Origin of the sequence: Sporocytophaga sp. (assembly GCF_017745095.1) — a bacterium.
Taxonomy (GTDB): Bacteria; Bacteroidota; Bacteroidia; order Cytophagales; family Cytophagaceae; genus Sporocytophaga.
On record NZ_JAGHZZ010000028.1, the window covers coordinates 1 to 57,671 of the forward strand.

Here is a 57,671-nt window from a genome sequence, read left to right on the forward strand (position 1 = left end):
GTCTACAGCAGACATTAATATCTCTTTTACTTTATCGTCTTCTCTTTTAAAGACAATTGCTTTAGTATAAAACCAGATATTTTTTCCATTAGGAAGAATAACTTTATACTCCAATGGTGGTAAACTATCTTCAGTTGCATAAGGATATGCTAAAAGCCGATTTTGCAATTTTTCTTTATCTTCAGGGGCAACAATATTTTCGATTACGTTGGTAAATTTTGAATTATAAATATCCTCAGATGCAAACTGAAAAAGCTCTCTTGCGTTCTGATTAGCATATACCAGTCTACCTTCTTCCACATCAAATATGCCTATGTATATTGGCAAATTTTCAAATATCCTTTTGAGCAGTCTTTCTTCTTTTTTTATTTTCCCTTCTATGTTTCTTACCTGAGTAACATCCTGAACTAATCTCCTTATGCCGATTACTTTTCCTTCTTTATCTTCCAAGGGGAAGTCTTTAGAATAAATAGTATGAATCTCCTGATCATTTCTTTTTATTTTAAACTCATGCAAGTTTGGCTTTCCATCTTTAAATTTCTGGGTAAGTGTTTCAGAGAAGGGATCAAAACCATTTTCATAAATGGTCATATTTTTCAGATGATCAAAAGAAAGTTTTGTATGATGTGTTATTCCGAAAATTTCATAAAATTCATTTGAACATTTAATTGTGCCAGTGTTATAGTTGAATTCGCAGTGAGCAAGGTGAGCCAATGATTCTGTGTTATCAAATAATAGTTGACATTCATTCAGGGCCTTTTTATGGAATTCTTCCATGCTCGCAATAGCGTACATTTCCTGATTATGGAAAAATTTCTCAATATCTTTCACAATTCTTATGATTTCTTCAGCATCTTTGGTGTAGCTATTCAGGAAATTCAGCAATATGAATTTCCTGTTATGAAAAATGGACTGTATATCTTCAATGCCTGATTGAAAAGTAAGTTTACCAGATTTCAGTTCGGAAAAAAGGGTTTCAATTTCATCGATTACCTGATTTTTCATCAATACAATCAGGAATTTTTCAACCTCATTTTTTAGTAATTCTTTAGATTCGGTTTTATCAGGAAAAATGGAGAAGCTTATAAAATTATTTCCTTCGTATAATCTCTTTAAACATAATTCAACAACATCATTCAAATGATTATGGTATAAATATGATAAATAATTATTCATTACATTTTACCCTTTAAAGGTTTAAATACCTGATAGATAGGTTTAAGTCTATAAGTCTTTATAAGGCATTTACTAAAGAATTGTTTGTGAAAATTGGATGAATAAATATGGTGAGGGATGTAGTTCTCCTTATTTTTAAACTAGCCTTCATAGGCATTGGTAAAATTTCTACAAATGGAGTAACAATTAACTTTAACAATAACGAATGCCACGGAAGGGGGGAATAAGAAAATTTCAAATGTGGTGCTTTATTCGCCGCACTTTTTATTTATTTTCATAAGGAATATGAGGGAGGCTTGATCAATTGGGAAGCACTCTAAAATCTGCCACTCATCAACCAATAGTTAATTTTAATTTGATATGAAACCATTCAACAATGAAATAAATTTTGAGATCAAGGAAGAATTGCCTTCTATAATTAAAACAATACAAAATACTGACAAAACACTCTTAGTTGAAATTCATAATAATAGTTTTGAAGCGGTTGAGAAATCAGGTTATTTTAAGATATCCCAAATTAAAGATTATAAATTCATAGGAAATCTTTCAACTGTTTCATCTACATCAACAGCTTTACGGATGAATATTAAATTGAGTAAAATTGGCAAAATAAATTTATTCATTGTAGGATTCTTTATTTTGTATGCGCTATTTGTGTCATTTTTTTTCATTATTCACAGGAGATTTGAAAGTCTTTCTGATTATGTTTCTTTTATCATTTGTAGGTGGATGGTATTTGTACTTTCGAATAAACAAAGGGGCAATAAGTGCTTCAATCTTACTTTTGCAAAGACTGAATTTGTCAATTGAAAAAATCGAAGTTAAAGACCAAATCTGACTTAAGTTTATCTAACTTAAGCCCGCAACTAATGCAGAAAAATACAGAACATGGAGCATACAAATGAAGAAAACAATGATCGGAATTTAACCCTAAGAATCTGGACTAAAATTTCTGATGAAACAGGTATAAGAGTTGAAATGGTTGGTCATATTCATCATTCTATTACCCGAAAAAGAAAAAATGAAATCCATATTGATTCAAGGAATGCGACTCATTTTATCATTCAGGATTTAATTGATAACGACAATGGATCAATACAAGAGATCCTAGAATATAATGGGATAAAATCCAGTGAGGATTTTGGCACTGTTGTAAAAAGACTATGTGAGGAAGGAGTGATTATAAAGGAAGAAAATGACAATTATGAGGATTTCAAAGGACATTTCACAACCATATCAATTGATGATTTTATCAAACATAATAACCTTAAAAAAGAACGTAATTGGTTCACAACAATAAGCTATTCTTTGTATGTAATTGGATTTGTAATTGTCCTTTCATCATATGTAGATATTATTCCCAATGAAATTGGCTGGCTGGGTTGGGGGTTAGGAATGCTTGGCTGGTTATTGCTTAGTTACAAAAGTCAGATAACTGTTAGGCTGAGCAAAGTGTTAAATATGAATAAGATCTGATATATTTTTTCAAAATGAATTATTATGAAGACATGAGAAAGTTATGAGGATATCAAAAATTTTTAATCTAACCATTTTAATATACATATTTATTGTCTTAATTTTTTCTTGGACAGGATTTATTGCATACGGACATGGACTCGGAGATATCATTTATGCAGGAGAACTAATTGGGATAGTAATAATCCATGCAATAGTTACTTGGTTAACAACCAAATCAAAATCAATATTGGTAAAACAAATCTTATTTTGGATAACGGGAATTATCTTTCTGATAATAGCAATTTATTATACATATGAGTTTACCATTGGACGGGGAGGGGAATATTCTTGGAACGGAAATCCATTTTACGGAAGATTCGTTTTGAATTGACTAACAAAAAAAAAAAATTATTGATCAAAAGAATCAGCTAGAGAGGATCAAGAGGAGAGTCGAAGTTATAATTACATCAGTGCCAATCAAGACTAAAGCTCTTTAGCCTTCAGACCTTTAAACAGCAGCCTGACTTTAGCTAATTTATTCAAATTGAATTTATAGGGAGCGAAAAGATAGATTGAAATAACAAGAATCAAGTAATCCACGTATATCTTCCCTGATTATTTGATTCTTTTATTGTTTTTAATCAATCTAAATGACCTATGAAAAAATCATTTACACTACTTAGTACATTCCTTATTTATCTAATAACTATCTCCTCATCTAACAAAGTATTAGGCCAAGATGGAACAATAGATGAATCTTTTGTTGCAAGTAGATTCAATTCACATGTAAGAGTTATCAAAGTATTATCTGATAAGAAGATAATTGTTGCAGGGGAGTTTACAAGCTATAATGGAACAACTGTAAACAGAATAGCAAGACTAAACGAGGACGGCTCCTTGGATGAAACCTTTAACCCAGGTGGCACAGGAGCAAATAGCACCATTCACGCGGTTGAAATACAAAAAGATGGCAAAATTTTAATAGGCGGTTCCTTCTTTACTTATAATGGCGAAGGAGTAAACAGGCTTGCAAGATTAAATGCTGACGGAACATATGACAACTCATTCAATATTGGAGGTGGATTCAATAATACCATTTATGCTATTGCCATTCAGGAGGATACAAAGATTGTTGTAGGAGGAGCTTTTACTGTCTTTAACAACGGCAGTATTAATAGAATAGCAAGGCTTACAGCAACAGGATCCAAAGATGATACCTTTGTTGTGACAACTGCATTGAATGGTGAACCTAGATCTATAATTATCCAACCAGATCAAAAGATATTAGCCTCCGGACTTTTTTCTACTTATAACGGTGCAGCTGCTCAAGGTGTTGTCAGAATCAATGTTGATGGATCGAAAGACAATTCATTAAACAGCAGCACAGGTGCTAGTTCTGAAGTTTGGACTATGGCACTTCAATCTGATGGGAAAATTATCTTAGGAGGTTCATTTACAAAATATAAGGGGATAACTAAGAACTATTTAGTAAGAATAAATAGCGATGGAGCCATTGATAATACTTTTGCGATGGGATCTGGAGCTGATGTAGATATTCACGCTGTGACTGTACAGAATGATGGGAAAATAATTATCGGAGGAGAATTTAATACCTTCAATGGGAATTTAGAAAAATACTTAAGCAGATTAAATGCAGATGGCACCGATGATCCTACCTTTAACATTGAAGTCGGTCCCAATTTACCTGTATTTGCTGTTACATTGGATGCTGATAATAAAATTTTAATTGGAGGGTATTTTTTACTTTACAGTGATATGGAACATCCTCATTTGGCTCGTTTAAATGGCTCTTCGTCACCTGTCGCCAGTGTCTCATATACAGACTTTAATAAAGAATTTAAATTATTTCCTAACCCTGCTTTGTCTAATATAACTATAGAATTACCTGAGTTTGATGATTTGACAGAGTTAAAATTATTCTCAATATCAGGAACATTAAGAAAGAGCATTGTTTTAACAAATAGGATGTCCCGGGTTGATATTATCGATCTTCAAGAAGGTATTTATTTTTATGAAGTTTGGCAACATGAAACAAAGAGGATCGAGGGTAAGCTTATTATTAATTAAAAAAAATAAAGTCTATTTATTATATCTTGCATGCAATAGCCGTAAACAAACAACAAAGCCTGTACAATTTGTACAGGCTTTGTTTTAACTAAACTATATGGAATTGATTGAAATCTTTAGGATGAATCCTTAGTGTTTATTTTACATCAAAACGATCCAGGTTCATTACTTTAGTCCATGCAGCTACAAAGTCTTTTACAAACTTCTCTTTAGCATCTGCGCTACCATACACTTCAGCCAATGCTCTTAATTCAGAGTTTGAACCAAATATAAGGTCTGCACGGGTAGCTGTCCATTTTACTTTTCCGGTTGCTCTGTCACGTACTTCAAATTCTTCCTTGGTATCGGAAGTGGCTTTCCACTCATTATTCATATCTAACAGATTCACAAAAAAATCGTTCGTTAATACTCCTGGCTGAGCTGTGAATATACCGTGTTTAGAGTGATTATAGTTGGCATTCAACGCACGCATACCACCAACCAATACAGTCATTTCCGGAGCTGTGAGAGTTAGCAATTGTGCTTTATCAACCAATAATTCTTCTGTAGATAAAGTATATTTCGTTTTGTAATAATTTCGGAAGCCGTCGGCCATTGGTTCAAGTACTGCTATAGAGTTAGGATCCGTCTGTTCTTGAGTAGCATCCATACGACCAGGCATAAACGAAACCTTGGTAGGATAACCAGCTTTTTTAGCGGCATCTTCTATTGCTACAGACCCACCTAATACAATCAGGTCAGCCATAGAGATTTGTCTGTTTGCTGATTTCGCATTGAAGTTCTTCTGAATCTCTTCAAACTTTGTCAATACCTTATTAAGTTGTTGAGGATTATTAGCTTCCCAGCTTCTTTGAGGTGCAAGACGTATACGAGCTCCATTAGCTCCACCTTTTCTATCAGAATTACGGTAAGTAGAAGCAGAAGCCCATGCTGTAGAAACCAGTTCCTCTGTAGTTAGACCAGATTTAAGAATGGCAGCTTTTAATTCTGCAATATCTTTTTCATTCACCACCTTGTGATCAGACACGGGAATAGGATCTTGCCATAAGAATTCGTCTTTAGGAATTTCAGGTCCTAGGTAAGTTGACTTAGGCCCCATATCCCTGTGTGTTAATTTGAACCAAGCACGAGCAAATGCAGCATCAAATTGTTCCGGATGATCTAAGAAGTTCTTAGAGATTTTTCCATAAATAGAATCGAATCGTAATGAGAGGTCAGTAGTAAGCATCGTTGGCTTATGAGTCTTATTTTTATCAAAAGCATCCGGCACCATTACTTTTGGATTCTTAGCAACCCATTGGTGTGCTCCTCCTGGGCTTTTAGTTAACTCCCATTCATTTTCAAATAAGCTTTTGAAAAATCCATGACTCCATTTGGTAGGTGTGGTAGTCCATGTTACTTCCAGTCCGGATGTAATAGCGTCTTTTCCTTTTCCTGTTCCATGTTTACTTTTCCATCCAAGACCTTGTTCTTCGATACTTGCTGCTTCCGGTTCAGGGCCCAGATTAGAGCCGTTAGCTGCGCCGTGTGTTTTACCAAGTGTATGTCCTCCTGCTATAAGCGCTACAGTTTCTTCGTCGTTCATACCCATACGGCCAAAGGTTTCACGTATATCTTTTGCTGCAGCTACAGGATCAGGATTTCCGTTAGGACCTTCAGGGTTTACATATATAAGTCCCATCTGAACTGCAGCAAGTGGTTTTTCTAGTTTACGGCCTTCACTATAACGTTTGTCTTCTAACATTTTTCCTTCCGAACCCCAGTATACATTGCTAGCAGGCTCCCATACATCTTCTCTTCCTCCACCAAAGCCGATAGTCTTAAAGCCCATCGATTCTAGGGAAACATTCCCAGTTAGGATCATTAAATCTGCCCAGGAGATTTTATTTCCATACTTCTGTTTGATAGGCCATAATAATCTTCTTGCTTTATCAAGGTTGGCATTGTCAGGCCAGCTATTAAGCGGAGCAAATCTCTGTTGACCTTCACGTGTTCCACCACGACCATCACCAGTACGATAAGTACCTGCACTATGCCATGCCATACGAATGAATAAAGGTCCATAATTTCCATAATCTGCTGGCCACCAGTCTTGTGATTTTGTCAGCACTTCACGAATGTCTTTTTTTAACGCTGCATAATCCAAGCTGTTGAATGCTTCTTTATAGTTGAAATCTTCACCCATTGGGTTAGACTTTGTGGAATGTTGTCTAAGTACAGTTAAATCCAATTGGTTGGGCCACCAATCTCTGTTAGTTTTACCATTGCTGCCAACATTGAGGCCACCAGACTTGCCTTTACTACCGAAATGGAATGGACATCCGCCTTTTTCGGAACTACCCTCATTGTTTACTTCTGTCTCTTTCTGCTGACACCCTGCAAAGAGCACGACCAGACTGGCGACTAAAAACGTTTTTTTCATGATTATAAAATTTTACTCCGTAAATAATACTTTACAAACTTATCAGAAAGTATTTATAGAGTAAAATTATATTTATTTATGATTATATAGATAAAATCTATAATTAGAAAAGGGTTAAAATGTATAATATAGGTGTGAAGAGATAGAACTTTGTTCAATATTGTTTTTTTTTTAGTTATTACTAGCGGTGATAAATTCACGCAGAGGCGTTTTACCATTCCACTTTTTTATATAATTTTATAAGTAGTGCTAGAACTGCAGCAATGAATAGAAAATGCTATAAATCAAACCGAAGTAATCAACCTTTGGACAAGATAATAATTTATGAAAATTGGATAGATCTGTTTTTTCTAGTGATAAATTGGGGTTTTGTTATTGGTAGTATTTTGGTTGGTTATATCTGGGGATTAATTTTTTTCGGGCTTTGTGCTGTTATGACCACGTATCCACTTATTGATCCAAGAAAGAAGGTAATTTTTGTCGGGACAAAAGAGTATAAGGCACAAATTGCCAAAGAATTTAATGACAGACTAATTGACAATGGAATTTTTCAATACACTGAAAACGGCTTTATCATTTCATTTCCAGAAACAATAGAAGTGAATTGGAATCAGATTCAATCTATATTTGGCTACAAGGTGGATTTAATGATGACAGACCTAATTTGCATTGATGTATTTTGCGACAATAATATTTCATTTAGTTTGACAGAAGAAACCGCTGGTTGGTTCGTGTTCATTGACTTTTTAAAGGAACAGTTTCCTACTATAGAAGGACATTGGAACATAAATATTTCTCAAACGGCATTTGCTACTAATCTGACATTAGTGTATGATCGAGAGAATCGGTCACATGAGCAAGCTGTTCTATTTTTTTATAATGACAGAAAGAAAATAATTAAGATGTGGCAGACATTAACAAACCATACAACTCATGTATATTTTTATGATGATTCAATAACTGCTAACTATGACCTAATATGTACTAACTTAAAACTTCTACACAATCCTATTTATAATTTAAAGTCTCCTTCAAGAGTTGTAATCGCTTGTCCATAAATTATAACTTTACCTTCTTTCAAAAGTATTTCCATTTCACCTGTTCTTTCAGAAGCCTGAAAAGCATTCATCTTTTGTTTTCCGATTTTGTTCGCCCAATACGGAGTAAGGAAAGTCTGTACTGCTCCTGTAACGGGATCTTCATTACTTCCTGCCCAGGGCCAGAAATAACGATACTGGAAATCATAATTTACAACTTGAGATTTAGGAGTAACACATATGCCGTTTATGTTTTCATACGACTTTACTAAAGTTGGGTAATCAGGTGTTAAATGACTTAATTCTTCGCTGCTACTTATTTCAACTAACACCATTTTTGTTTCTTCACAAAATTTTGATTCTTCCCATTTTTTGATCCCAAGTGCATCGGCTACTTCATGAGGCAAGTTAAATTCAATGAGGTTGTATTGAGGAAATTCCATTACAATCTTATTGTGTTCTTTATTGATGATGAGTTCTGTTCCATTGATATTAATAAATACAATTTTTGATAATTCACTATCATCAAAGATGATTTTAGAAGAAGCCAATGTTGCATGACCACAAAGAGGAATTTCCCGTTTAGGAGTAAAAAAACGAATTTTGAATATACCTTGTATTTGCTTTTCAACAAACGCAGTTTCAGAATATCCAATTTCAGCTGCAATGTTTTGCATTGTCTGGTTATCTAATGTGTTTTCTACTATGCAAACAGCTGCAGGATTTCCTCTATATTTTTGGTCAGTGAAGGAATCAACAAAGTATGTTTTCATTTTATATGTTAATTGAAAGTTTGTAATTCTTTTAAAGAATATTAGAGAAAGCAGCAACAAAATACTAAACTCATTCTATATTATCAAGTGATTCGCAATAGTTAAGGGATGAGCAGTGATAAGCTCATAGCACATTATTAACTTCTTGTAGAAACAGTTTAAAACGCTACCAGCTTGGCTTTGGCAAATTACCTGCAGGTGTTTATCTTATAAAGTCTTTGAATAAAATAATTGGCACACTAAAAAAATGTTAAGACGTATTAAAATCCCTTAGACTAACTTTAAATATGATTTTCCTTTTTAAGGTGAGTATTTGAAAAAGCCTCTTTTCCTTGAATTAGTTTAGCCACTTCGTTTGAAGTGTTTTTTTTATATATGTCATGATGACAAATTAAACGTGTACCTAAATGTGAAGAGTGGATAATTGTATCAAATAGGAATCCAGATTTGAACAATGGAAATCATTATGTGTTATGCTCGTTCAAATTTAGATCCAATGTTAAAAAAAACAAAGTATATTTCCCTTATTATTCTTATAGTTATATCAGCCTGTGGCGGTAAAAATACTGAACCATATGTAAAAGAACCAGGAGTTGAAGATTCAATTAAAAAGGATGTACTTAAAACAGGTACGAAAGTAATGCAAAATAAGGCTCCGATTAATGCAATAAATGTTTATATGGATGGATTTCATTTCTACAACGGTAACATGAAGGGACAAATGGAAGCTCATCATTATTGTACTGTACTTAATGAAGATATTACTCAATGCATTATTTATGACGGGAATGTAAAAGATGCTCATATCATGGGAGTGGAATATATTGTCTCTGAGAAAATATTTAAAAGTTTACCTGATGATGAAAAGAAGCTTTGGCACAGCCATAATCATGAAGTTAAGTCGGGTACGCTTATAGCTCCGGGAATACCTCAGCTGGCGGAACATGAGTTTATGGAGAAACTTGTATCAACTTATGGAAAAACCTGGCATACGTGGCACACAGATCAGGATAAGGAACTACCTTTTGGATCACCACAATTGATGATGGGCTTTACTAAAGATGGACAACTTGAAGATTCACTTATTGCAAGGAGGGATAAAAATTTTGAGATCTCTACTGAAGAAATAAGAAAGAGCAGAGAAGACATTCCCGATCATAAGGTTCATTCAGGAGCTGATTCATGGCAAAACGGGCATGTATTACAACTTCCTTCCTTAACAAAGCATGAGCACAAGCACTGATTTAACAAAAAAAGGACTAATAAATATTTATATTTAAAAACTATTCCGAGGGCCTTAATTTTTCTCAAATTAGAATCCCCTTTTCTCTATCTATGGTTAAGCTTTCTGTAATCACAAATATATTATCCGGCCCTGGTATTATTGTAAGTATTATGGAAGCTCCTAAAATGAAATTATTAATTCGATATTCATTTATTTATTTATTATAACTATACAACCATTTTACTGTGAATTAATTACCAAAGAGGGGGTGATTATCAAAATAGGGGCATTAATAAAACAAAGTCAGAATATTATTTCCCAGGCATATTATCTACTTAATTCTCATTGAGATAATGATCTTTCATTTTATTTTTTAATTCTGTGTGACTTTTTACAAAGTCGTTTGTACACTATATGTATAGATAATGAAAATATCATTTATATAAAATAAATATACATCGCATAGTTTTCTCATTTTAGTATTGCGGTTCTTTTTATATTAAATGATAAACTAAAAATCTATTAAACACATTACTCTGACAGTTTAAAGAGATTACTTGCAAGGCTTCTCTTCAAGGGCAATATTATAATAATTGTAAACATTACAAGGATAATAGAAAGATTAATGTGATTATGGTTCAAATGAATTATAAGAATATTAAATTTTTTTATTTTATTTTTTTAATTCCGGTGTGACTTTTTACATAGTCTGTTGTACATAGGAAAAAGATGGATGGATTGATTATTTACACCACTAAGTAATTTGCTGTATGATATTTAATAATATGTGCTAATCTATTAGCATAGTCTTATTCTTTATCTATTGAAGATTCTGAACATACTCATTCTTCCCATGACAACTACTATACTTTAGATTAACAAAGCAATCTATTTAACCTAAATTGAATAAACTTATGAGAAAACTATTAAGGACTTTTTTTTTGATTATATCGCCATGCTTGGCCATGGCACAGGGTTTTACAACGGATAACGTTAATGGAAATTTGATAGATGCTTGCGGAAATAATTTTGTTATGAAAGGTATGAACGTTCCTCTTGCATGGTATGTCAATGATGTGAATGGAAGCATTACGGCACTAAAGAATAATACCAAATCCAATTGTCTACGCATTGTGGTACAAACCAATACTTCTGATAATGCATGGCAAACGACAGTCGTGAACTGCATAAAGAATAAAATTATTCCTATGGTTGAGCTTCATGACGTCACGGGAAGCACCGATCCTGGCGCTCTAAAGACAATGGGAGATTTCTGGGCCAGCAAAGCTTCATTCTTTAACAATACTAATTTTAACGGTGTGAATATCAAGAAGCATATACTGATTAACCTTGCAAATGAATGGGGGACCTGGCAAACGGCAAGCAATAAGAATACGGTTTGGAGAGATGCGGTAATTAACGCAATTAAACCTATGAGAAATGCCGGGATTACCAGTACAATTGTAATAGACGCCGTTGGGTATGGACAAGACATTGACGATGCCTATAACGTCAGAACTTATGCAAAGGACATTCAACGAGCGGATAATGGATATCTAGGAGGTCCTAGCAACAGCACTCAAAAAGCAAACCTATTATTTTCAATACATATGTATTGTGAATGGAAAAAAGGAGGGGATAACATTGGGGTTATTAACACAATAAAAAGTTCTGGTGTACCAATCATAGTGGGAGAGTTTGGTTATCAACATGCTACAGATGGCTCCTGCGACATTGATGAACAAGCCATTATCAATACTTGTCAGTCTGGTGGAATAGGCTGGCTTGCTTGGTCACAAAAGGGGAATGGTGGTGGAGTAGAGTTCCTGGATTTGTGCAATGATTGGGCTTGTACAAATTTATCTGCTTGGGGTAACACAGTTATCAACGGAACGAATGGTACTAAGACTGCTGTTGAGTGTTCTGTTTTTACAAATCCAAACTGTACAAGTGCATGTACTACTCCGGCACCGGTTGTAACTGCTACCAGAACATACTGTCAGAATGCTACAGCAACAGCTCTTAGTGCAACAGGAACAGATTTAAAATGGTATACTGTTGCTGCTACTGGATCTGCCAGTACTACTGCTCCAGTTCCCAATACTGCTATAGTTGGCTCATCAACTTATTATGTTTCACAAACTCTGAACGGATGTGAAGGACCAAGAGCTGGTATCTCTGTCAATGTTAATGCTCTTCCAGTTATAGAATCTTATATGTCTTTAAATGGTGGATCTTGGGGAGCACAAGGTTCAGCTACTTTATGTGAAGGTGGAAGTCTGGCAATCGGGCCTCATCCTTATGATGTTTCTACAGGATGGTCATGGTCGGGGCCTGGAAATTTTACATCTTCTTTTCGTGAAATTTCATTTGCAGATATAAAGCCCGCTCAATCCGGGACGTATAAGGTGAGCTATACGGATGCCAATAGTTGTAGTAATAGTCTTACGATACCTGTAACTGTCCAGGCAAAACCTGCCATAACATTTACTTCTCCTTCTGATAATTCCGTGATTACATCCAATCCTGCTTCCATTGTAATAGAAGTTTCGGTAATTGGAAATAATATCAGTAATGTACAGTTTATGAATGGAGCAGAATTACTAGGGCAGGATGTCACAGTTCCTTATAGTTTCAGCTGGAATAATATAGATAATGGTTCTTATTCCATTGTTGCAAAAGCGAATGATGCAAGCAATTGCAGCAATTCTGAATCTATCAATGTGACAGTAAACAACGTAATAACTTCATTGGATGGAACTAAAGACAGTGATAAAACAAATTGTTATCCCAATCCATTCCATCATCAGTTGATCATTAGTTCTGAAACTGAACTTGAATTTACTATTATGGATCTTGCAGGAAACATACATGAAAAAGGTATGACTAGAAAGGAAATTCAAGTAGGTGAGTCATTACCTGCAGGGATGTATATACTTAAATTAAAAGATCATTCAAATGAAAGGATTTTAAAGATAATCAAAGAATAAAATTCCTTCTTAAAATCCAATGGACTTATAAAAATATACAGGCATTACAATCATATCATCTTATTATTTTAAAGTCCTTCTTCTGGTGAAGAAGGATTTTTTTTGAAATCAGGATTATAACATGAATACAGTTAAATAACTTCGATCTTTTTTAAATTTATTTGCCTTCAGGTATTAAAGAAATTAAGCATATACTTCAGATTGTTTTCAGAATGCAATGCTTCATTCATCTCTAAGGCATCTTCGGTTGATGCTGATGTTCGGTATAACATTTTCTTCTCATATGAAGCAATGACTTCCTGCGGTATTTTACATTAAAAGTGTTTGATAAATAACATTGGATACCGTAATTAGATAAACCTATATAATTCTCCAAAATCCGTTATAGTAGTAAGATCATTTCTATTATGGTTCAGGTTTATTTTATTATACAGGACTGTATCTATGCCTAATTCAATGGCGGCTTGTATTTCAGAATGAAGATCATCCCCGACAACTAATACCTCCTCAGAATGATAATTATTGCGTATAAGAATATCTTTAAAAATATCTTTTTTGGTTTGCGTTGAGATTTTTGGGTCAACAATATGGATTTCTTCAAAATCCTCTTCGATATCTAGTTGCTTCACTTTGCTTTGCTGAAGCTTTGTAAAGCCGGTTGTTACCAGGTATTTTTTAACAGCCATATTCTTTACTTTAATATAGTCTTCAAATGGCTTTATTTCTTTATCATATGTAAGATCTTCCAGCAAGGCCATACCCTTATTCGTAAGCGTTTCACTGAAATTAAAGTCACTGGCAACTTTTTGAAATGGCTTTCTCATAATTGCATTCTTGATCATTGTGATATCTTCATGCTCGCCACTTTCCTCGATTAGCAGGAATAAATTTTTGAATACTTCTTCGCCAATAGAGCTCGCCGGATATATAGTATTATCTAAGTCTAATATGATTGCTTTTTTTGTCGCCATTACTTTTGCAGATTCAATAATTTAATAGTAACAACTCAAAGGTAAATAAAGGTTTAAATTCTCGAATAATATTACTCCTTTGAATGGTGCAAATAATTAGCCACAAGCTTGAGTAACAGTAACTCTTAAAGGAAAGCTCTTGCAATAAAAATAGTGGATAATAGACTCTAAATTATTCTTTTCCTGCAAAAGTACTTATAATGTTATCAGCTATGTCAGAATTTGATGATTCAACTAGATACATAATTGAGCCATTGTATCCCCATCGGGTTGTATTTTTTATAGAGTTAGCCCTTGCTATAAGATCAGCATCTTCATAAAATTCTGTAAAAATTATAGTGATAGTTAATGTTTTATTAGTATTAGTCATTTTTACAGCATCAATAATTCTTGTTGATTGTTTCATTGATTTCCAATCAAATGGAACCATTTCTAATTCTTCTTTTAGAGCATTTAAAAATGCTTCAGCTCTGACTTTGTCAGGATGGTTGATGTTCAATTTAATTTTCTTCATTCTATCGTCTGTTATTGGAAGGTTGAGTTAGTTGATTAAAAGTATCAACGTTTTACAGGGACAATAGGTTAAGAATTGGGTGATTTTTAGAGTTTATGTAAGTTTTTTATTTGGAATTTAATCAATAGAGCTATTTGAAATGTCTCTTAATCTTTCCATTTTACCTTCAATGAGTTGTTTTTCTGTTGATTTCTTTGTTAGCGCTAGTGCCTTCTGATAATTATCCTTTGCTTTACTATAGTCTATTCCTGTATATAATTCTCCCAATAATGAGTAATAGTAATGGTTATCAGTTAGCTGCAAATTTTCAGCTTCAATAATAGCCTCTTTTTTGCTGTTGGCTTTGGATAAGGCATATGTTCTGTTTAATGCGGCAATAGGAGAGTACTCTATCTGTAATAAGGCATTATACAGCTGCAATATATTTTCCCACTTTTCTTTTGTGTCTGCTTTGTGGGTATGCCAATAAGCGATGGCTGCTTCCACATGATACTTGGATAAAGTAGGTCCTTTGGCCGCATTTGTTAAAAAGTATTCTCCTTTGCGAATAAGCTCTGTATCCCATAATGTGACATCTTGCTCCTGATATAAAACAGGTTCGCCCTTTTCATTGATACGCGCTTCAAAACGTGATGCATGAAAACACATGAGCGAAAGTAAGGCATTGACGGATGGTTGATTAGTATCATTGTTTTCGATTAACATATAACACAAACGCATGGCTTCAAGGCACATGTCTTTTCGTAAAATAGAGTTCTGACTTTCGGAATAATAACCTTCATTAAATAAAAGATAAATAGTAGTTAACACAGTTTCTAACCGTTCATTAATATCACTAGCAACGGGAACTTCTATCTTAACTTTTTCTTCACGAAGTTTTTCTTTCGCTCGGAATAATCGCTTGTTGATGGTCTCTTTATTCGATAAAAATGCATCGGCTATTTCATCTATCCCAAATCCACAAAGTATTCGAAGAGATAATCCAATTTGTGCTTCCGTTGAAATAGAAGGATGACAGATTGCAAACATCATTTGCAATTGACTGTCAGTAATGTTCTCGGGTGATAGATCCAGTTCAGATTTTGTATCGGAAGATTTTAATATTTCTTTTGATATTTTATTCTCAAACAATGTATCTCTTTGCATGTAACTCTTCGCCTTATTTTTTGCCACAGAATACAGCCATGCTATTGGATTAGGAGGTATCTGACTTTGCCCCCATGATTCTGCAGCAGTCAAAAATGTATCACTTGCAATGTCTTCAGCAATCTCTATCTTATCAGCCCCAAAATGTTTGCAAAGTACCGAGACAATTTTACGGTATTCGGTTCTGAATAAGTGCGGAATAAGTTCTCTATTATTCATTGTATGTTGTTAATCAAAAGACACAGGTCATTGCTGTTAAAACTTTTTTTATAAATGCAACAACCTGTTAACTTTTGAAATCAGGTTTAATAATTAGCCAATAAGTGGCCTTACTTCTACATTGCCTCCCACTTGTAAAATAGGACAACCCTTTGCTATTTCCAAAGCTTCATCCATGTCTACAGCCTTGATAAACAACATGCCATTCAAGACTTCTTTTACTTCCACGTAAGGTCCGTTTGTTATTGTTTTATTAGGTCTTACCACTTTACCTTCAAAGTCCATGCGTTTACCTGTGCTTACTAGTTTATTTTGTGCGGCAATACCACCAATCCAATCTTGCCATTGTTTTGTCATAGCCTGCATTTGCTCAGGTGATGGTTGTATGGAATTTGCAGCTGCTTCTCTTCTGAATAATAATAGGAATTCTGTCATTTGATTATTGATTGAGTTGAATAATGATACAAAATAATTTTAATAGTTAAAATAAATGTTACCAGGCATGTGCCGGATCATAGTGGCCAGAAGGAACCGAAAAAGCGATGTTCACCCTATTGTATCCATTGATGGCAATTACTGCAGCTGTTAATTCAATGAGTTCATCTTCATTGAATTGAGTTAAAGCTTCTTCATAAACTTTATCTGGTACTTGTCCACCGTTAATTTTGGTTACTTCTTCCGCCCATGCCAAGGCTGCACGCTCGCGGGCAGAATAGATTGAAGTTTCTTTCCATGCATCAAGCATATACAAGCGCTGTTCTGTTTCACCTTTAAGTCGTAGATCTTTTGAATGCATATCCAGGCAAAATGCACATCCGTTAATTTGAGATACTCTGAAATAAATTAAGTTTAACAGCTTCTGTTCAACAGTCGCCTTTGAAAAGTACATTCCAAAGCTATTAAATGCTTTTAAGGCTGCGTGTCCTTTCTCGTGAGGATTAATTCTCTTTTTCATATGTTGCAGGGTTTTGTTTGTTGTTTAATCATTTACACTTCCATATCGAATGAGATGGACGGAATTGGACATTTCAAAAAAAAATATTTTTAAAAATAATTATTTACATGATTTTAAAAATTATCTGATTAGGGTTTAATGTGTTATCTATTTGATTTCTAGTTTGAATAGTTCAGCAGAATTAGAGATGTAGGAGATATAAATTTAGAATTGTAAATAAGATCGAAAGGAAACACTAATACTTCCTTCTATATAAAGGGAGAGTGGCTTCGAATTAGCGAAAGAAAATATTAACAACAGTCTGAACATTAGTTGTTTTGTAGTTTCGGAAATGATTTGTTTTAAGTTTAAAGTAGTACGAATTGAATTAATAACTAATCCTTCATAATCAGCCACTAAGATTGTCGTATTCACATTGCTAGACTAGGAACTATGTTATTGATATTTGTATCGTAACAAAACCAATTTTGAAGAAGTTATTCAAAGGCAAATTTTAAAATAGGTAAATAATATGAGGAAAATTATTGTCTCATCTATGATTTCATTAGATGGTGTGATGCAAGCACCTGGAGGACCGGAAGAAGATACATCAGGCGGTTTTAAATATGGAGGTTGGACGGCTCCTTTTGATGATGAAGTTTCTAATGAGGTTATAAAGAAGCAGATGGAACCTGCAGATCTTCTGCTGGGCAGAAAAACATTTGAAATTTGGGAAGCTTATTGGCCAGAACATGCAGAATATTGGCCAAGTATCAATGATGTCACAAAATATATTTTGAGTAATACCATAAAAAAGTCAGATTGGAAAAATTCTGTCTTTCTTACAAGCCTGGCTGATATTAAAAGGCTTAAAAATTCAAATGGTACCGCTATTCAGGTTTGGGGTAGTGCAGAACTTATTCAGCTTCTACTTAAAAATGATCTGGTGGATGAACTCTGGCTCAAAATTTATCCAGTGATTCTTGGAAGTGGGAAAAAGTTGTTTGATAATGGACCGATTCCTGCAGCGTTTGTATTAACTGAGTGTATTGCTACTCCAAGTGGTGTTATTATTGCCAATTATAAAAGGGCGGGCGAGGTTAAGACAGGGACCGTTGGGGCTTAAAAATGTTTAAGTTAATAAGTATTAAGTTATAAGAATTATTCAGCCTTCTGATTTTTTCAGAAGGCTCTTTTATGATTGTTTGTTTCTTTAGTTATTTTGGGATCAGGATTTTTTTTACGTCTATTGCATAGATATCATTGGTGTCGAATTTATCTATAGCTAATTTTAAAGAGGAAAGATCTTGCAATAGAATATTGGGCCCACGGTAAGTAAACTGCTCCCATTAATTTATTAACGCCAGGGGTTTGTATTAACTTCCTGTTTTACTGCATGTTTTAATACCCAGGTGATTTTTGAAAATTTTATATTTCAATCAGTCACTTTATCGCAAGATCTGCACATTCAATTAATCAAACCTATTTTATCTTTGTGTAAGAAATATATAATAGTATGATAAAGGAATTGCTAACATACATCAGCTTTCATCTGGAAGAAAAAATAACGCTTGAAGAACTTGCGAAGATAAGTGGCTATTCTCCTTTTCATCTTCATAAAATTTTAAAACAGGAACTACAAGATAGCATTGGAAATTATATTAAAAAGCAGCGCATGAGAAAAGCTGCTTATCTCATTGGTCTTACAACAACTCCAATAAGTGAAGTAAAGCATCTGGTAGGTTACGATAATGACTCTTCGTTTGCAAGAGCTTTTAAAGATGTCTATAATATAACGCCTACTGCATTCAGAGAAAATAACCAATTAAAAAAGAAGATAATTAATCTGAATGATGACTATGTATCTTTGAAATATAGTACCATTAAGTTTAAAGAGAGAGAAGCATTTATTTTCCCAAGCTATGGAAATTATTTTTCTAAAGATATATACCTTATCTGGAAAGATGTTGCACATTATTTACAAATCAATAACCTGAACCATGAAGAATTTGAGTACTATGCAATTTTGCATAACTGTCAACACTTTGATATGGAGACTCCATTGAGATATGATGCAGCACTTGTTCCAAAGAACAAAACCTTACTTAATACCAATCCTTTTTTAAAGATTATATTGCCATCTGAAAGATTTGCCGTATATCGCTTTTGTTCCAAAGTATCCGATTATCAACAGAACTCATTAGTAATAACCCGTCATTTGATCGAATCTTCAGGATTTGAGCATAGGGAAGGAGCAGCATATTTTCGTTTCCATCAATTTCCCGATTGGAAAGACCCGGATAACCTGTTATTGGATTGGTATCTGCCTATTAAATAATAAACCCAAATAAATATATGAAAAAAAGAGTAATCACAGGACTCACCATATTAGGTGGGGCAGGACTTCTATTTGCTTTTGGAGACCTATTAATTCCTCAGGAAAATGTAATTTTTGAAGCAGTGAGTCGACCAAAAGAATTTGCCAAACTGGTAACCTCTACGCCTTATCAATGGTGGGCCGCAAGAGGATTTGTTGGTATATTAATGGAAATGATCGGTACAATTACATTGTATCAATTACTATCAAAGACTAAAGTGGAAAGGTGGGCATTTGCTGGCTTGTTACTTTCTCTTACACATCAAATTCTAGGCTGTGGAGTATTTGCAGTTGTACAGTTTCTTTTTCCCGCAATTGGACAAGAGATATTGAATGGAAATTCTGCAATTGTTAAACATGCCTCCATTGATGGAAGCCTGGCAATTCTATTTGGTATTTCATTGATAAGTACCTTGGCAGGACTTGGTTTTATGGCTATTGCAATATTTAAAAGCAAGATATTGCCTAAATGGTCTGGATGGTTAGCTTTTCTGGGCTTTGCTTTAATACCTTTTCCTGGAGTAGCATTACAATTTATTGCGAATGTAATTTGGGGTGGAGCTTATTTCTGGATGGCATTCTATATCTATAAAGAATATAAAAATAATAGTATAAAGCTTGCTTTACAGTAGGATCTATGTTCAGCCAAAGCCGGAAAAGATCCCTTGGAATATTCCGAGGGACTTTTAAATTATTACGCAGAACTAGGTCAATATTTTTCCTATTAGTTAGGTAACGATACAATCCTATATTTTTGAAAAGTTAGTTGCCTACGAAGAATTTTTTTACACTGGTTCTATTCCTTTGGAAAACTTTTTTACACTTTTAGTTTTATAAAATAGTAGGAACAATACTATGTGATATGAAAAACAATCGGAATGAATATGCTGGCAATATTATTATTCGATTTTTAGTAGGTGCAATTTTTCTTTCTGAAGGAATTCAAAAATTTCTATATCCTGATACTTTGGGAGTCGGAAGGTTTATTAAGATTGGAATACCAGCTCCCGAGTTTTTGGCCCCTTTTGTAGGAATTACAGAAATAGTTTGTGGTTCATTAGTTTTATTAGGTCTACTTACTCGGTGGGCATCTATACCTCTCATTATCGATATCACAGTGGCTATAATAACTACAAAAGTTCCTATGTTGCGTGAAGAAGGTTTTTGGAAAATGGCTCATGAAGCTCGAACGGATTATGCAGTATTATTAGGGAGCATTTACCTATTGGTATATGGAGGAGGGAGATGGTCTTTGGATAAAGTGCTCAACAAGCAAGCTAAAGAAAGGTTTTAATTTGATATACATGAAAAAATAATAATTCGATAGTTATGAAAATACAAATGGATATTTTTAAAAATAATAATATTGCTCCAGATAGAAGGACTTTTTTAAGCACAGGAATATTATTCATGACTGCAACTGGAATTGGAGGGGGAAGTTTTCTTACTGGATGTGAAAATAAAGAAGAGAAAGAAGAGAAAGAAGAGAAAGAAGTTTCACCTCCTGAGGATCTTATGCAAGAGCATGGTATATTAAAGCGGATACTGCTTATTTACGATGCTTGCCAAATGCACTTGATGAATAAAAAAACTTTTCCCATGGAAGCTATATCAAGCTCTGCTGATATAATAAGAACTTTTATTGAAGATTATCATGAAAAACAAGAAGAAGATTATATTTTTCCTCGATTCAGGAAAGCAAACAAGTTGACCGATCTCGTGCAAGTTCTTTTGGAACAGCATAATGCTGGAAGAAAAGTAACTGATGAAATCCTACAAATCAGCAAAGCTACTAACAGGAGAGAAAAAGAGAATCAACGTTTGATAGAATTGTTGTCTATGTTTAATACCATGTATAATCCTCATGAAGCAAGAGAAGATACTGTTCTGTTTCCTGCTTTCAGGAAAATTGTTTCACAGCATGAATACGATTCATTGGGTGAGGAATTTGAGAAGAATGAGCATAAAAAGTTTGGAGAAGATGGATTTACCTCTATGGTAGACAAAGTCGCTAGTATTGAAAAGCAATTGGGGATTTATGAGTTGTCACAGTTCACACCAAAAATATAAATGTAGGAAGCTTAAAAGTATCAAGGAAACTTACTTTAATGGGCTAACAAATAACTCAGTACTTCTGACTAGTGCTTTTCTCTTTGGAATTATTTCTATGTAATATGCTTTACCCTATTAATGATCTTAATGCCATAGTTAATAGTCTGTAAATAATTTTATTATGTAGGGCGAAAGCCCAATCTATAATATCAGATTTATTTATCATACGAACCTTATTAATTCGTTCCTTATTCTTAAAACACTTTAATAATTAACAGGTTTTAAGCGTGAAAACATAAGATCAATGATTACGGACAATGTTAGAATTTTTTCTCTTAACACCGGAAAACAATATGCAGAAGAAGTTGCCAGAATTCTTGGAATGCATCTTGCATCACACGAAGAGAGGGAGTTTGAAGATGGTGAACATAAAATAAGGTCCTTAGAAAGTGTACGAGGAAAAGAAATATTCATTATCCAGTCTTTGTTTTCAGAAGACTCAATGAGTGTCAATGATAAATTGTGCAGGCTACTATTTCTGATAGGATCATTGAAAGATGCATGTGCTTTAAAAATAACTTTGGTAGTCCCATACCTCTGTTATGCAAGGAAAGACAGAAAGACCAAAGATTGGGATCCTGTTTCGACCAAATATCTTGCACAAATTATTGAAGCCGTAGGAACTGATCATGTGGTAACATTGGATGTACACAACCTTCAGTCATTCCAGAACTCTTTCCGTTGCTACACTGATCACCTTGAAGCCAGAACCTTATTCGCGGACTATTTTGCAACTCTGGCTGAAAATGAAGATATAGTTGTTATGTCTCCTGATGCAGGAGGAATGAAAAGAGCAGAAGAGTTCAGCGAAAGTCTGGGTAAAAGATTGCAAAAAGAATTTCCTGTCATCTTTATGGAAAAGAAAAGAAGTGAAGGTATAGTGAGTGGAAGCAGCCTAGTTGGTGATGTAAAGAACAAGACTGTAATTATCATCGATGACCTGATCAGCAGTGGTACTACTCTTTCACGAGCCGCTTCAGCATGTAAAGAATCTGGAGCTTTGAAAGTATATGCAGCAGCTACACATGGAGTATTTAGTGAAGAGGCAAACGTAAACTTTAAGTCAGATGCACTTGACAGAATTATAATTACCAATTCCATCCCGGATATAAGGATAAATGCAGAAGTCAAGGAAAAAAAGATGGTGATTCTCGATACAGTGTCTTTGGTCGCAGAATGTATTCGAAGGCTCCATACAAATGAATCTATAACAGAACTAATCAAGTAATTATAAGCTACTCAGAAACGTACATCTGAGCTCTCATAAGGTAATCCGTACCTTTAAGTTTCCATCTAAGAATGTCTTTTCTATGGTCATCCAAGATATGACGGAAAGAAGATAAAGCACGAAGTGTAGCACGTATACTTTTATAAAAAGGTTCTAATCCTTTATAATAATGATCCTTTGATTCATTCTCATAAATTTCCAATAATTTTTTCCCTAACCACTCATTTCCTAATAATTCACATTCAAGGGAAAAATAAGAAAGTTCTTCAACAGGGTCCTGTATTCTGAAATCAGAATTAAATTCAAGCGCATCAATTATTACTGGTTCATTCAGGAAACATATATGTTCTGGCTTGAGATCTCCATGAACCTCTATTATTCTGGATGCCCTTAATCTTAAATGTTGTTCATTCTTTTCAATAAAATTCAATTGAAGTGTTTTTATTTCGTTTAACACTTCATTTGATACTTCAAAAGATGGATGCTTCAGGCTTTCAAGGTTATCAGATAAGAAATCCGTCAATCGCTGTAAGTATTCATTCTCATACAACTCTTTCTTCTTCGTTTGCTTGTAAAAATCGGATAACTTTCTGCCTAGGGAGATTATTTCTTCATTGGTTATTTCTCCTTTCTGTAGTTTATAATCCAACATTGCTTCGTCAGGCAAACGTTTCATTTTAACGAACCATTCTATTACTATTCCCTTTCCATCAAGCTGCAATCCTATATCAGTCATTGACAATGGGACGACGCCAAGATATATATCAGGAGCGAGGGCTTTATTGACTGTGATTTCTTTATGACAATTATGCTGCCTTCTCTCAAGTGTAGATAAGTTGAGAAAAGGGTACAATACTGGCTTTTTCATTTTATATACAAAGTTGTCAGTGATGAAGACATAAGACATATGCGTTTCTTTCAACGTGACAATATTTGTATGTTCAGGAAAATTATTACAATCTGATAAAAACTCCACAATTTCATTTGTGGTTATGTCATGGCCTGTATTATTCATTTACCCATAGTTTTTCAGATAAATAAAAATTTCTGTTACTTGTTCTGAGTTTTTCCGACGAAATGCAAGCAAGAGTTTTTCCTGATTCATGAAGTAGATTCATGGCTTACTTCCATCCAGCTTTGATCTTCATGCTCCTGATAGTTTATTTGGAAGAAGGTGATTTTTGAAGGAATGAAATGACTTCATCATCGGTATTTTGATGAAAATCATCATAGACCTGACCTACTGCAGAGTAGGTGCGAGGCACCTCTAACACAATTACTTCATCTGCCAGCTCATCAATAAGTTCAGCGTAATTGCGACCAGATACAGGGGCGGCGACAATTAGTTCGGATACATCTTGTTTTCTGCACAATTGGAGAATCGGTGCGATTGTAGATCCTGTAGCTATGCCGTCATCCACAATAATGACTGTACGGTTTTTCATGTTTGGTAGAGGTTTTCCATTCCTGTATTCCAAAATCCTTCTTTTAATCTCTTGAAGCCGATCTTCGATTAAGGTTTTAATGGTTGATTCACCCAAACGTTTTCCCAGAGCAGAAACATATACGGACCCATCTTCCGCAACAGCTCCACAACCCAATTCTGGTTGACCTGGATAGGGAAGCTTTTTGGAAATTGCAACAGACAGTTCCCCGTTGATAATTTTAGCAACGTGGTAAGCTACTTCAACGCCCCCTCTGGGTATTGCCAATACTAATGCATTTTTGTTCTTAAATTTACCTGACAACCGCTGACCCAGCTGAATGCCTGCATCTTGCCTGTTAGCAAAATTACGTCCTGTATCGTTTCCGTACATATAATTTTATTTTTTGATTAATATCCAATGTTAGATTTCTTATTATCTATGCTGAATGGACCTGCCCCCCAATAACTAATAATTAAGGCTCCTCCAAGCATCGAAAAGTTTTTCATGAAATGCATCATTTTCATTTGTTGCATCAATGGGTCGGTAACTGCCCAAAACCTGTGCGTCATAAAAGTTGCAGGTAGAAGATACAGAACTATGAGCCATGCACCAATTTTTGTTTTATATCCAATAATGATACTTATTGCACCAAGAGATGCTATAATTCCGCTTAATGGTACAGCTATAGATGCCAAAGGAACACCTGCTGCAGACGCATTCTTTATCGTCTCAGGCGATAGGTTTCTGATTATGGCCATTAAATAAATTAAAGAGAAAAGAATCCTGCCAACTAATGGAATGTACTTCATAATTGTCCGATTTTGATCGTCAGATGCCTGTTATAAGTTTGCGAACTTAATTACCTGTAAAACCATGAACCTTTTGTTTAGTTACAATATTCTCAACTGCAGTGACAGGCCATAAATTTGTGATGGAAAATCGATGTTTACTGATCAATTGCAGATGCAAACTTTTTACATTCAATCAGTAGAAGAATTTAATTATTTTACTTTTTATTTCACATATTCCTTAAACCAGTTCCCTGCTAGTTCTGCAACTTCTTCCAGTTTTCCTGGTTCTTCAAAAAGATGTGTAGCTCCTTGAACAATTGCCATATTTTTTTTCTTTGCACCCAGATAAGCAAAGGCTTCATCGTTCAATTCAATAACAGCCTGATCATTTCCTCCAACAATAAACAACGTAGATGCTTTAACTTCTTCTAGATAAGAGAAAGCAAGATCAGGACGACCACCACGGGAGACAACAGATTTTATTTTATCACCCATCATTGCAGCCACACTCAAAGCGGATGCTGCACCCGTACTGGAACCAAACAATCCTATTGGAAAATCTTTTGTTCTTTCATTTTCTTTAATCCAGTTACAAATTTGAAAGAGCCTTTGTGTAAGGAGAGAAATATTGAATCTCGTGTTGTAATTTTGATCTTCTTCGTAGGTAAGCAGATCAAACAAAAATGTAGCTAACCCCTTTTCCTGTAAAACCTTAGCTACAAAATTATTCCTTGGGCTGAGTCTACTGCTACCACTGCCATGAGAAAATAATACAAGACCTGTAGCTTTCTCTGGAATAATAAGATTTCCTTTTAATTCAATCGAGTCTACTGGTACACTTACTTCTTTATCAAATGCAAGTTCGATCATATTATCAATTAGTATTTTAGATACTTGATTCCATATATCGCAAACTGTCAAGTTTTCCGGATGTTTTTGAAATAGAAGGAAGAGAAAAGCATATTGCTGAAAGTAAATTCAATAAATTTAGCTTTACTCCATACTGTCTTGTAAAAACAAAAATGTAGTGGAATGACCCTCTGCAAACTGGTTGTTACTTGCGTGAGAGCAACAATCTTAATAAGCTTTGTTTTAACTGCAGGGATCTCCTTTAAGAATGGATTATTAATTTTTTATTTATGGTTCAATCATTCTTTAGTAAGATAAGGGGTAAAGAAGAAAGAAATGATGGAGATATTAAGGGAAGATTAAGGTTATATTAAGGATTGTGTATCACAAAATTAAAGATGTAAAATTTGTTGATATTAAAAATAATTCTCCTAAAATTGTCTTGTCAATCAATATAGCTATCGTCTCTCGATGGTAAGTCTCAGTAAAGAAGTGGTAAGCAAATTTCTGGAAGAACTTATAAGTAATTTCATTTAAAATGTTTAAGGTAACACAAGACATAAAGAAGGGATTAAACCTTTATCGGATCACAGATTCGGATACGGGAGAATATGTTTCAATTCTTCCTGATTACGGATGTGCTTTGAACAATTATGTAATCCTTCATAATGGCAAGTTTCTTGACCTGATTGAGGGGTATGCAGATGAAGCAGACCTTCTGGAAAATTTGAACAAAATAATTAAAGGTCATATTCTCTTTCCTTTTCCTAACCGAATATTTGATGGAACATATGAATTCCAGGGCTCGCAATATCAGTTGGTGAAAAATTATGTGCAGGAGGGAAATGCTTGCCATGGTTTATTGCTGGATAGAAAATTTGTGTACGAAATGCACACAACATCTGATCAGGAAGCAGGCGTTGCTTTTGTAACGGAATTGTTGGGGGATGAAGAGGGTTATCCATTTAAATGTAAGGTAAGAGTGCGTTTTGTATATACGCGCCAAACTTTTTCAATTGAATCGGAAATAATTAATACAGATGATAAGGTAATTCCTACAGGCCTGGGATGGCATCCTTATTTCAAAATAGGAGAACACATCGATGATCTGTATTTGACAATTCCAGGTGCTGAGCTTTGGGAACAGTCAACTAAAGACTTTCTGCCTACTAACTATACCGGCAATGAACCTTTAGGGAATAATTTCCTGGATTCCTGCTTCAGATATAAAACAGGTGAAGTATCTATCGAAGATAAAAAACTAGGAATCAAACTGACTTTTGATTCTAATAAAGACTTTCCCTATGTTCATGTATATACACCTGCTCACAGGAAATTTATTGCCATTGAACCAATGACTTGTGTTCCGGATAGCTTCAATAATAAAGTCGGATTGAAGATTCTTAACAAAAATGAGCATTGGATGACAAAATGTGCAATAAAGGTTACTAAATCATAAATAATAAAAGACCCAACTAGCCTTCTCAACGATTAATGGAATCAATAGCTGTGATACTTGCCGCCGGCAGAGGGACCCGAATGAAATCTGATCTGCCAAAACCTATCGTTCCTTTTAAAGGAATGCCATTGGTAGCTCATATTATTAAGTCATTTGAAGGAGCAGGTGTAAAAAACATATACCTGGTGGTAGGATACGGAGCCTCAGAGGTGATGCGGGTGGTACCTGTGCATGTCGGATTTATTATGCAAAGCGAACAGAAAGGAACAGGCCATGCTGTAATGGAAGGAAAAGGAATTCTCCCATATAAAAATAAAAGCTTGTTCGTATTTGTAGGAGATGCTCCACTCATCTCTTCCAAAACAATAAAAAGATTAAAAGAACATCATGAGCAGACAGGCGCAGCTTGCACTTTCCTTACGGCTGAATTTCCAACTGGTATTCCATATGCAAGAATTGTAAGAGACAAAAATGGAAAGCTCATAAAATGTGTGGAAGAGAAAAATGCAACGGAACAAGAAAAAAAAATTAATGAACTGCTTTCTTCCCATTTTATTTTCAATGCTGAGCTACTTTTTGACAATATCAATAGAATAGAACCAGATAAACAGAATGGTGAATATTATCTGACCGACATGATCGATATATTTTTGAAAGATGGTAAGAAAGTGGAAGTGTTGAAAATAGATTCATTCCAGGAGCTTCTCGGTCTCAACACCCCAGAGGATTTGGCCTGGGCTGAAAACTTTTAAGATTTATCTATAATGAACGAATTGAACGATTTTCTGGAAGAATCTAAAGTGAGGTTTCATTCATCTTTTGGATACAAACCAGCATTCATTGCTGCGGCTCCAGGAAGAATCAATATTATTGGTGAACATACCGATTATAATGAAGGTTTATCTATGCCCGCGGCTATTAACCGATGGATAGTTGTTTCTGGGTCAAAAAGAAATGATAGGAGATTTGTCTTCAGAAGCAGGGATTATGATGGAGAGTTTTCTTTTAAATTTGGAGAAGTACTTCAACCAATAACTTCCTGGCATAAGTATCTGTATGGGGCTATCAATATATTTTTTGAAAAATCTTCAGCAGAATTCGGCGCGGATATTTTCCTCATGGGAAATATCCCTGTAGGTTCAGGGGTTTCTTCCTCTGCAGGATTGCTAACAGCTATATTTAATTTTTTCCGTGTTATTTATCGCATGGAGGATGATAACACTCTTGTAAAATATTGTCAGCAGACAGAACATCGATATCTTGGTGTGAAAAGTGGAATACTTGATCAATCAGCCTCACAGTTTTCCAAAAGTGGTAAGCTGATGGTGTTGGATTTCAAAGTTCCTATGCATTATTACATCGACGCAAATCTCAAAGACTGGGTTTGGGTACTTGCAGATTCGAAAGTGAAAAGAGAGCTTGCAGGAAGCAAATATTCTGAACGTGTCGATGAAACGAAAAAGGCACTGCTGATTCTAATAGAGAAGATTCCCAGGATAAAGCATTTCAGAGATATTCGCATAGAAGATGTGCCGGAGATTTCAGACGAAATTCTTAGAAAAAGGATATTACACTATGTGGAAGAAAATCAACGCGTAGAAGAGACAGTGGAAGTCCTGAAGAAAGGTGATTTCGTTGCTTTAGGAGATTTGCTGAAAAAATCACATGCTTCGTTGCAGAATCTGTACGAAGTGAGCTGCAAAGAGCTGGATTATCTTGTTGACTTGGCGACTAACTTTGAAGGTTGTGTCGGAGGTAGGATGATGGGTGGAGGATTTGGTGGTTGCACAATTAACCTTGTCAAGAAAACGAAGCTTAACGAGTTTAAAAGATATATTTCTGAAAGATATAAACTACAAACTGGTATTGATACTGAACTGAATGTATATGAAATAGTGGAGGGGGCTTTTGGGGCTGAGATTTATTATATGTAGTTGAATTAAAATTTTTACTATGAAGTGCGGACAATTAAGGCCGCACTTTTTTGATTTATGTTTTCACCTCATCATATAATTAAGTTAAGTAAGTTTGACAAGTGGATTTCTTTCTGGTCTTTCCTAAAGCCATCGGTAGTCAACAATAACCAAGCATAAAAGGTACTTGAAATATTGAAAAGAATCGTGCTTAAAGTAGAGGTAATAGAAACGTTACTATTCAGAATCATCTTTTTGCTCATCGTCAGGTGATTCCTCGAGCAACTTCCTCAACTCGGCCATTTCCTCGTCGCTCAGCTGATCTTCTTCACCACTAGGTTTGCGGTTTAGAGCACCTTCCAGTCCTCTTCCTAGACCTCCGGTAAGATTGCTTAGAATTTCCGGATTTCTGTCCAAGAGACCTACCACATCTCCAACAATCTCTCGCACCTTTTCCAGCTTGACTTTAAGCATTGCCTGCACACGCACATTGTCGATCTGCAGATTTACCTCTTCGATTCCCACATCGGCACCTATTTGCAATTCCAGCAGGTCAAGCACTTTGGCATGCAAATCTACGTGAGCATGCACGTTCCTCACAATCAATCCAATGTGGTCTACCCCTACATTTGGGACTGAAAGCATTACATCAGGGTCGCGATTGGAGCCCAACCAGTCCTCAGGTTCGGCATTTGCCACGGGCTGCAGAGTGGCCGTGGTATCAGGCGCTTCCTTTTTGCCCGACGGACGGACTTTTTGGAGGGGCCTTTGCTGACTATCTGTATTTTGTGGTGTATCATTTTTTGCAGCATTGTTATTCTCGGATGACTTCTCTTTCTTCTCAATCTCATTTTGATCCTTCACCTGATGCTGGTCATCATTTTTTTCTTTACTCTTAGTTATTCCAAACATACACTCGATCTCCTTATATTTATCTCCACGGAATAAATTACTTACCTTATCTTTTTAAAATAAGCAGTACTTACTATTCACAACAATTTGTATTTGGCAATGTTCCTTTTGTCGCGATTGAGTTAAAAGTATAAAGGAAAAAGTATAAAGTTTAAGGTGTAAAGTATAATAAAACTTTTTACTTTAAACTTCTTTAATGGCGAACAGTAACATCATTCTCTTATTCAATCAGAGATAGACAGGGTGTTGATCAATAGATAGGAGAATATAAAATATAAAAAAGTAGAAAGTGTAAAGTAGAAAGTATAAAAAAAACTTTTAGCTTTTATCTTTCTACTTTGCACTTATTAATTAGGTTCATTCATTTTGTATCTTTAAATCCGAACTTTAATAACACCCTGTTATTCTCCTGCTTTTTTTTAGTAGGAAAGACAGGATCTTCAAGAGATTGAGGGACTTTTGGTAAAACCGCTTTGAACGGTATTTAATCGCTGTATTGATATAGACAAAGTTTAATATCATGATGTTAATCTGCATCATCATGCTGCTCGTCCGATTCTTGTTTCTTATTAGATTCTGTTTTTTGGTTCGATTCTTGGTTCTTTTTCGATTCTTTGCTCTTTTCGGATTTTTGGAGCAACTTCCGTAACTTATCCTTTTCCCCACTGCTCAATTGATTTGATGAACTAGGCTTACGTGCCAGAGCTCCTTCCAGTCCTCTACCAAGTCCTCCTGTTAAGTCACTAAGGATTTCTGGATGGTTGTCTAGCAAGCCGACAACATCTCCTACAATATCACGCACCTTCTCCAACTTAACTTTAAGCATTGCTTGTACCCGCACGTTGTCGATTTGCAGATCCACCTCTTCGATGCCTATATCGGCACCGACATGCAATTGCACTAGGTCAAGGACTTTGGCATTCAAGTCTACGTGAGCATGAAGGTTCTTTACATTCAATCCAATGTGGTCAATTCCCACATTCGGCACTGACAGCATTACGTCAGGATCTCGATTGGAACCCAACCAGTCCTCAGGTTCCGCATTTGCCACCGGTTGCAGAGTGGCAGTTGTATCTGGCGCCTCCGATTTGTCAGACGGACGGACTTGCTGAAGCGGCCTTTGCTGGCTATCTGTATTTTTTGGTTTTTCTGTTTTGGTGTTGTTACCTTTCTCTTTTGACTCCTTATTCTGTTCAACCTCATTTTGATCTTTTACCTGATGCTCTTGTCCATTTTTTCCTTTATTTTTATCAATTCCAAACATACGCTCGATCTCCTTATTTTTATCTCCACGAATAATTCACCTTATTTTTTAAAATAAGTAGTATCTATATTCACAACAATTTGTATTAAGCAATGTTCCTTTTATTGCAATTTGATCTTATAGCAATTTGTATTAATAAGTATTACATTTTTAAGTAAAGGATTTAATGACGAAGTAATGATTCTGCTTTGAAGTATAAAAGCTAAAAGCGACTTAAGTTTCATAAATATTATTATTAAAATGTCTGCGTTGCCTTTTAAGGTTAACATACTTTGTAAAAGTCTGCTACTGTTTACGGCATTTTCTGATGAGGAATTTATTGATGAACGTATATGATGTAGGTATTGTTGATGGCGATGGTTTGATTTAAGCAAGTGAATATGGATGGTGTAAAATATTGTTTTACTAAATTGTCCCTCGTTTTCTGACAAACATAATTATTGTCATTCGGTTTTACGAGGAAAATATTATAGATAGCGATGCTATCATCAATAAATAATTATTTTCACTAAAATCATCAGCTTATGAACAGTTTCGTCGCTTTATGGAAACCAGGCAACAATGATCTCTATTGGTATACAGGCCTTGATGGAGATGAGTTTGTCGAAAAATCAAATGCTCTTCATAAAAAGAGTTATAGAATAGTATCTCTTGATGTAGATGAAGAGTTGTTCACCGCAATCTGGAAACCAGGTACGTTTGCTCAACATTGGGAAAGATTTGATTCTGATGAAATTGAAGATAGAAGGAAGTTTTGGGATAAAAAGGGTTTTCGTTTAGCATATATGGTGCGTGATGATGGTGATGTCACTGCTGTTTGGGAACCAGGAAATACCAAAGAGTTTTATTGTTACGGTTTAGATTTCGATGAGTTTAAAGCACTCGATAAAAAGCATTTTGATAATGGATTAAGACTTAATTGGATAGCAGTAGAAGACGGACCTGAGTTTACCGCAGTATGGCGCCCAGGAAATGGAGCTCAATTTTGGTATTTCACATCTGAATGGGAAGATTTTGTTCAAAGGAACAAAAACCATAAGAAAAACGGATTAAGGTTGACATGTGTTGATAAAGTTCATGAACATGGACATTACATGGGTGTTGTAAGACCGGGTAATGGAGATGAGTTTGTAGATTTTATGAGTTTCGATGCAATTGTAGAAAAAAACAAAGAAATGAAAAAAAAGGGAATGGAGCTTAAAGTATTGAGAAGGTTATTCTATGACGATAGCGGCCCATTTCCGGATTTAGAGGGACTTTCACATTAATCTTATTTAAATTTCAATAAAACATAAAGCTTATCCCTTATCTGTCCTTCAATTTAAAAGCAAACCTCTCTACTATGAAAAGTAAGAATATAAAAGATAGCTTTGATAATAGACTTCCTATGTTGCCAGACAACTTCTTGTTGTTGGAAAATGCAAAAGCAAGTAAAGGGATCCCTAAAGATTTTCAAAGTCACTTTGAAAACAGAATTTTTGTTCATGCAAGGGAAGAACTTCTTAAGTCGTTTTCCAAATCGGAGCAGTATCCCGACACTTTTGAAATGGTTCTTCCTCACGGGGCCAACATTGGATTACCTGTAGTTAATTCAGAGAGAAGTTCGCCTGAAAAAATCAGAACAGCAATTACATCACAGAGAAACCTCGAAGGTTTTCGCCCTGAATGGATAGATTATGCTCCTCATCCAAAGCTTGCTCCTTTGGTTAGCAAGATTGCAAGGACCAGAAAAGGTGAGCTGATAGAGACGCACGATAATGGTGTTTTTGGCGCTGATGATAGACAGGTTTATCATCCTACAGGGTATCCCTGGACTTGTGTAGGTAAGTTATATATATGGGATGATTTTTCAAAACCGGATCCTCAGGGTTCTGGTTCTGCAGTATTAGTGGGTGATCGTGTAATACTGACTGCAGGTCACGCGATTCCCTGGCACTCTAAAAACTGGGCATTAAAATTCGTTCCTGCGTATTACGATGGTGCATCTACATTAGGTAATGGTGTTTACTCGTGGGTTTCCGATTGTCATGGTTATGATGACCCCGGTGGTGCTTTTGACATGGCTGTTTGCAGGCTTTATAAGCCATTGGGAAAGAGTATGGGATATTTTGGTGCCAAAACATATGATAGCGATTGGGAAGGTGGTCATTATTGGACTTTGGCAGGATACCCTGGAGCAATAGCCAATGCCAACCGACCTTCCCGTCAGATGTGGTGGCCAATACTTGATGATGAAAGTCATGGTGACGCAGATGAGTTGAAATATAAAGCTGATGCAACTTCCGGGGATTCAGGTGGACCAGTATTTGGCTTTTGGGATAAAGAAGATTGGCCGTCTGTGGTAGGAACACATATCGGTACTGTTAACAATTGGGGCAACATCGGAGATGGAGGTTCTGCTATGGTAGATCTTATTATCTGGGGAAAGAAACATTGGACTTAAGGTTAGCAGTGTTTTTTTCATATCATTGTAGGTAATCATGCCAGAATTGTAAGGTCCAAAGTTCTGTGATAACATAACTTGGACCTATTACTTTTTATTCAGAAGAAGTTCCTAGAAGAACAAAAGTCTTTGGAATTGCAGCAGTTGTCTTGATGGTATAGTACTTTATCTCAAGATGAAACCCAGTAACTTTAACTATTAGATACTTATTAGGATTGAAGGTATGATAGAGAAAAATTATTAATATAAATCTTCTGTTTTCTAAAAGAAGAGACTGAACTTCACAGCTCAGTCTCTCAATAAAAAAATGTTCAAAAAATATCCCAGGTTAACAAATCGTCTTATAGTTTCATAATCTCATTCAAATGAGATGTATGAATAGTAAATACAATACACTCTTCTTTTAATGGGTTAGCGCCTGTTTGTATTGATTTAACAGAATATTATGTAGTTGACTGTATCAAAATTAATGGAATACGAGCTTTGTAGAAATAGCTATTATTTTGACAAAGGAAATCATTCTGTATTGCTTACTTTAAAATTTACAGAAAATAATAATTATGGAGAATCAGGGGCCTATTTAATTAGCAAAACTGTAAATGAAATTTGGAGTATTAATTTAAAAGAAAGAATTTTTATTGCAATGAATAAATATCATTATTATGGTCATTTTAATTCATACTATCCACCTGGTACAATAGAGTCTATTCCTGATACATCACAATCTATATGGGATTGGGGAGCACACAATTCAGAAACAGATTATTCATATCAATATGATTTTAGAATAACAAATGAAGCTGATATAATAATAAGCCGTCTTACTTCTAACTTTAAAATTTCAGAAAGTAGCTATTTAAAAGAACCACTTAATGGCAATACCCAATATCCCCACTATTGTGAATGTATCCAACCTGATAATAAGATGGGGACTTATAAGTATGATACTGGAAAATTTATTAAAACAAATGACAGATAACATTGTGTACAATATCTCCTGGATACCGCCAAAGCATTCAATAGTCTCACGTGAAATCATATTCCACACAGTACTTTAATCGTTTATCCAGATAAATATTCTCCCGGAATTTCTATTTAATCCAAACCTCCCTGGTTATTTTTTGGTCTTAAGAATATAAAAAAAATATCTCAATTCATGTTTACCTTTCGAACTCTCGTTTTTATATAGAATACTAGTGTTTTATATACCTTTTAAGGTAACCACTTATCTAAGAACCTTTAATAGAAAATTTATCCCAATGAGCAGAGGTCTACTAACCTACATCTTCTTCACACTGTTTTTACAATGTATCTTTTCAGGCAATACAGCCCTTGCCCAGATGAACTCAATAGTTCCTGGCGGTGACTGGCGGGATACTGAGGGGAATCTCATTGCAGCCACTGAAGGCGGAATCATATATGTAGACGGCATTTATTACCTGTGGGGAATGGACCGTTCGAAATCCAATTATACTTTTGAAGGCATAAATCTCTATTCCTCTCCAGACCTTAAGAATTGGACTTTTGTCAACCAGATACTTAAAAAAAACTCACATGCCGACCTCAACAATGGGGCAGTTGTTGAGCGTGCAAAATTGTTACATAACAAAAAGACCGGTCAATTTATCATCTGGATGCATTATGAAGGATACAATGCCTATAGTGTTGCTGAAGTTGCATATGCCACCAGTAACACCATTGGTGGCAACTATACCTTTCGTTCACATTTCAGACCAATGAATATCGACAGCAGGGATCTTAATGTCTATCAGGATAGTGATGGTAAAGCATACCTTATTTGTACTACAAAAGGAAATCAGAATGTGAGCCTTTTTGAATTGGATGAAAATTATACAGGAATTGTAAAAGAGGTTTACAGAGGCAATGCCAGTGATGACATGGAATGCGAAGGACATGCCATTATTAAGACTGGCGGTTACTATTTCTGGCTTATGTCCTGGTGTACTGGCTGGGATTTTAACGATAACCGGTATTTCTATTCGAAAACACTTGCTGGCCCATGGACGAGCGGAGGAAATGTTGCTGTTACTAATACCCATACATACGAATCACAGGTAGGTTTTGCGGTTCCAGTTACAGGTACTGAGACCACTACCTATTTATATATGGGAGATCGCTGGTCTGTCAATAATTATGCAATGTCCAGGATAGTAATGCTTCCGATTTCTGTTTCCGGAACAAAACTTAGTGTTGCTTGGAACGATCAGTGGAATATTGATACCAAAACCGGTGTATGGGCTCCCGGAGCAGCTAATTTTCAAAATGGGATTTATAAAATCACGGCAAAACATTCAGGAAAAGTATTAGGTACAAACGGAAATGCTCTCCAGCAGCAGACTTATACAGGTGGCACCAGTCAACACTGGAGAATTCAAAATCTGGGAGCTTCTTTTTTCAGAATTACCAATATTGAAAGTGGGAAAGTTATTGATATAAATGGAGCATCAAAAGATGCAGGCGCAAAGGCTATCCAATATAACTGGAACGATGCCTACAATCAGAAATGGCAGATCATTGATTGCGGCAACGGATACCATAGATTTGTTAGTGTAAACACATTGGGAAAAGTCCTGCAGATTTCTGGCTCATCAACTGCAGCAGGAACGGATGCAGAGTTAGGAGTATTTAATTACAGTAACAACCAGTTATGGGAAATTAGCGCTGTTAGTGACAAAATTCAATCTGGTAAAACCTACAGGATTATAAACAGAACCAGTAGTAAAGTTTTGGATGGAATTTCAGCCGATCAGATTGTGCAGAATGGCGCAGGAAATTCAGGGAGCCAGATATGGCAATTCACTGATCTGAATAATGGTTATTATTCCATCTCTAATTCTCTGGATGGAAAGCTTCTAAGTAATGAGAATTCCGTTAACAATCTGGATCCTGCTGTTGCTGAAAGTGCTACAGGAACCATAACATTTGCACAACAATGGCAGATCACAGATATAGGGAATGGCTATTTCAAGATTATAAACAGAATGAGCGGAAAGCTGCTTGACAACAAAGATGGCAAACTAACGGATGGTAATCCTATAATACAGTATTCAGACTATTCTTCCAGCAACAACAATCAGCAGTGGAGTTTTCAATCAGCAGATATAATAACTTCTGTTGGAGATTTTCCGTTTTCCGCACAGATAAAGGTTTATCCAAATCCTGCAAGAGAAAGGATATATGTATCTCTTGGCGATTTGAGTGCCAATAAAATTTCACTTTTTGACTTATGTGGAAAGGAAATAGCAAACCTAACAGGTAATTTACAAGGTGACCAGGCTATTGATACCAGACAAGCTGGTAATGGTATTTATTTAATTGTAGTGGAAGGTGATGAATTCAAAATATCTTCTGGAATTGTGATAGAGTAATGAAGTGGTAGTGGTTAAGGCTGGGTAAGTGTATTCTATTCATTATAATAATAATGTCTGCATTACAATCAGGTTAATAGAGCTGTTACTATTTTAAAGCTCATCTCTGATTACTCTGAAAAAAAATGGCTCGCATATGCAAGCCATTTTTTTATTGGCATAATATTGTAACAAATTAATTCTTTGCTACAAGAGTGAAGTATCTTACCCCTACATCATTGGAAGGATCTGAATAAGCATCATCACTATAAGGGTTTCTTATACGAAGCGTATCATTACTGATACTTACAATTTCATAATGATTACGCTTTTCACAATATCCTATGTAACTGTTATTTGCTATATCAATTGTATAACCGGTTCCCATACCTGTATGTGCATTTTTAATCGTGAAAGGTGCTTGTACATGATCCGGATCAGATAATGCAATATCTCCATACATAGGCTGAGAAGTTCCAAAATATCTGTTAGCGTATGCATAGTGAACAGTAACCGTGGTATTTTTAGGAATGTATTGGTAATTTCTCAAATTAAATGTAAAGGAATTTTGAAGTATACCATTTTCCCATGCTAGCCCGGTTAATCCTTCAGGAAAATTGTACCAGTCAGGGGTTAAACTACTAAAAGGTCCAACTCCTGACTGAAATGGTGCTGCAGAAACAACCCATGTTTTACCATCTGTATCTTGAAGTCCTCCTGTAAGGAGTTTAACAATAGGGTCGTTAAGATCAGGATTGGCTAGATCATCTTTGTTCACTTTTACTTTCTTTGAAGAAGATGATGTTCCATTAGCAGTAAGTACTTCCAAAGTTATTTCATAAGTGCCCTTGAAGGGGAAATATACTGTATCAATATCTGATTTAGAACTTTCACCATTGGAATATTTAAAAGTGTGGTCAAGAGCATTTGCGTTGGTTAAACTTACTAAAATATGGTTTTGATCAAGATTCTGAACACTAAAAGTAGCAGCTTTTTTTGCCTCTGTCTCAGGGTCAGATTTGGGCAGAACACCTTCTTGATCGTTCTGCTTACATGCTACGGCAAGTGCCAGCAATCCTAAAAATAATACTTTTGATTTTTTCATCATGAATTTAGCTTTAGTTGGTTAAAAATTAATAATTGTGTAAAAACTGTAAATAAAAATACAAATTGAGCCAAAAGGTAAAGCTTTTTATGGCTAATTTCTAAATACTTAGCAAAATAATTTTAATTCATCATACTAATCTCAATTAATTCATTTGCTCAACAAATTAGCCTTGAGGAATGGAATCAACAAGCAAAAACAAATATTGGGCTATTACCAAAATATGGTTTAGCTTCTAAAACTAAAGAGCAAAAGGAAGCAGATGAAAGTTTAATAAAAGATATGTTAAGCAAAGGATACACCAGAAGAAAAGCTTCTGAAGAATTTGTTGACTTAGGATTCAAATATTTGTACAAAGATATCAAAACAGCCATGTACCGTTTTAATCAAGCCTATTTAATGGATTCTACTAATATTGACATATATTGGGGGTATGGTGGAGTTTATATGGTTTTGGGGGACATTGAACGAGCTAAGGAGGAATACCAGATAGGACTTAATAAAGATGATCGTAATTCAGAGATATTGACAGATCTTTCAACTTGTTATATGATTGAATTTTATAACTTATCACAAACTGAACCTGAAAAGGCTAATATGAAACTCGATACTGCAATTGTTATTTTAACAAAGGCATATAAGGTTGATAAAAAAAATCAAAATACCCTTTTTAAGATTTCAGCTTGCTATCTAAATAGAAAAGTCTGTTCAAACGCTCTAAAGTATTATAATGTATGCCTAAAATTAGGAGGTGATCCTATTACAGAAGAATATAAAGTAGCAATAAAAAAATCATGCGACAATAAATAAAGTAACAAATTAGAATAATTTGATTTTATAAATGTTTGTGAAAAAATTAAACAAATAGCCAGTCTTACGGAACTGGCTATTTTGTTTTTTGTTAATTTAATGGGCATGAGTTTCAAAACGCATACCCATCAAAAGCTCAATTTACGTTCTGCAATAAGAGGCAGACACGTGGGGACGAGCTTACCAATGTTATTATGTTCCTTTACTTGCGAGGCTCTGGGGGCCGTTGCTTTGAGGATTGATTTTCTCGATTCTCATTACCTTCTTCGTTTTCACCTTCTTCTTTTGAAGCTTCATCCTTTGCACCTTCAGTCGTACGCACCTTTCCTAGAACAGTGGGTTTGAAGATGAATTTCTGTATTCCAATATCGAGGTCAAGAAGCATACCACCTTCGTTGAAGACAAAGGCTACTGTGCCCGCTCCGAATCCTTTAGATGCCTGGGCTCCCGCTTTTACAATAGCGACGCCTGCGTCAGCTGCAAAAGAGTATTTCCCAGCCTTAAATTGTTTCCAGGTCTCCTCGTTGTTGAATACGATCATCTGGTGAAAGTTCGTTCCACCAACCTGTACACCGAGTGTGACTTTACCAATTCCAGCATAGCCAATCACGTGATCTTTAACAAATACTTCACCAACACCATAATCTCCACCAAGTACCAGTGAGGCACTACCGATAGCAGGAATTACTGCAAAGCCATATGATTTTTGTAGCAATTCCTTCACTGATGGTTGTTTTTCCTGCAGGATGTTCATTGCAGCGATGCATTCGGAGTGCAAAGTACGCCCGAGCTTAGCATCTTTTTCAAGGGCCTGGAATGGACCATGCTTTCCGATTTTTTCACCGAAATCGCTTGCCTTCTCGCTCAGTTTACCTTTCAATTTGTTCCATTTTTCTTTTATTCCTAATTCCATATCTTTCTCCTTTCCATTTTCATCTTACCCTACTAATTATAACAAATTCCAGATATTTAAAATTTTCTATAATCATTATACGGTTTAAAATATTGTTATAATTGAGGAACTAATGGAAAGGGAACTAAAAAGTTTTAAGTTAATAAGTATTATGTCTTAAAGAAATTCATCAATAGCGATTGCAATAGATAAAATAGTTAAATAGTTAATTCCATACTTTGTAAGTATTATATTTCGATGTACTTTAATAAAGTTCAGGATAGGTAAAAATTTTAAGAAAATTGAAAACTCCCAAAGAAGATTTTGAGCGCATTAACAGAGTAATCAGATTCATAGACAAAAATCTGCTTAATGATTTGTCTCTCGATAATCTGGCTGAGGTAGCGAATTATTCTCCATTTCATTTTCAGCGGATTTTTAAATCGATAAAAGGGGAAACGCCTAAACAGTATATTAAAAGATTAAGATTAGAGAAAGCAGCTCATCTTATAGTGCTCTTCCCGGAAAAGACCATTCTAGAAGTTGCCTTTGAAGTTGGCTTTAAATCTTTGGAAGTTTTTTCAAGAGCATTTAAAGATTACTATCAGACTAGTCCTGATAACTTTCGTAAGAAAGGGGAAGAAGAGAAAATAAAAATTATCCAACATCCTCATTTCAGTTTTAAATTTCTTGAATCATCTGAATCATTTTTACCAACCTTTATATCGCCTGAGGAGTTTGAACATTTAAATATTAAAGTTATCAATCGTCCGTCTCAGAAACTTGTTTATTACCAAAGTACAATTGAAAATCCTGATCAAATAATGGAGAGCTTTGGAAAAATAAAACAATGGGCTACAAATAGGACTCCGACGAGTACTGATCGAGAGCTTATAGGGATCCTAAAGGACTATCCTATATTTACACCACTTGATAAATGTCGCTATTATGTTTGTGCTTCGGTCAATGAACCAACTGCTGTGAGCGGACTTGTAAATTACCTTGAAGTGCCTCAAGGAAAATATGCTGAATTTCAGGTGACTGGAGGGATATCAGAGATCATGAAAGCCTGTGCTTATTTTGTCCATTACTGGCTTCCTGAAAGTGGTTACAATATAACTCATGAATATTTACTACAAGTACCATTGCATGATCCTTGTCAGACTCTTTTCGCAGACAATACTTACCGTATTTTTATCAATATAAGTGCTGTATAACAATCGCAAGAAATGTTAAGTGATTAGCAAGTTTAGTAAAACGGAAGTGGCTTATACATACTTCATTTGCAGAAAAAAATAAGCAAATGAAAGAGACAATTATTGAACTTCGAGGTGTTTCGAAAATATTTCATTCTAGGGAAAGGGATTATACAGCCCTAAAGAGAATTGATCTCAACATTAAAAAAGGAGAGTATATTGCTATAGTTGGCAAATCAGGAAGTGGGAAATCCACTCTCCTCAATATGATAACGGGTATTGATCATCCATCTGCAGGAACAATACTTGTAAATGGAACAGAAATAAGCGGCTTAACGGAAAGTAAGCTGGCTTTATGGAGGGGAAAAAATGTCGGAATAGTCTTCCAGTTTTTTCAATTAGTGCCTACTCTTACTATAAAGGAAAATCTTTTGCTGGCAATGGAATTTGTAGGTGAAATCCCATCTTCTCAGCGATCCAAGAGAGTTCATGAGTTGCTTGAAAAGGTGGGGATATTACAACATATGGATAAAATGCCTTCAGGTTTGTCAGGTGGAGAACAACAGCGTGCAGCCATTGCCAGAGCACTTTCAAATGATCCTTCCATTATTATAGCAGATGAACCTACTGGAAATCTTGATAGTAAAACTGCTGCATCTATTCATAAGCTTTTTCAATCTCTTGTAACAGAAGGAAAAACTCTGATTGTGGTAACGCATGAAAAAGAAGCCAACCTGAGATATCATCGGATTGTGACATTGACAGATGGAGAAATTTTAAATCAGAAAACAGAGAAGGAGCTTTTATGAATATGAAGTGCAGAAAATCATACAGAGACTTATTGGTAAATCCGGGAAAGACTTTCCTAGCTATTCTTGCTCTTGTCCTTGGTATAGGAGGGATTGGTACTATACTTGTCTCATATACAATTTTAACTCATGATTTAAATGCGAATTTTCAGTGTACACAGCCAGCACATGTAGTATTTCAGTCTGAGCAGTTTGACAAGTTAAACCTTAATGAGTTTATTCAAATTCCAGAAGTAGAAATAGCAGAGTTCAGAGATTTTTCTTTGCATCGCATAGAAGTCCGTAAGAACGAATGGATACCACTCTGGCTGTATGGAGTAGAAAGTTTTGAAAAATACCAAGTTGCCCAAGTGTTTTATGAAAGCGGACTGTCTAAGCCCTCACAAGGTAGCATGCTTATAGAGCGGGATGGACTGAAAGCTTCAGATATTACTATGGGTGGTTCCCCGAGAATAAGGATTGGAAGTCGAACCATGGAAATTTCTGTTACAGGAATTTGTTTTGATCCGGCCCAGGCACCTGCTACTCAAGATGCATTTATTTATGCTTATACAGATAAGGATACCTATCATAAAGTTACTGGATTGCCGGTAAATCAAAGACTTTTGGTAAGGTTGAATGAAGTATCTTCAGGAGAAGATGTAACCAAGAAGGTAGAAAAGATAAAGCAAGCCTTTCAGGCTTCCGGAATTAATCTTACTTCAGTTTATATACCCAAATTTAACGAACATCCTCATCAATGGCAGTTGAATACTTTATTGTTCTTGATAGGGACTATCGGATTACTTGCTTTTTTTATGGGTGTTGTGTTGGTTTCTCAACTCATGAGGTCAATTCTGGCAAGCCAAGTGAGACAAATTGGAATATTAAAATCACTAGGAGGATCAAGGTTTCAGGTGCTTCAAATTTATCTGATCATGTTATTGATCATAGGTATTATTTCAGGAATAATTGCAATTCCCTTAGCCGTAAAAGCAGGTATTGCATTTTCATCCTTCATAGCCGGGATACTGAATTTTAATATTCTTACTTTCTCTCTGCCTGTCTATGTTTATATAAGTTTAATAACATCAAGTATTATGCTTCCGATCTTATTATCTTTTCCCATTTTATGGAAGAGTACAAGTGTTTCTGTAAAAGATGCTTTAAATGATTATGGGATTAATGGAGTACAAAATATAGGAGAATTCAAATTGCTAAGAAATTGGTCTTTATCTGAATCATTTATTCTGGCTTCCAGAAATGCCTTCAGAAACAGCAGAAGGCTTTCCGTTACAATTTTTTCGATGGCTTTGGGTGCTGCAATTTTCAGCACAGGTTTTAATGTGAGACAATCATTGTGGGATTTACTTGAAGGGGTAAAGAATGAAATGAGATACGATGTTCAGGTGGTGCTGAAAAGTCAGATAGATGAAGAACATGCATTAATGCCATTTAAATCTATTGATAATGTTAAAATGATAGAAAGCTGGATAGGAGGGCGAGGTGAAATTCAGTCAAGGTTATTGTCTACAGATAAAGGAGCCGGAATTGTAGCACTTCCAGCAGATACCAAGTTACTTAAGCTGAAAGTGACTTCTGGACGTTGGTTAAGTGTTGAATCAGGTAATGAAATAGTTATGAATCAACAGGCCTGGAATCTTTACAGGAAGCCAGAAATAGGCTCTTCAGTTACATTGCTATTAGGAAATAAATGTGTAAGTAAAAAAGTAGTTGGGATTATTGAAGAATTTGATAAAGCTAAAATATACATAGACCTTGAACAGTATAATACATTGTTCAATCCTCAACGCCTAGTTAACTCACTCATGTTTGTTGCGAAAGATAAGGAGTATTCAGGTATTCTTAAACTCAAGAGGGAGATAGAGTCAGCCATTGTTTCTTCAGATTTGGATGTTCTTTATGTGATGTCACAGAGTGAAAGGGTAAAGATAATTTATGACCATCTGAATATTATTTTAACAATTATTCTTCTTCTATCATTTCTTGTTTTAGTTGTCAGTGGAGTCGGGATGACTTCTGCCACCAGCATCAATATTGGAGAACGAACAAGAGAAATTGGGGTAATGCGCGCCATTGGCGCAACTCCAAAGAAAATTTATAAGATCTTTGTAAATGAAGGGATGATCATAAGTTGTTTAAGCATTATTCTTGGATTAATCCTTTCATTTCCTCTGAGTAAGTTGGCAGGGGTCTTTTTCGGAAATTTAATTTTGGGAGATGGCGCAAAACTCAAATATGCCTTCAGTCTTGTCGGCTTTATCATTACTATCTTAATTACGGCTCTTTTCGGATTTCTTGCCAGCACATTGCCAGCTAGAAGGGCAATTAAGATACCTACTCATAAGGCTTTATCTTATGAATGAGTTAAAAGTAAAAAGTTGAAAGTTTATATGTGTTGGGATTAACTTTATTCTTAACGAGAACAAGCCCAAATGGTACTTTGCCATTTGGGCTCAAAAGATGAATGTCCAAAATTAACCTAGCTTCTCAAAGCTTTTTCTTTGGCCTGGGCTGAGGTAATGACTTTAATTATTTCATAGTCAACAGGGCCTTTGTTCATATTTACCCATTTTTGCATTTTTTCATCAGAATCACTTTCCATTACCTGGTAACAGGTCGTTAAGTCTTCATCAGTCCAGCTATTTATATAGTGTACGCCTTCAGAAATTTTCGTCCGGCTTTATCGAGTTCCTGATATATTTCTTTTGCTTTGCCTGGATGGAAGCGTTCAATAATCATATAAAGCATAATGATAAGTTTATTTGTAATTGAATGTAAAAAAGAAATATAGCTGTAAAAGATTGAATATGAAAATATTGTAGGTTGGTTTAATGCAGATATATTGGCAATAGTTGCCCTAGTTTTAAATAAAATTTAACAGAACAATACTCATTCCTGAGAGTTTCAAACAAGGATGAGACAGGTTTTAAGAACCGTTTTTATTATTGGTTTAATTGTTTTGGAATCCCCTTTCTCAGCAATAGGCCAACAAAATTTTTTGCCAGGGTTTGCTGGACTTATGTGTTGTAGTCAGTCGGACCCGGGTATATATGCTGTAGCCTATGGTTGGGGAATGGATGTTAGAAAAGTCGCAGACAGAAATGGTAAAATACATTCCTTTCCTAACGGTGATGCGTTACATTTAAAGGCTCCATCCTTAAGCGTAACTGTTGTGACCAATACGAAAATACTTGGTGGCAATTATAGCTATTCTGTAACTGGAGCAGTCTGCAATTCCCGACTCGAAATCCCTAGTATTGTAACTGCAAGTGAATCCCAACCTTATGGAATTACTTCCACTTATATACAACCCATCAGTCTTGGCTGGAGCACTTCGTGGGCAGATTTTATTGCTGGTTATGCAGTTTATTTGCCTACTGGAAAATGGACCTGGAGGAGCAGAAATAACTATGGTTTAGGCATGTGGACTCAAGAGATAAATGTAGGTACAACTATATATCTGAATCGAAATAAAAATATTCACTTTTCAATAGAAGCCAATTACGATATCAATAGTAAAAAGAGGGGAGTTTCTTATAGAACCGGTTGGCCTCTGACATTACAAGGTGGTATGGGAGTTAATTATGGCAATCAGGACAAACTATTGAGTGGCTGGTTTGGAGTAGCTGGCTTTGCACAATGGACAACAGTAAGAACAAAGTATAACTCAGATTTAGGGCCGATAGATGGCTCATACGCTCATATTTATGGACTAGGTCCAGAGTTTGTAGCATTCAAGGGTGCACTTGCATTCCGTTACTTGATTGAGTTTCGAGGTAAGAGTAATTATGTAGGGCCAATTTGGTGTGTGACGTTGACTATTCCGATAAAAAAGTTTTAAAGCTGAAAGTTGAAAGCTAAAGTTTAAAGTCAGAACTAGTGATAATTCAATCTCATTTTGGATAATTGATCACTAAATCTATTATCACATAGGTAAAATATATTAAGGGCAAAAGTGAACTCCAGATTATGCTCTGGCAATACCGGAAATATTTGGTTTGTATAATTTTAATTTATCTTTAACCTTTATACAAATAATAATAACTATAACAATGATTAAAGTGTTAAGATAAAGATACTTTGGTATTGAAAGTATGAATCCGAATAGTATGATATGATATGAATTGCCAAACTTCCTCCAAAAGCTAATGCCGTACTATGTCTCTTTAATTTGCGTTTATCCATAATAACCTTGACTTACTTTACTGTCGACGTTGGAATACAATCTATATAATTGACTATATCCCTTACATCATTCTTTGACAGTTCCATAAATGACTTCATTTCTGTTTTATTAAAACGATTGTATAGTTCCATTGCATACGGATCTCCACTTGCTATCATTTTTTGTGAATTTCGTGTAAAATCCACAATCCATCGCATATCCCTTCTTTTTGATATTCCTCTCAATGCAGGGCCTACTACTATTTCAGTCAAAGCATGACATGGAGAACAGTTAAGCTTGAATAAGCGGGCTCCGTTTGCATATTCTTCTTTACCTCCACAGTCACAAGGGAATGCTTTCGCCTTTAGTTGTTCAATGAATTCATATTCACGAGTCAGACGTTCTTGTCTTTGCTTCTCTTTGTAAAATTCCTTCTGATAAGCGAGGTCAACGATTATGCTGTTTTCCTTCCTATAGTATCTGTTAAACTCCGCCAGGCTTTCTCGTAGTTTTAAATCGGTGGTTGCTTTTAAGTTTAACTCAATATTTACTATTTTCTGAGCCACGAAGTACTGAAGTCCATAATATGGTTTTTCATCTTTATATGCAATTCCGATTGCTACAGCTGACTGTTCTTTCTCTAATAATAAAATACTGTCTTGCAAATAAGGATTTATAAAGTGTAGACTGTCTGCACTGGTTAAGGCAAAGATGCTCTTAATCATTGGATTTATTATATAAACATGAGCTCTGTCAAATGTATTACCGTCATTAACTATTACATTCATTTCCGGCCTTATTTTGGTTGGAGGGCCTTCTTTGTCAATATTTTCCCAGCCTTGTTTGGTAAGTATAAAACCGAATTTATTCATTCTATACAGAAGTCTTTTATCCAGAAGTTTACTATAGTCCTCTTTCATTTTTTCTGCTTTTTTATCTTCTGCTTTCAGTTGTTCAGCATAGTTTTTCCTGATTTTATCAAGTTCCTTTTCTGTTGCTTTTAATTGTTTATTGTAGAACTCAGCTAGCTTTTTAACACTCCCATCAATCTTTACTTTTGTCAGTTGTTCTTTAGCAAATTGCTTAAAGCGTGCTTCAAACTCAGGTTTTCCTTGTAAGGCAATAGCAGCCAAGCTGTCGCACTCCCAAAGATTTTTATTCAAATTGTTGATGTATATATTCAGAACATTCTGGTCACATGCCTTGATGATGACTTTAAGTCGTGCAGCAAATTCTCTTGTAGAAATTAAACTGTTATTGAACTGTTTTGACTTTAGCACTTTTATGGAAGCTGGCTTAATGCCGTAATCTGAACAAGCCTGATGGTCTCCATGTTGACCATTATCCAATGAGTAATATAAACTATCTGTAAGTGCTTTAGTGGCTGTTTTATAGTTTCTGAAGGGCATTCCTTCAGCTACAGCGGACTCAAAGCCTTCAGGGTAAAAATCCAGCAATTCCAGATCAACAGGGATTAACCATTTTTCCATGGGTTTAGGGTCTTTCCAGCGAATCTTGCCATCTTTATTTCTCACTCCATTGTATAACATGAAGCCTTCTTTCTCTTTACTGACAGGGGATTCTATATAAATAGGATTCTTTGGGTTTATATTTACATTCTTTCCGTTTGCTGATGCTTTAAAATAAAACATACCATCTGATTCCAATGATTTGTTTTTGTCTGTCAGGGTTTCCAGACCACTTAAAATCATTTCTTCTATTCCAAAGGCTTCTGCCAGTTCTATTCTGACGGATCCTTTAATAACATTTCCTTCATTATCCAAAAAGGCATTTTCAGGCACTGATATTACAAGACCATTTTTGCTTTCAACGATTCCTCCTGCTTCAGCATTCACATCAAAATATTGGCTTTCAGGCGTAGTTTTTGAAAAGGGATCATTATCGATATTTTTAGCTTCTATTGAAGGACTGTCAGTTACAGATTTTTTACTATGGTCTGAAGCACAAGATGTAAAAAGAACAAATGCTACAATCAGGATTATAAAATTTATTCTCAACTTGAAAGGAAACATACTCAATTTGTTAAAAATGTCTTTGTTAAAAGTGAATTTTGTCATATGCAAATATAGAAGCTTAAAGCTAAAAGTTGAAATTGGAAGCTCTAAAAGAAAGTTATCTTGGGATTTACTTATCTATATATCTGTATATTATTTGGTAATTTAAAAATGAGCGAAAGATTTAAGTGCATATATGAAATGCTTTTCTTTATTGAAATGTTTTGTAAACGCATATATCTTACTTCCTCATATTCCCTTTAATTTTCCCTTTGTTATCCCAGTGGCTTTTAATAATTTTTGTTTCGTCTCGCTCTTTTATTCTCCTTACATAGCATTCGCCAATAATATTCCCGTCTTCTCTTCTTGAGCCGATAAATAAGGTAACAGGTTCGCCATATTCATTTGTAAAAAAGGTTATATCATTCCCACGGAATATGTCATCAATCCTTGATGAAACAGCATAACGTTTATTAAGCTTGGCTTCAAGATCTTTACCAATCCCTTTACTAAATTTTTCATTTTTTAATAAATGAGTTTCGTCTTTCCAATCTTTCATATCTTTCTCTTTTTATTAGTAACAAAAGTAAAAGGACTTTCCTTCTTATGAAGGAGATTTTTCCGCATATAATGTAAAAAACAGAATTAGGTGGTAAATAAAAATTGCAGAACGAATTTGAAAAATGAATTGCCTTTTTTTGATTTTTTAAGATTATGTGATCCCCTTTGTATTCTGTTTTAATCACAAGGTTCATTAATTCATGATTCAATATTTATCATAAAGTTCAGATTATGGTATAAAATTCATCCTGTTTCTTAAAGCAACCTCTCATAAATCTTTTCAGATTTTTTTGTCAAAAAAGTTACTTCTTGATTTCATCCGGGTATTCTTCTTGAAAATACAATTGGAACTAGTAAAAACCTTTCTTAATGAAACATTTGAGCATAACAGAGTACATCCAATTCAGGGTAGTTAAAATTGTTTTGGCCTTGGGACTTCTCTTAAATTTACCATTTAGCAACAATGCCCAAACATTGGTTCCTGTTGATAATGCAGTGAATGTGAGTAATGATATGCAGTTTAGACTTTCATTCTCTACAATTCCAACCTTGCAAAGTTCAGGCAAAATAAGTTTGTACAGATCCAATAACACCTTGGTAGAAACCATTGATCTATCTAAAATGCCTACTGGTACTCCAATGTCAGGAACATGGCCCTGGATCGAGACTTTAAATGGAACTGACATAAGAGTCATTCCTGTCACTGTGGATGGAAAGTCAGTCTATATAAGATTTTCCATCGGAGCAATGGATTTTAGTACTGGCTATTATATAACTATCGATAAATCTGTTTTCTCCAATGCTTCCTCACTTAGCTTCAATGGCATTACAGCGAACAACTGGAGCTTTACAACCAGATCTAAACCTGCCACAGATTTAGATTATACAGTTTCAGCGGATGGGACAGGGGACTTCGCTACACTTCAGGGAGCTTTGGATTTCCTTCCTACTGGTAATGCAAATGCTAAAATATTAGTGAAAAACGGCACCTATATTGGTCTTGCTTACATAAAAGGCAAAAATAAATATACCATAGAAGGAGAGAGCAGAACAGGTGTAATCATCAAAGGATATAACAACTCGAATTTAAACGCAAGTACCCATTGGAGATCAGTTGTTAATATTCAAGGTGATGATATCAGTTTGATAAGTCTTACTTTTATCAATACCACTCCAAATGGAGGCACACAAGCCGAAGCTTTGAAAGCAAGTGGAGCGAGGATGATTATTGCTAACTGTGAATTTTATAGTTATCAGGATACTGTTTTACTGGACGGTAAAGTTTATGTAAAAGATTGTATGCTTGAAGGAGATGTTGATTTTATATGGGGTACAGGAGCAGTTTTTTTTCAGTCTTGTGAGATTAGAGCCAATGATAATGGTGGCTATAATGTGATGGCCAGAAACAATAATACTGTTCATGGCTATGCCTTTGCAGATTGTAAACTTACACGCACTTCTTCGGCTACAACTACACATTATTTGGGTAGAGATGCGGGAGCCAGTTATCCGTATGCAGAAATTGTCTATCTCAACTGTACTTTGGGGCCGCATATTCCAGCTGTTGGTTGGAGTTTAAACAGCTCAATAGATGCTTCCAATATTATTTTCGCAGAGTACAAAAGTGTAAATGAATCAGGAACTTTGATAAACACTTCAGGTAGAAATTCCAAATCAAAACAGCTTTCTGCAAGTCAGGCTAATCAATACAGAGACCTGAACTGGTTTTTTAACGGATGGGTTCCGGTTGTACCTGCTTATGGTGTGAAAGATTGTAATGGAGTTATTGGAGGTTCGGCATTTAAGGATGACTGTGCTACTTGTGTTGGTGGTACTACAGGAAAAACAGCTTGTGTTAAAGATTGTAACGGGGTAGCAAATGGAACCGCTACGCTCGATAATTGTGGGAGATGTATAGGAGGCACAACTGGAAAATTAGCTTGCATTTCAGTAGGTGAAGCAGAAGATGACGCTTGTAGTTTTGATGGAGTTCTTGAAAGCAAGAATGTCGGATTTAAAGGAACTGCTTATCTCAATGTAGACAATGCAATAGGAACAAGAATCTTATTTTCTATTAATGCTTCTTCTTCAGGAAATAAAATAATCAGTTTCAGATATGCTAATGGAGGCAATACAGACAGGCCAGCTACAATTAAAGTGGATGGAACAACCTTATCTTCTACATTAAGTTTTCCAAGCACAGGTGAATTTACTACCTATAAAGCTGTAGATCTCACTTTAAATATAAGTTCTGGTTCACACTTCCTTGAATTAATTTCTGCTACAGCAGATGGTTTACCAAACATAGATCAGATAGGATTTGTGAGTTCAGATCTAAGCAAAGGTTCTTGTGAAGAGGTAGTTACAGCTATAGCTGAAGAAAGTAAAATACCATTAATAGTTATATATCCCAATCCAAGTCAGGGCAGCTTTCACATCAAGTTATCTGTTCCTTTAAATATAGAGATTACAGATGCAGAAGGAAAGACTTTAAAAACATATGACAACATCTTAGAACTTGAATTTGGGAATGACTTGCAACAAGGATTGTATTTCGCTAAAGTTCAAAACAAAGTATATAAGTTTGTGAAGTATTGATATATGTATTAAAGACAGGCTTCTCCAAGACTCATACTCCTAAACAAATGTTTTTAGTAAATATGATTTTACATACTATCCGTAATAATACCTATGCCCACGGATTTATTCTTTTTAAATCTAAGATAAAATATCTGGGTTATTTGAAGTTACGTCTTGCGCAGTCATAGTGTAAATATGATTTTTTGATATAAATCATCATGTATATTCCTACGTAATTCATACCAATCATTTGAAATTATAAATTCAATAAATATATTACCGGAGAATTGAGCAACAATCACCAATTAAACTCAGGAATATCAATTATGATAAGCACAGAAAAAACATTATCGGAAGTAATTGAAGTATTAAAAAGCAGAGGTTACACAGAAGATTTTAATTTATTGGAAGTTGCAATATCTTACAGGAATGATGGTGAAAAAGTAAACCTGAACGATATTGTTATTGATAAAACATACCGTTTTACCGGGCAAAATGATCTGGAAGATGAAGCCATTTTGTATGCGGTGCGAAATCTGAAAGACGGAGCCAAAGGTATTTTTGTAAATGGTTTTGGAATTTATATCGATGACGAAGCAAGTGAAATTATTAGCAAGATCATAGTTCACGAAGATGATAATGATGATTGGACAATGAAAAAATAATAAACTGAAAAATTTCAAAACATAAACTGAGTGCGGCACTTTTCTGCCGCATTTTTTTATTATCATCGCCATGATCTAAATACATTCAACTGAATTTCTTTAGGCAATAACTTTTATCTTAATTAGCCCTAATCATTTTTTTTGAAATTCATGTCCTTATTGTCCTATTTTTTGAACCATTTAGGTCTGTCACGTATTGTGTCACCTCATAAATTTGTGATGAAATAGATTATTTATTGAACATGGCACTCACAACGACTTACAATATTGATAAAAAAGCATTTAAAGATATTCTTGAGCTTGAAAAGAAAATTCAGGAGTTTCAGTCCGGTAAAATTGATGCGGAAAAATTTCGTGCATTCAGGTTGGCAAGAGGAGTTTATGGGCAGAGGCAAGATGGCGTAAATATGGTGCGTATTAAGTTACCATTTGGCAAACTTAGTCCTGAACAATTAATATGCATTGCTGATATTTCTGATCAGTATGCAAGCGGAAATCTGCATGCAACTACAAGGCAGGATATACAGATACATTATGTTAAAGTAACTCATACACCTGAGATATGGGCTAGACTGGAAGAAAAAGGAATAACTCTAAGAGAAGCGTGTGGTAATACCATCCGTAATCTTACTGCATCTTATATGGCAGGCATTGATCCAGAAGAACCTTTTGATGTATCTCCATACGCAGCTGCTATGTTTAAGTATTTTCTCCGAAATCCTATTTGTCAGGAGTTAGGGAGAAAATTTAAAATAGCTTTCTCATCCTCTGAAAAGGATTCAGCTTTCACATTTATTCATGACCTGGGTTTCATTCCAAAATTGAAAATTGAAGATGGTATTGAGAAACGAGGATTTAAGGTTGTATTAGCTGGTGGATTGGGTGCTCAGCCATTTCTTGCTCATCCGGCTTTTGACTTTTTACCGGAAGATCAGGTAGTCCCTTTTGCAGAAGCTGTAATCAGAATATTCGACAGGTATGGAGAAAGGGCTAGACGTCACAAAGCAAGATTAAAATATCTTGTTAATGATCTCGGATTAGAAAAATTCCTAGAGCTGGTTGCAGGAGAACGAATGGCAATAAAAAGTAAATCCTTTAAGGTGAATTTAAGTGATTCTCCTTTATGCATAATCCCTCCGGTATTCTCTAAAAAGGATATAACGCCTGTAAATAAGGAGAAATATGAAAAATGGCTAAGAATCAACGTAATTGAGCAAAAGCAAAAAGGCTTTTATGGTGTGCATGTAAAACTATCATTAGGAAATCTGTCGTCAGACAAAGCTAGATCATTTGCTGAGATAGCAAAGAAATATGCATCTGATGATATCAGGATTACAGTAAACCAGGGGTTGTTTCTAAAGTATATAAGAGAAAATGTACTTGCATCTCTTTTTAATGAACTGGATTTGATAGGTCTTGCTGATCCTGGTTTTGATACCATTCAGGATATTACAGCTTGTCCCGGAACAGATACCTGTAATCTTGGAATTGCTAGTTCAACAGGACTTGCAGAAGAGTTGGAAAGAGTGTTGCGAGAGGAATATAAGGATCTTGTATCTTGTGCTCATATCAAAATAAAAATTTCGGGATGCATGAATGCATGCGCTCATCATACCATTGCTAATATAGGTTTTCATGGAATGTCTTTGAAACAGGGAGAATATGTTTTGCCGGCAATGCAGGTATTATTAGGTGGTGGACCAAGAGGAAACGGAGAAGGAAGACTGGCAGACAAAGTTATAAAGGTGGCATCTAAAAAAGCTCCTGATGTTTTAAGGTATCTCTTGAATGACTATGAAGAGCATGCCAGCGAAGGAGAGTATTTTAATGACTATTATGACAGACAAGGTAAAAATTATTTCTACCTGTTACTAAAGCCACTTACCGTTATTAATGATCTTACCCAAGATTATTTCCTTGATTGGGGAAACAATAGTCAGTATCAGACTATGATTGGAGTTGGCGAATGTGCAGGGGCTTTGATTGATATGGTAGCACTGGTTATAGAAGAGACGAAAGAAAAGCTTTTAAAGGCAGAAGAAGCATTTGGAGAGGGAGAATGGGTCGATTCGATCTATTATAGCTACAGTGTGTTTATTAATGCAGGAAAAGCTCTGTTGCTGACAAAAGATGTACCGGCAAATACTCAGTACAGTGTTCTGAATAATTTTGAAAAATTGTTTATCGAATCAGGAGAATTGGATTTTCATGGTTCTTTTAAATCTAAGGTTCTTGAAATTAATCAAAATGAACCTACAAAAGAATTTGCCAAAGAATACATGCAATATGCTGCAAATTTCTTTCTGAATGTGGTAAAGTTCAGGTCTAAGCAGATTATAAAAATTTAGCTCATGCTATAATTACTGAATGTATAAGCAACAGCAGATATGGGAATGCTGAGATGAAGGTATTATATTGAGGTGCGATTATTCCGAGATAACCAAAGTAGCTTTTTTTAAAAATTAGGATCACTGAATTTTTACTTACATAGTTTAGCAACTTGTTTCTGATAAAACATTTTTAGTGTAAAAACCTGTGACGGAAATGATCTGTAGTCTATAAAAAAAATAAATCCGGAAATGCTAGTTTCCGGATTTATTGTAAAGGTTAATGATATTTATTAAAATTTAAAGGATAAGCCTCCACCTGCTAGTGGTCCACCACCTACACCTACAAGGACGTTCAGACCGATATGATCAGTAAAGAAATATCTCATACCAAACTCTGCACGGAATGCTAGTGGAGATGCATTTTTAATTGAAAGCTCAGGGATGTTTGGATTATCTGTTGTTTCTTTAAACTTGCGGTTAGCATATCCTACACCAAATGAAAAGTATGGATCAAATCTTTTAGAATTTCCCATGTGAATATTAAATGTTGGCATAATTCTTAATCTTGAATATGAAGCTTCGTAATTGTACGTTGTACTGCCATCTACAGACTTTCCTTCAACTGAGGTTAGGGCGTAATTAGCGTGTATACCAATACCAATTTTGGCACCTACCAGATATTCAAATTTAAGTCCTACAGGTCCTATGGATTTATACTTTAAGTCTGCAAAATTACCTAAAGCCTGATCTGCTTTATAAAATGTTTTTACAACTCCGGTATACAAATTGGGTCCTCCATAATAAGCATCTACTATTACATTACCTTTTTCATAAACTTGTGCCTTAGCTAGTTGACAGAAGAGTAAAGAGCAAATAAAAAATAAAGAAAGAATGTTTGTTTTAATCATGATTTTTACTGGTTTATTTGTGTCTCCATATACGCCACCCTAGTATATGGGTTTTATATTTTTGAGTTTCAGGCTTATTTCTGCATGTATTTTATAAAATGTTGAATATCTTGCCTGTAAAGAATAATAAACATAATGGATATATATATAGGAAGCGCAATTGGAGGAAGATCGATAGGATTTATAGGCATTCTAGAAGTTATTATACGCCTATGTAAAATCTTATCATAAAGATGTTCCAGTTGTATCAGATTTTTGAAAGGAATTGATTTTTATGAAATCCTGAATTTATATGATAAGATCAATATCATTTAACAATGCAAGATGAGATAGGGGAGAAGGAGAGTTAATTTACACTATTGGGGTAGGGAAGTATACTCTAAATGTTGTTCCTATGCCTTCTATACTTTCTACTTCAATTTTACCTCCAGCATTATCTATAATTCTTTTTACAAATGTAAGCACACTCCGGAACCTTCAACATGGTCGTGGAAGCGTTTAAACATGGTAAACAATTTATCAATATTCGGCTTGCCGATACCCATTCCATTGTCCTTCACTGTTAATATGCTGTAGCTATCTTTATGTTCAATATTGATGAAGACTTCAGAAGAGCGGTCTGGATGACGGTTCTTAACTGCATTGCTTAAAAGATTGTATACTTACTTTGAAAGTTCTTTCTCGAGAATTGGATATGACTGCAATTTGAGTCATCAATTTTTACCAATGGATTGTTAATAGTTTTTGCCTTGTAATCTATTGACTAATTAACTTCTTGTCAGTTGAGGGTAGAAGAGAGCTTAACCATTATGTTTTTATTAAAAGACTGGCGTTTAAAAGCTCTTTAATTCTTTGAAGTATGATATAAAGGATTAATCTATTTCAAGTTTAACTTAAAGAATTTTTTCCCTTAATACCTATGGAACGCCTGTATCTGCTGTGACTCCGGCCAGTGAGAAGAAAAGAGTTAAGGGAGCACAAGGAACCGCTTATCAAAAGGAACGTAACTCTCTTCACATTATCAGATAGTTGTCTTTCAAATGCTCTTCTGTGTTAATAATCGTATCCAATTTAAATAAGTAAAAATACCTACCAGTGAGTATTTTTTGGACAAGCCTTCAGATGTAAATTTCGAATTGAGAATATTACGAATAATAAAGAATTAAAGCTTATCTATGAAATACATCTGTACCCTTTTATTTTTATTCCTGTTGATTTATACTGCTCTTGCACAAGAGCCAACAATATCCGGAATTTATCCAAGTAGTGCTCTTCCTGGTAGCACAGTGACAATCACCGGATCAAATTTTTTAGGAACGACCTCAGTCTCCGTGTTTGGCCAGGAAAGCCAATTCACAGTTGTCAATTTGAATACTATTTCATTTAAAGTTCCAATAAAGTATTCAGGTCCTGATAAAGTTAAAGTTATTAGTCCGAATGGAATAGGTGAAAAGTCATTTTATGTGAATATTCCTCCCGACCCTACGATTACAGGTTTTAGTCCAAGCACAGTAATGAGAGGCAACACTGTTACCATAACTGGAACGAACTTATCATATGTTCATACAATAGGTATTGGAGGAATGGAATGGGAAAAAGGATTTGTAATTAACTCCAATAGCAGCATAAGTTTTAAAATTCCCAATGATGCAATATCAACCTCAGGAGCGCTCATGTTAAAGTCAGCTTCTAATTTTGCAATAAGTCAGAATCTATTAACTGTACAGGATGATCCGAAGCCGAGCATTTCTGCTATTGCGCCTTTAACAGGGAAAATAGGTTCTTCTGTTACAATTACTGGAACAAATTTGTTGAGTACATTAGTAGTATTTTTCGATCAGATACCTACCAATAACTTTGTCATTAACTCCTCTACATCTATTACAGTGGTTGTTCCTGATGGCGCACAAACTTGTCAAATTGGTGTTGGAAACGCTTCTGAGGTTGTTTATGGTACCAGCATATTTACACCACAATCCGCGGGTGCTCCAACTATCATTTCATTTTCTCCATCTTCAGGAACCCCAGGAACGCTCTGTACTATTACAGGTTCAAATATCATAGCAGAAAGCATGGTTTTACTGAATGGAACTCCTGTTAATGATTATACATGGAATTCCTCTTCCTCAGTAATATTTAAGGTTCCTGTCGGTGCGGGAAGCGGATTGTTATCTGTAGTGAATTCTGGTGGTATTGCACAAAGTGCAACTAGTTTCAATGTAGTATTACCTCCTGCGCCTACGATATCTTCTATTTCTTCAACTACTGTACAATCGGGTTCTACGATTACCATCTCCGGAATAAACTTTACCGGATTATATAGGGTATCTTATAATGGGATCGATTGTGAAATAATCGATTTTTCGCCTACGAGTATTGTAGTAAAGGTAATAGCAGGGGGGACAGGAGCAATAGAAGTTTCTGCATTTGGAGGCACGGCAATAAGTACTGCTATTTTAACGGTGACTGCTCCAGCAGTTCCTACCATTACTTCCTTCACTCCAAGTTCAGGTTATTATAATCAACCAATCACGAT

Annotated in this window: 49 protein-coding genes and 1 pseudogene (1 of these 50 running past the window's edge); 29 read left to right on the forward strand and 21 right to left on the reverse strand. The window is 35.2% G+C overall.

Annotation, left to right across the window (positions count from 1 at the left end; translation table 11 throughout):
• Nucleotides 1-1,176, reverse strand: a 1,176-nt coding sequence (locus J7604_RS23915; protein ID WP_293902059.1) for a PAS domain-containing protein, incomplete at its 3' end; no start/stop codon positions are given.
• Nucleotides 1,177-1,536: 360 nt separating this feature from the next.
• Between J7604_RS23915 and J7604_RS23920 the strand changes: the two genes are divergently transcribed.
• From J7604_RS23920 to J7604_RS23935, 4 genes are all read left to right on the forward strand, one after another.
• Nucleotides 1,537-1,986 carry a hypothetical protein gene (locus tag J7604_RS23920; protein ID WP_293902062.1) on the forward strand — a complete coding sequence of 150 codons (450 nt, stop codon included), beginning with the start codon at nt 1,537-1,539 and terminating at the stop codon, nt 1,984-1,986.
• A 78-nt stretch (nt 1,987-2,064) separates the two neighbouring features.
• Nucleotides 2,065-2,652, forward strand: coding sequence for a hypothetical protein (locus tag J7604_RS23925; protein WP_293902065.1), 588 nt, complete (start codon nt 2,065-2,067; stop codon nt 2,650-2,652).
• 43 nt (nt 2,653-2,695) lie between these two features.
• Nucleotides 2,696-3,025 carry a hypothetical protein gene (locus J7604_RS23930; RefSeq protein ID WP_293902068.1) on the forward strand — a complete coding sequence of 110 codons (330 nt, stop codon included), beginning with the start codon at nt 2,696-2,698 and terminating at the stop codon, nt 3,023-3,025.
• A 266-nt stretch (nt 3,026-3,291) separates the two neighbouring features.
• The gene (locus J7604_RS23935) at nt 3,292-4,722 is read left to right on the forward strand and encodes a T9SS type A sorting domain-containing protein (RefSeq protein ID WP_293902071.1); all 1,431 of its coding nucleotides are present in this window, start codon (nt 3,292-3,294) and stop codon (nt 4,720-4,722) included.
• 136 nt (nt 4,723-4,858) lie between these two features.
• Here J7604_RS23935 and katG read toward each other — a convergent pair whose 3' ends face one another.
• Nucleotides 4,859-7,144 (reverse strand): catalase/peroxidase HPI, encoded by a 2,286-nt coding sequence (gene katG, locus J7604_RS23940; protein WP_293902074.1) that lies wholly within the window; start codon nt 7,142-7,144, stop codon nt 4,859-4,861.
• Between the two features lie 305 nt (nt 7,145-7,449).
• On the opposite strand from katG, the gene J7604_RS23945 reads away from it, so the two are divergent.
• Entirely contained in the window at nt 7,450-8,202 is a 753-nt protein-coding gene (locus J7604_RS23945) for a hypothetical protein (RefSeq protein WP_293902077.1), read from the forward strand.
• Here the strand turns inward: J7604_RS23945 and J7604_RS23950 are convergent.
• Nucleotides 8,157-8,954, reverse strand: coding sequence for a PhzF family phenazine biosynthesis isomerase (locus tag J7604_RS23950; RefSeq protein ID WP_293902080.1), 798 nt, complete (start codon nt 8,952-8,954; stop codon nt 8,157-8,159). The genes J7604_RS23945 and J7604_RS23950 overlap by 46 nt on opposite strands.
• A 496-nt stretch (nt 8,955-9,450) precedes the next feature.
• Here J7604_RS23950 and J7604_RS23955 point away from each other — a divergent pair, with 496 nt between their 5' ends.
• Complete coding sequence (locus tag J7604_RS23955; RefSeq protein WP_293902083.1) at nt 9,451-10,197, forward strand: OBAP family protein; 747 nt, start codon at nt 9,451-9,453, stop codon at nt 10,195-10,197.
• Nucleotides 10,198-11,093: 896 nt separating this feature from the next.
• Nucleotides 11,094-13,169, forward strand: a complete 2,076-nt coding sequence (locus tag J7604_RS23960) for a cellulase family glycosylhydrolase (RefSeq protein ID WP_293902086.1) — start codon at nt 11,094-11,096, stop codon at nt 13,167-13,169.
• A gap of 350 nt (nt 13,170-13,519) precedes the next feature.
• Here J7604_RS23960 and J7604_RS23965 read toward each other — a convergent pair whose 3' ends face one another.
• The 5 genes from J7604_RS23965 to J7604_RS23985 all read right to left on the reverse strand — a co-directional run bounded on the left by J7604_RS23965 (nt 13,520) and on the right by J7604_RS23985 (nt 16,974).
• Nucleotides 13,520-14,140 (reverse strand): HAD family hydrolase, encoded by a 621-nt coding sequence (locus J7604_RS23965; RefSeq protein WP_293902089.1) that lies wholly within the window; start codon nt 14,138-14,140, stop codon nt 13,520-13,522.
• A gap of 172 nt (nt 14,141-14,312) precedes the next feature.
• Nucleotides 14,313-14,654, reverse strand: a complete 342-nt coding sequence (locus tag J7604_RS23970) for a hypothetical protein (RefSeq protein WP_293902090.1) — start codon at nt 14,652-14,654, stop codon at nt 14,313-14,315.
• Between the two features lie 117 nt (nt 14,655-14,771).
• Nucleotides 14,772-16,019 carry a sigma-70 family RNA polymerase sigma factor gene (locus tag J7604_RS23975; RefSeq protein ID WP_293902092.1) on the reverse strand — a complete coding sequence of 416 codons (1,248 nt, stop codon included), beginning with the start codon at nt 16,017-16,019 and terminating at the stop codon, nt 14,772-14,774.
• Between the two features lie 93 nt (nt 16,020-16,112).
• On the reverse strand, nt 16,113-16,454 hold the full coding sequence (locus tag J7604_RS23980; protein WP_293902095.1) for a YciI family protein: 342 nt from the start codon (nt 16,452-16,454) through the stop codon (nt 16,113-16,115).
• A 58-nt stretch (nt 16,455-16,512) separates the two neighbouring features.
• A complete protein-coding gene (locus J7604_RS23985) occupies nt 16,513-16,974 on the reverse strand; it encodes a carboxymuconolactone decarboxylase family protein (RefSeq protein WP_293902098.1) in 462 nt (153 codons plus the stop codon).
• 511 nt (nt 16,975-17,485) lie between these two features.
• Between J7604_RS23985 and J7604_RS23990 the strand changes: the two genes are divergently transcribed.
• From J7604_RS23990 to J7604_RS24015, 6 genes are all read left to right on the forward strand, one after another.
• Complete coding sequence (locus J7604_RS23990) at nt 17,486-18,079, forward strand: dihydrofolate reductase family protein (RefSeq protein ID WP_293902101.1); 594 nt, start codon at nt 17,486-17,488, stop codon at nt 18,077-18,079.
• Nucleotides 18,080-18,469: 390 nt separating this feature from the next.
• Nucleotides 18,470-19,291 carry a GyrI-like domain-containing protein gene (locus J7604_RS23995; RefSeq protein WP_293902104.1) on the forward strand — a complete coding sequence of 274 codons (822 nt, stop codon included), beginning with the start codon at nt 18,470-18,472 and terminating at the stop codon, nt 19,289-19,291.
• A gap of 17 nt (nt 19,292-19,308) precedes the next feature.
• Nucleotides 19,309-19,962 carry a hypothetical protein gene (locus J7604_RS24000; protein ID WP_293902107.1) on the forward strand — a complete coding sequence of 218 codons (654 nt, stop codon included), beginning with the start codon at nt 19,309-19,311 and terminating at the stop codon, nt 19,960-19,962.
• Between the two features lie 230 nt (nt 19,963-20,192).
• Complete coding sequence (locus tag J7604_RS24005) at nt 20,193-20,624, forward strand: DoxX family protein (RefSeq protein ID WP_293902110.1); 432 nt, start codon at nt 20,193-20,195, stop codon at nt 20,622-20,624.
• A gap of 35 nt (nt 20,625-20,659) precedes the next feature.
• Complete coding sequence (locus J7604_RS24010) at nt 20,660-21,400, forward strand: hemerythrin domain-containing protein (protein WP_293902113.1); 741 nt, start codon at nt 20,660-20,662, stop codon at nt 21,398-21,400.
• Between the two features lie 286 nt (nt 21,401-21,686).
• Nucleotides 21,687-22,670, forward strand: coding sequence for a ribose-phosphate pyrophosphokinase (locus J7604_RS24015; protein ID WP_293902116.1), 984 nt, complete (start codon nt 21,687-21,689; stop codon nt 22,668-22,670).
• Between the two features lie 7 nt (nt 22,671-22,677).
• Here J7604_RS24015 and J7604_RS24020 read toward each other — a convergent pair whose 3' ends face one another.
• From J7604_RS24020 to J7604_RS24035, 4 genes are all read right to left on the reverse strand, one after another.
• Nucleotides 22,678-23,685 carry a hypothetical protein gene (locus tag J7604_RS24020; RefSeq protein ID WP_293902119.1) on the reverse strand — a complete coding sequence of 336 codons (1,008 nt, stop codon included), beginning with the start codon at nt 23,683-23,685 and terminating at the stop codon, nt 22,678-22,680.
• A 145-nt stretch (nt 23,686-23,830) separates the two neighbouring features.
• Complete coding sequence (locus J7604_RS24025) at nt 23,831-24,487, reverse strand: phosphoribosyltransferase (protein ID WP_293902122.1); 657 nt, start codon at nt 24,485-24,487, stop codon at nt 23,831-23,833.
• Nucleotides 24,488-24,504: 17 nt separating this feature from the next.
• Nucleotides 24,505-24,906, reverse strand: coding sequence for a DoxX family protein (locus J7604_RS24030; protein WP_293902125.1), 402 nt, complete (start codon nt 24,904-24,906; stop codon nt 24,505-24,507).
• Nucleotides 24,907-25,110: 204 nt separating this feature from the next.
• Nucleotides 25,111-25,758: a dienelactone hydrolase family protein gene (locus J7604_RS24035; RefSeq protein WP_293902127.1), complete on the reverse strand. Its 648-nt coding sequence runs from the start codon at nt 25,756-25,758 to the stop codon at nt 25,111-25,113.
• A 517-nt stretch (nt 25,759-26,275) separates the two neighbouring features.
• Between J7604_RS24035 and J7604_RS24040 the strand changes: the two genes are divergently transcribed.
• Genes J7604_RS24040 through galK form a run of 3 tightly spaced genes read left to right on the forward strand, consistent with a single transcriptional unit; the run spans nt 26,276 to nt 29,130 of the window.
• Nucleotides 26,276-27,196 carry an aldose 1-epimerase gene (locus tag J7604_RS24040; RefSeq protein ID WP_293902130.1) on the forward strand — a complete coding sequence of 307 codons (921 nt, stop codon included), beginning with the start codon at nt 26,276-26,278 and terminating at the stop codon, nt 27,194-27,196.
• A 35-nt stretch (nt 27,197-27,231) separates the two neighbouring features.
• Complete coding sequence (locus tag J7604_RS24045) at nt 27,232-27,948, forward strand: NTP transferase domain-containing protein (RefSeq protein ID WP_293902132.1); 717 nt, start codon at nt 27,232-27,234, stop codon at nt 27,946-27,948.
• A 12-nt stretch (nt 27,949-27,960) separates the two neighbouring features.
• Nucleotides 27,961-29,130 (forward strand): galactokinase, encoded by a 1,170-nt coding sequence (galK, locus tag J7604_RS24050; protein WP_293902135.1) that lies wholly within the window; start codon nt 27,961-27,963, stop codon nt 29,128-29,130.
• 216 nt (nt 29,131-29,346) lie between these two features.
• Here the strand turns inward: galK and J7604_RS24055 are convergent, their stop codons facing one another.
• Together J7604_RS24055 and J7604_RS24060 are read right to left on the reverse strand one after the other, a co-directional pair.
• On the reverse strand, nt 29,347-29,754 hold the full coding sequence (locus J7604_RS24055; RefSeq protein ID WP_293902137.1) for a hypothetical protein: 408 nt from the start codon (nt 29,752-29,754) through the stop codon (nt 29,347-29,349).
• Between the two features lie 793 nt (nt 29,755-30,547).
• Nucleotides 30,548-31,285, reverse strand: coding sequence for a hypothetical protein (locus J7604_RS24060; RefSeq protein ID WP_293902140.1), 738 nt, complete (start codon nt 31,283-31,285; stop codon nt 30,548-30,550).
• 524 nt (nt 31,286-31,809) lie between these two features.
• Between J7604_RS24060 and J7604_RS24065 the strand changes: the two genes are divergently transcribed.
• From J7604_RS24065 to J7604_RS24080, 4 genes are all read left to right on the forward strand, one after another.
• Entirely contained in the window at nt 31,810-32,553 is a 744-nt protein-coding gene (locus tag J7604_RS24065) for a hypothetical protein (protein ID WP_293902143.1), read from the forward strand.
• Between the two features lie 74 nt (nt 32,554-32,627).
• Nucleotides 32,628-33,728, forward strand: a complete 1,101-nt coding sequence (locus J7604_RS24070; RefSeq protein WP_293902146.1) for a hypothetical protein — start codon at nt 32,628-32,630, stop codon at nt 33,726-33,728.
• Nucleotides 33,729-34,197: 469 nt separating this feature from the next.
• Nucleotides 34,198-34,707 carry a hypothetical protein gene (locus tag J7604_RS24075; RefSeq protein ID WP_293902149.1) on the forward strand — a complete coding sequence of 170 codons (510 nt, stop codon included), beginning with the start codon at nt 34,198-34,200 and terminating at the stop codon, nt 34,705-34,707.
• 280 nt (nt 34,708-34,987) lie between these two features.
• Complete coding sequence (locus tag J7604_RS24080; protein ID WP_293902151.1) at nt 34,988-37,117, forward strand: RICIN domain-containing protein; 2,130 nt, start codon at nt 34,988-34,990, stop codon at nt 37,115-37,117.
• A 175-nt stretch (nt 37,118-37,292) separates the two neighbouring features.
• On the opposite strand, the gene J7604_RS24085 is transcribed toward J7604_RS24080, so the two are convergent.
• Complete coding sequence (locus tag J7604_RS24085; protein ID WP_293902153.1) at nt 37,293-38,204, reverse strand: hypothetical protein; 912 nt, start codon at nt 38,202-38,204, stop codon at nt 37,293-37,295.
• A 279-nt stretch (nt 38,205-38,483) separates the two neighbouring features.
• On the opposite strand from J7604_RS24085, the gene J7604_RS24090 reads away from it, so the two are divergent.
• On the forward strand, nt 38,484-39,011 hold the full coding sequence (locus tag J7604_RS24090; RefSeq protein ID WP_293902155.1) for a hypothetical protein: 528 nt from the start codon (nt 38,484-38,486) through the stop codon (nt 39,009-39,011).
• A gap of 202 nt (nt 39,012-39,213) precedes the next feature.
• Here the strand turns inward: J7604_RS24090 and J7604_RS24095 are convergent, their stop codons facing one another.
• A complete protein-coding gene (locus tag J7604_RS24095; RefSeq protein ID WP_293902157.1) occupies nt 39,214-39,924 on the reverse strand; it encodes a hypothetical protein in 711 nt (236 codons plus the stop codon).
• 281 nt (nt 39,925-40,205) lie between these two features.
• Between J7604_RS24095 and J7604_RS24100 the strand changes: the two genes are divergently transcribed.
• From J7604_RS24100 to J7604_RS24110, 3 genes are all read left to right on the forward strand, one after another.
• Nucleotides 40,206-41,120: a GyrI-like domain-containing protein gene (locus J7604_RS24100; RefSeq protein ID WP_293902160.1), complete on the forward strand. Its 915-nt coding sequence runs from the start codon at nt 40,206-40,208 to the stop codon at nt 41,118-41,120.
• An 86-nt stretch (nt 41,121-41,206) separates the two neighbouring features.
• Nucleotides 41,207-41,908: an ABC transporter ATP-binding protein gene (locus tag J7604_RS24105; RefSeq protein ID WP_293902163.1), complete on the forward strand. Its 702-nt coding sequence runs from the start codon at nt 41,207-41,209 to the stop codon at nt 41,906-41,908.
• Between the two features lie 2 nt (nt 41,909-41,910).
• Entirely contained in the window at nt 41,911-44,274 is a 2,364-nt protein-coding gene (locus J7604_RS24110) for an FtsX-like permease family protein (RefSeq protein WP_293902166.1), read from the forward strand.
• 116 nt (nt 44,275-44,390) lie between these two features.
• Here the strand turns inward: J7604_RS24110 and J7604_RS24115 are convergent, their stop codons facing one another.
• Nucleotides 44,391-44,579 carry a DUF3303 family protein gene (locus tag J7604_RS24115; protein WP_293902199.1) on the reverse strand — a complete coding sequence of 63 codons (189 nt, stop codon included), beginning with the start codon at nt 44,577-44,579 and terminating at the stop codon, nt 44,391-44,393.
• A 246-nt stretch (nt 44,580-44,825) separates the two neighbouring features.
• Between J7604_RS24115 and J7604_RS24120 the strand changes: the two genes are divergently transcribed.
• Nucleotides 44,826-45,752, forward strand: coding sequence for a transporter (locus J7604_RS24120; RefSeq protein ID WP_293902169.1), 927 nt, complete (start codon nt 44,826-44,828; stop codon nt 45,750-45,752).
• Nucleotides 45,753-46,108: 356 nt separating this feature from the next.
• Here the strand turns inward: J7604_RS24120 and J7604_RS24125 are convergent, their stop codons facing one another.
• Together J7604_RS24125 and J7604_RS24130 are read right to left on the reverse strand one after the other, a co-directional pair.
• Nucleotides 46,109-48,109, reverse strand: a complete 2,001-nt coding sequence (locus J7604_RS24125) for a cytochrome c (RefSeq protein WP_293902172.1) — start codon at nt 48,107-48,109, stop codon at nt 46,109-46,111.
• Between the two features lie 223 nt (nt 48,110-48,332).
• Nucleotides 48,333-48,650, reverse strand: coding sequence for a hypothetical protein (locus J7604_RS24130; protein ID WP_293902175.1), 318 nt, complete (start codon nt 48,648-48,650; stop codon nt 48,333-48,335).
• A gap of 371 nt (nt 48,651-49,021) precedes the next feature.
• Between J7604_RS24130 and J7604_RS24135 the strand changes: the two genes are divergently transcribed.
• The 3 genes from J7604_RS24135 to J7604_RS24145 all read left to right on the forward strand — a co-directional run bounded on the left by J7604_RS24135 (nt 49,022) and on the right by J7604_RS24145 (nt 54,245).
• Entirely contained in the window at nt 49,022-51,250 is a 2,229-nt protein-coding gene (locus J7604_RS24135) for a pectinesterase family protein (protein ID WP_293902178.1), read from the forward strand.
• A gap of 308 nt (nt 51,251-51,558) precedes the next feature.
• Entirely contained in the window at nt 51,559-51,897 is a 339-nt protein-coding gene (locus J7604_RS24140) for a hypothetical protein (RefSeq protein ID WP_293902181.1), read from the forward strand.
• 242 nt (nt 51,898-52,139) lie between these two features.
• The gene (locus J7604_RS24145; RefSeq protein WP_293902184.1) at nt 52,140-54,245 is read left to right on the forward strand and encodes a nitrite reductase; all 2,106 of its coding nucleotides are present in this window, start codon (nt 52,140-52,142) and stop codon (nt 54,243-54,245) included.
• Between the two features lie 272 nt (nt 54,246-54,517).
• Here J7604_RS24145 and J7604_RS24150 read toward each other — a convergent pair whose 3' ends face one another.
• Nucleotides 54,518-55,135 carry an outer membrane beta-barrel protein gene (locus J7604_RS24150; protein ID WP_293902187.1) on the reverse strand — a complete coding sequence of 206 codons (618 nt, stop codon included), beginning with the start codon at nt 55,133-55,135 and terminating at the stop codon, nt 54,518-54,520.
• A 449-nt stretch (nt 55,136-55,584) separates the two neighbouring features.
• Nucleotides 55,585-55,737: pseudogene (locus J7604_RS27115) on the reverse strand (hypothetical protein); the annotation flags it as partial.
• 573 nt (nt 55,738-56,310) lie between these two features.
• Here J7604_RS27115 and J7604_RS24155 point away from each other — a divergent pair.
• On the forward strand, nt 56,311-57,671 hold the start of the coding sequence (locus J7604_RS24155) for an ELWxxDGT repeat protein (RefSeq protein WP_293902190.1). The gene runs 2,794 nt beyond the window's last position; only the first 1,361 of its 4,155 coding nucleotides appear in the window; its start codon is at nt 56,311-56,313; its stop codon lies off the right edge, out of view.

Bases quoted from the DNA above. Each gene is read 5' to 3' on its own strand.
- J7604_RS24035 (WP_293902127.1), bottom strand. From the start codon at position 25,758: ATGATCGAACTTGCATTTGATAAAGAAGTAAGTGTACCAGTAGACTCG.
- J7604_RS24015 (WP_293902116.1), top strand. From the start codon at position 21,687: ATGATTACGGACAATGTTAGAATTTTTTCTCTTAACACCGGAAAACAA.
- J7604_RS24020 (WP_293902119.1), bottom strand. From the start codon at position 23,685: ATGAATAATACAGGCCATGACATAACCACAAATGAAATTGTGGAGTTT.
- J7604_RS23985 (WP_293902098.1), bottom strand. From the start codon at position 16,974: ATGAAAAAGAGAATTAATCCTCACGAGAAAGGACACGCAGCCTTAAAA.
- J7604_RS23955 (WP_293902083.1), top strand. From the start codon at position 9,451: ATGTTAAAAAAAACAAAGTATATTTCCCTTATTATTCTTATAGTTATA.
- J7604_RS24025 (WP_293902122.1), bottom strand. From the start codon at position 24,487: ATGTACGGAAACGATACAGGACGTAATTTTGCTAACAGGCAAGATGCA.
- J7604_RS24110 (WP_293902166.1), top strand. From the start codon at position 41,911: ATGAAGTGCAGAAAATCATACAGAGACTTATTGGTAAATCCGGGAAAG.
- katG (WP_293902074.1), bottom strand. From the start codon at position 7,144: ATGAAAAAAACGTTTTTAGTCGCCAGTCTGGTCGTGCTCTTTGCAGGG.
- J7604_RS24010 (WP_293902113.1), top strand. From the start codon at position 20,660: ATGAAAATACAAATGGATATTTTTAAAAATAATAATATTGCTCCAGAT.
- J7604_RS24150 (WP_293902187.1), bottom strand. From the start codon at position 55,135: ATGATTAAAACAAACATTCTTTCTTTATTTTTTATTTGCTCTTTACTC.
- galK (WP_293902135.1), top strand. From the start codon at position 27,961: ATGAACGAATTGAACGATTTTCTGGAAGAATCTAAAGTGAGGTTTCAT.
- J7604_RS23925 (WP_293902065.1), top strand. From the start codon at position 2,065: ATGGAGCATACAAATGAAGAAAACAATGATCGGAATTTAACCCTAAGA.
- J7604_RS24045 (WP_293902132.1), top strand. From the start codon at position 27,232: ATGGAATCAATAGCTGTGATACTTGCCGCCGGCAGAGGGACCCGAATG.
- J7604_RS24125 (WP_293902172.1), bottom strand. From the start codon at position 48,109: ATGTTTCCTTTCAAGTTGAGAATAAATTTTATAATCCTGATTGTAGCA.
- J7604_RS23970 (WP_293902090.1), bottom strand. From the start codon at position 14,654: ATGAAGAAAATTAAATTGAACATCAACCATCCTGACAAAGTCAGAGCT.
- J7604_RS23990 (WP_293902101.1), top strand. From the start codon at position 17,486: ATGAGGAAAATTATTGTCTCATCTATGATTTCATTAGATGGTGTGATG.
- J7604_RS24090 (WP_293902155.1), top strand. From the start codon at position 38,484: ATGTTAAGCAAAGGATACACCAGAAGAAAAGCTTCTGAAGAATTTGTT.
- J7604_RS24140 (WP_293902181.1), top strand. From the start codon at position 51,559: ATGATAAGCACAGAAAAAACATTATCGGAAGTAATTGAAGTATTAAAA.
- J7604_RS23950 (WP_293902080.1), bottom strand. From the start codon at position 8,954: ATGAAAACATACTTTGTTGATTCCTTCACTGACCAAAAATATAGAGGA.
- J7604_RS23995 (WP_293902104.1), top strand. From the start codon at position 18,470: ATGATAAAGGAATTGCTAACATACATCAGCTTTCATCTGGAAGAAAAA.
- J7604_RS24085 (WP_293902153.1), bottom strand. From the start codon at position 38,204: ATGATGAAAAAATCAAAAGTATTATTTTTAGGATTGCTGGCACTTGCC.
- J7604_RS24005 (WP_293902110.1), top strand. From the start codon at position 20,193: ATGAAAAACAATCGGAATGAATATGCTGGCAATATTATTATTCGATTT.
- J7604_RS23960 (WP_293902086.1), top strand. From the start codon at position 11,094: ATGAGAAAACTATTAAGGACTTTTTTTTTGATTATATCGCCATGCTTG.
- J7604_RS24065 (WP_293902143.1), top strand. From the start codon at position 31,810: ATGAACAGTTTCGTCGCTTTATGGAAACCAGGCAACAATGATCTCTAT.
- J7604_RS24095 (WP_293902157.1), bottom strand. From the start codon at position 39,924: ATGGAATTAGGAATAAAAGAAAAATGGAACAAATTGAAAGGTAAACTG.
- J7604_RS24060 (WP_293902140.1), bottom strand. From the start codon at position 31,285: ATGTTTGGAATTGATAAAAATAAAGGAAAAAATGGACAAGAGCATCAG.
- J7604_RS24135 (WP_293902178.1), top strand. From the start codon at position 49,022: ATGAAACATTTGAGCATAACAGAGTACATCCAATTCAGGGTAGTTAAA.
- J7604_RS24130 (WP_293902175.1), bottom strand. From the start codon at position 48,650: ATGAAAGATTGGAAAGACGAAACTCATTTATTAAAAAATGAAAAATTT.
- J7604_RS23980 (WP_293902095.1), bottom strand. From the start codon at position 16,454: ATGACAGAATTCCTATTATTATTCAGAAGAGAAGCAGCTGCAAATTCC.
- J7604_RS24105 (WP_293902163.1), top strand. From the start codon at position 41,207: ATGAAAGAGACAATTATTGAACTTCGAGGTGTTTCGAAAATATTTCAT.
- J7604_RS24040 (WP_293902130.1), top strand. From the start codon at position 26,276: ATGTTTAAGGTAACACAAGACATAAAGAAGGGATTAAACCTTTATCGG.
- J7604_RS24080 (WP_293902151.1), top strand. From the start codon at position 34,988: ATGAGCAGAGGTCTACTAACCTACATCTTCTTCACACTGTTTTTACAA.
- J7604_RS24030 (WP_293902125.1), bottom strand. From the start codon at position 24,906: ATGAAGTACATTCCATTAGTTGGCAGGATTCTTTTCTCTTTAATTTAT.
- J7604_RS23930 (WP_293902068.1), top strand. From the start codon at position 2,696: ATGAGGATATCAAAAATTTTTAATCTAACCATTTTAATATACATATTT.
- J7604_RS24145 (WP_293902184.1), top strand. From the start codon at position 52,140: ATGGCACTCACAACGACTTACAATATTGATAAAAAAGCATTTAAAGAT.
- J7604_RS23935 (WP_293902071.1), top strand. From the start codon at position 3,292: ATGAAAAAATCATTTACACTACTTAGTACATTCCTTATTTATCTAATA.
- J7604_RS24055 (WP_293902137.1), bottom strand. From the start codon at position 29,754: ATGCTTTCAGTCCCAAATGTAGGGGTAGACCACATTGGATTGATTGTG.
- J7604_RS24075 (WP_293902149.1), top strand. From the start codon at position 34,198: ATGGAATACGAGCTTTGTAGAAATAGCTATTATTTTGACAAAGGAAAT.
- J7604_RS24120 (WP_293902169.1), top strand. From the start codon at position 44,826: ATGAGACAGGTTTTAAGAACCGTTTTTATTATTGGTTTAATTGTTTTG.
- J7604_RS24070 (WP_293902146.1), top strand. From the start codon at position 32,628: ATGAAAAGTAAGAATATAAAAGATAGCTTTGATAATAGACTTCCTATG.
- J7604_RS23965 (WP_293902089.1), bottom strand. From the start codon at position 14,140: ATGGCGACAAAAAAAGCAATCATATTAGACTTAGATAATACTATATAT.
- J7604_RS23920 (WP_293902062.1), top strand. From the start codon at position 1,537: ATGAAACCATTCAACAATGAAATAAATTTTGAGATCAAGGAAGAATTG.
- J7604_RS23975 (WP_293902092.1), bottom strand. From the start codon at position 16,019: ATGAATAATAGAGAACTTATTCCGCACTTATTCAGAACCGAATACCGT.
- J7604_RS24000 (WP_293902107.1), top strand. From the start codon at position 19,309: ATGAAAAAAAGAGTAATCACAGGACTCACCATATTAGGTGGGGCAGGA.